This is a genomic window from Enterobacter sp. NFIX58, from assembly GCF_900110475.1.
In the GTDB taxonomy this organism is placed as follows: Bacteria; Pseudomonadota; Gammaproteobacteria; order Enterobacterales; family Enterobacteriaceae; genus Enterobacter; species Enterobacter quasiroggenkampii.
The window spans coordinates 1-54,088 of record NZ_FODW01000010.1; the positions used below are offsets into that span (position 1 = coordinate 1).

General features: G+C 54.3%; 62 protein-coding genes and 1 pseudogene (1 of these 63 cut by a window edge). 11 read left to right on the forward strand and 52 right to left on the reverse strand.

Annotation, left to right across the window (positions count from 1 at the left end):
• The 5 genes from BMW97_RS24150 to BMW97_RS22415 form a co-directional block, all read right to left on the reverse strand.
• Positions 1 to 267, reverse strand: a 267-nt coding sequence (locus BMW97_RS24150) for a hypothetical protein (protein WP_175481452.1), incomplete at its 3' end; no start/stop codon positions are given.
• Positions 242 to 748 carry an antirestriction protein ArdA gene (locus BMW97_RS22395; RefSeq protein WP_090393131.1) on the reverse strand — a complete coding sequence of 169 codons (507 nt, stop codon included), beginning with the start codon at positions 746 to 748 and terminating at the stop codon, positions 242 to 244. The genes BMW97_RS24150 and BMW97_RS22395, both read right to left, overlap by 26 nt.
• A gap of 410 nt (positions 749 to 1,158) precedes the next feature.
• A complete protein-coding gene (locus BMW97_RS22405) occupies positions 1,159 to 1,575 on the reverse strand; it encodes a DUF1380 family protein (protein WP_090393133.1) in 417 nt (138 codons plus the stop codon).
• A 47-nt stretch (positions 1,576 to 1,622) separates the two neighbouring features.
• The gene (locus BMW97_RS22410; RefSeq protein ID WP_045420362.1) at positions 1,623 to 1,847 is read right to left on the reverse strand and encodes a hypothetical protein; all 225 of its coding nucleotides are present in this window, start codon (positions 1,845 to 1,847) and stop codon (positions 1,623 to 1,625) included.
• Complete coding sequence (locus BMW97_RS22415) at positions 1,844 to 2,527, reverse strand: DNA methylase (RefSeq protein WP_090393135.1); 684 nt, start codon at positions 2,525 to 2,527, stop codon at positions 1,844 to 1,846. Before BMW97_RS22415 ends, BMW97_RS22410 begins: the two co-directional genes overlap by 4 nt.
• A gap of 351 nt (positions 2,528 to 2,878) precedes the next feature.
• Here BMW97_RS22415 and BMW97_RS22420 point away from each other — a divergent pair, with 351 nt between their 5' ends.
• From BMW97_RS22420 to BMW97_RS22430, 3 genes are all read left to right on the forward strand, one after another.
• A complete protein-coding gene (locus BMW97_RS22420) occupies positions 2,879 to 3,550 on the forward strand; it encodes an SOS response-associated peptidase family protein (RefSeq protein ID WP_090393137.1) in 672 nt (223 codons plus the stop codon).
• Between the two features lie 179 nt (positions 3,551 to 3,729).
• Positions 3,730 to 4,152, forward strand: coding sequence for a translesion error-prone DNA polymerase V autoproteolytic subunit (gene umuD / locus BMW97_RS22425; RefSeq protein WP_000600201.1), 423 nt, complete (start codon positions 3,730 to 3,732; stop codon positions 4,150 to 4,152).
• On the forward strand, positions 4,152 to 5,426 hold the full coding sequence (locus BMW97_RS22430) for a Y-family DNA polymerase (protein ID WP_090393140.1): 1,275 nt from the start codon (positions 4,152 to 4,154) through the stop codon (positions 5,424 to 5,426). The genes umuD and BMW97_RS22430 overlap by 1 nt, the downstream gene beginning before the upstream one ends.
• Positions 5,427 to 5,563: 137 nt before the next feature.
• Here the strand turns inward: BMW97_RS22430 and BMW97_RS24155 are convergent, their stop codons facing one another.
• The 4 genes from BMW97_RS24155 to BMW97_RS22450 are packed head-to-tail and all read right to left on the reverse strand — an operon-like array spanning position 5,564 to position 8,218.
• Positions 5,564 to 5,887, reverse strand: coding sequence for a hypothetical protein (locus BMW97_RS24155; RefSeq protein ID WP_045420379.1), 324 nt, complete (start codon positions 5,885 to 5,887; stop codon positions 5,564 to 5,566).
• Positions 5,884 to 6,321 carry a hypothetical protein gene (locus BMW97_RS22440; protein ID WP_090393142.1) on the reverse strand — a complete coding sequence of 146 codons (438 nt, stop codon included), beginning with the start codon at positions 6,319 to 6,321 and terminating at the stop codon, positions 5,884 to 5,886. The genes BMW97_RS24155 and BMW97_RS22440 overlap by 4 nt, the downstream gene beginning before the upstream one ends.
• The gene (locus BMW97_RS22445) at positions 6,321 to 7,352 is read right to left on the reverse strand and encodes a ParB/RepB/Spo0J family partition protein (RefSeq protein ID WP_090393144.1); all 1,032 of its coding nucleotides are present in this window, start codon (positions 7,350 to 7,352) and stop codon (positions 6,321 to 6,323) included. The genes BMW97_RS22440 and BMW97_RS22445 overlap by 1 nt, the downstream gene beginning before the upstream one ends.
• Positions 7,352 to 8,218, reverse strand: coding sequence for a ParA family protein (locus BMW97_RS22450; protein WP_090393147.1), 867 nt, complete (start codon positions 8,216 to 8,218; stop codon positions 7,352 to 7,354). Before BMW97_RS22450 ends, BMW97_RS22445 begins: the two co-directional genes overlap by 1 nt.
• Positions 8,219 to 8,769: 551 nt before the next feature.
• Here BMW97_RS22450 and BMW97_RS22460 point away from each other — a divergent pair.
• The 5 genes from BMW97_RS22460 (at position 8,770) to BMW97_RS22480 (ending at position 11,509) form a co-directional block, all read left to right on the forward strand.
• Positions 8,770 to 9,021 carry a type II toxin-antitoxin system Phd/YefM family antitoxin gene (locus BMW97_RS22460; RefSeq protein WP_049032767.1) on the forward strand — a complete coding sequence of 84 codons (252 nt, stop codon included), beginning with the start codon at positions 8,770 to 8,772 and terminating at the stop codon, positions 9,019 to 9,021.
• Positions 9,018 to 9,305 (forward strand): type II toxin-antitoxin system RelE family toxin, encoded by a 288-nt coding sequence (locus BMW97_RS22465; RefSeq protein ID WP_090393149.1) that lies wholly within the window; start codon positions 9,018 to 9,020, stop codon positions 9,303 to 9,305. Before BMW97_RS22460 ends, BMW97_RS22465 begins: the two co-directional genes overlap by 4 nt.
• A 28-nt stretch (positions 9,306 to 9,333) precedes the next feature.
• On the forward strand, positions 9,334 to 9,558 hold the full coding sequence (locus BMW97_RS22470; RefSeq protein WP_139177229.1) for a hypothetical protein: 225 nt from the start codon (positions 9,334 to 9,336) through the stop codon (positions 9,556 to 9,558).
• A 424-nt stretch (positions 9,559 to 9,982) separates the two neighbouring features.
• Complete coding sequence (locus BMW97_RS22475; protein ID WP_087872532.1) at positions 9,983 to 10,630, forward strand: recombinase family protein; 648 nt, start codon at positions 9,983 to 9,985, stop codon at positions 10,628 to 10,630.
• Between the two features lie 12 nt (positions 10,631 to 10,642).
• The gene (locus BMW97_RS22480) at positions 10,643 to 11,509 is read left to right on the forward strand and encodes a restriction endonuclease (protein WP_090393152.1); all 867 of its coding nucleotides are present in this window, start codon (positions 10,643 to 10,645) and stop codon (positions 11,507 to 11,509) included.
• 120 nt (positions 11,510 to 11,629) lie between these two features.
• Here the strand turns inward: BMW97_RS22480 and BMW97_RS24365 are convergent, their stop codons facing one another.
• On the reverse strand, positions 11,630 to 12,205 hold the full coding sequence (locus tag BMW97_RS24365) for a hypothetical protein (protein WP_254783063.1): 576 nt from the start codon (positions 12,203 to 12,205) through the stop codon (positions 11,630 to 11,632).
• A 368-nt stretch (positions 12,206 to 12,573) separates the two neighbouring features.
• Between BMW97_RS24365 and BMW97_RS22490 the strand changes: the two genes are divergently transcribed.
• On the forward strand, positions 12,574 to 13,590 hold the full coding sequence (locus BMW97_RS22490; RefSeq protein WP_090393154.1) for an Abi family protein: 1,017 nt from the start codon (positions 12,574 to 12,576) through the stop codon (positions 13,588 to 13,590).
• Between the two features lie 34 nt (positions 13,591 to 13,624).
• On the opposite strand, the gene BMW97_RS22495 is transcribed toward BMW97_RS22490, so the two are convergent.
• The 5 genes from BMW97_RS22495 to tap all read right to left on the reverse strand — a co-directional run bounded on the left by BMW97_RS22495 (position 13,625) and on the right by tap (position 18,106).
• Positions 13,625 to 14,236, reverse strand: coding sequence for a DUF2913 family protein (locus BMW97_RS22495; RefSeq protein WP_090393244.1), 612 nt, complete (start codon positions 14,234 to 14,236; stop codon positions 13,625 to 13,627).
• Positions 14,237 to 14,362: 126 nt separating this feature from the next.
• A complete protein-coding gene (locus tag BMW97_RS22500) occupies positions 14,363 to 15,184 on the reverse strand; it encodes a hypothetical protein (RefSeq protein WP_090393156.1) in 822 nt (273 codons plus the stop codon).
• A 96-nt stretch (positions 15,185 to 15,280) separates the two neighbouring features.
• Entirely contained in the window at positions 15,281 to 16,216 is a 936-nt protein-coding gene (locus BMW97_RS22505) for a hypothetical protein (RefSeq protein ID WP_254783064.1), read from the reverse strand.
• Positions 16,217 to 17,172: 956 nt separating this feature from the next.
• Positions 17,173 to 18,048, reverse strand: coding sequence for an incFII family plasmid replication initiator RepA (gene repA / locus BMW97_RS22515; RefSeq protein ID WP_090393161.1), 876 nt, complete (start codon positions 18,046 to 18,048; stop codon positions 17,173 to 17,175).
• Positions 18,029 to 18,106 (reverse strand): RepA leader peptide Tap, encoded by a 78-nt coding sequence (gene tap / locus BMW97_RS24455; protein WP_090393246.1) that lies wholly within the window; start codon positions 18,104 to 18,106, stop codon positions 18,029 to 18,031. The genes repA (BMW97_RS22515) and tap overlap by 20 nt, the downstream gene beginning before the upstream one ends.
• A gap of 58 nt (positions 18,107 to 18,164) precedes the next feature.
• Between tap and BMW97_RS24400 the strand changes: the two are divergent.
• Positions 18,165 to 18,307: pseudogene (locus BMW97_RS24400) on the forward strand (replication protein RepA).
• Between the two features lie 45 nt (positions 18,308 to 18,352).
• Here BMW97_RS24400 and repA (BMW97_RS22530) read toward each other — a convergent pair.
• The 35 genes from repA (BMW97_RS22530) to traM form a co-directional block, all read right to left on the reverse strand.
• A complete protein-coding gene (gene repA, locus BMW97_RS22530) occupies positions 18,353 to 18,592 on the reverse strand; it encodes a replication regulatory protein RepA (protein WP_048960020.1) in 240 nt (79 codons plus the stop codon).
• A gap of 151 nt (positions 18,593 to 18,743) precedes the next feature.
• Positions 18,744 to 19,289 (reverse strand): phospholipase D family nuclease, encoded by a 546-nt coding sequence (locus BMW97_RS22535; RefSeq protein ID WP_090393163.1) that lies wholly within the window; start codon positions 19,287 to 19,289, stop codon positions 18,744 to 18,746.
• 147 nt (positions 19,290 to 19,436) lie between these two features.
• Positions 19,437 to 20,228: a DsbA family protein gene (locus BMW97_RS22540; RefSeq protein ID WP_090393165.1), complete on the reverse strand. Its 792-nt coding sequence runs from the start codon at positions 20,226 to 20,228 to the stop codon at positions 19,437 to 19,439.
• 33 nt (positions 20,229 to 20,261) lie between these two features.
• Positions 20,262 to 20,942, reverse strand: a complete 681-nt coding sequence (gene finO / locus BMW97_RS22545; RefSeq protein ID WP_254783065.1) for a fertility inhibition protein FinO — start codon at positions 20,940 to 20,942, stop codon at positions 20,262 to 20,264.
• Between the two features lie 66 nt (positions 20,943 to 21,008).
• Positions 21,009 to 21,746: a type-F conjugative transfer system pilin acetylase TraX gene (gene traX, locus BMW97_RS22550; protein ID WP_090393167.1), complete on the reverse strand. Its 738-nt coding sequence runs from the start codon at positions 21,744 to 21,746 to the stop codon at positions 21,009 to 21,011.
• Between the two features lies 1 nt (position 21,747).
• Positions 21,748 to 26,988: a conjugative transfer relaxase/helicase TraI gene (gene traI, locus BMW97_RS22555; protein WP_090393168.1), complete on the reverse strand. Its 5,241-nt coding sequence runs from the start codon at positions 26,986 to 26,988 to the stop codon at positions 21,748 to 21,750.
• Positions 26,988 to 29,210, reverse strand: a complete 2,223-nt coding sequence (gene traD, locus BMW97_RS22560; protein WP_090393170.1) for a type IV conjugative transfer system coupling protein TraD — start codon at positions 29,208 to 29,210, stop codon at positions 26,988 to 26,990. The genes traI and traD overlap by 1 nt, the downstream gene beginning before the upstream one ends.
• 118 nt (positions 29,211 to 29,328) lie before the next feature.
• On the reverse strand, positions 29,329 to 30,129 hold the full coding sequence (locus BMW97_RS22565; protein WP_254783066.1) for a hypothetical protein: 801 nt from the start codon (positions 30,127 to 30,129) through the stop codon (positions 29,329 to 29,331).
• Between the two features lie 36 nt (positions 30,130 to 30,165).
• Positions 30,166 to 30,642 carry a hypothetical protein gene (locus BMW97_RS22570; protein WP_090393172.1) on the reverse strand — a complete coding sequence of 159 codons (477 nt, stop codon included), beginning with the start codon at positions 30,640 to 30,642 and terminating at the stop codon, positions 30,166 to 30,168.
• Between the two features lie 13 nt (positions 30,643 to 30,655).
• A complete protein-coding gene (gene traG / locus BMW97_RS22575) occupies positions 30,656 to 33,478 on the reverse strand; it encodes a conjugal transfer mating-pair stabilization protein TraG (RefSeq protein ID WP_090393174.1) in 2,823 nt (940 codons plus the stop codon).
• A complete protein-coding gene (gene traH, locus BMW97_RS22580) occupies positions 33,478 to 34,848 on the reverse strand; it encodes a conjugal transfer pilus assembly protein TraH (protein ID WP_090393177.1) in 1,371 nt (456 codons plus the stop codon). The genes traG and traH overlap by 1 nt, the downstream gene beginning before the upstream one ends.
• Positions 34,835 to 35,263, reverse strand: a complete 429-nt coding sequence (locus BMW97_RS22585) for a conjugal transfer protein TrbF (protein WP_090393178.1) — start codon at positions 35,261 to 35,263, stop codon at positions 34,835 to 34,837. Before BMW97_RS22585 ends, traH begins: the two co-directional genes overlap by 14 nt.
• Positions 35,256 to 35,810, reverse strand: coding sequence for a type-F conjugative transfer system pilin assembly thiol-disulfide isomerase TrbB (gene trbB, locus BMW97_RS22590; protein ID WP_090393181.1), 555 nt, complete (start codon positions 35,808 to 35,810; stop codon positions 35,256 to 35,258). Before trbB ends, BMW97_RS22585 begins: the two co-directional genes overlap by 8 nt.
• On the reverse strand, positions 35,800 to 36,048 hold the full coding sequence (gene traQ, locus BMW97_RS22595; RefSeq protein WP_011901838.1) for a type-F conjugative transfer system pilin chaperone TraQ: 249 nt from the start codon (positions 36,046 to 36,048) through the stop codon (positions 35,800 to 35,802). The genes trbB and traQ overlap by 11 nt, the downstream gene beginning before the upstream one ends.
• Positions 36,049 to 36,064: 16 nt before the next feature.
• On the reverse strand, positions 36,065 to 36,814 hold the full coding sequence (gene traF / locus BMW97_RS22600) for a type-F conjugative transfer system pilin assembly protein TraF (protein ID WP_090393184.1): 750 nt from the start codon (positions 36,812 to 36,814) through the stop codon (positions 36,065 to 36,067).
• A 30-nt stretch (positions 36,815 to 36,844) separates the two neighbouring features.
• Positions 36,845 to 37,033 carry a conjugal transfer protein TrbE gene (gene trbE, locus BMW97_RS22605; protein WP_090393185.1) on the reverse strand — a complete coding sequence of 63 codons (189 nt, stop codon included), beginning with the start codon at positions 37,031 to 37,033 and terminating at the stop codon, positions 36,845 to 36,847.
• 31 nt (positions 37,034 to 37,064) lie between these two features.
• Complete coding sequence (traN, locus tag BMW97_RS22610) at positions 37,065 to 38,945, reverse strand: type-F conjugative transfer system mating-pair stabilization protein TraN (protein WP_090393187.1); 1,881 nt, start codon at positions 38,943 to 38,945, stop codon at positions 37,065 to 37,067.
• Positions 38,942 to 39,571 (reverse strand): type-F conjugative transfer system pilin assembly protein TrbC, encoded by a 630-nt coding sequence (gene trbC / locus BMW97_RS22615; RefSeq protein WP_090393189.1) that lies wholly within the window; start codon positions 39,569 to 39,571, stop codon positions 38,942 to 38,944. Before trbC ends, traN begins: the two co-directional genes overlap by 4 nt.
• 15 nt (positions 39,572 to 39,586) lie before the next feature.
• Entirely contained in the window at positions 39,587 to 40,573 is a 987-nt protein-coding gene (gene traU, locus BMW97_RS22620; RefSeq protein WP_090393249.1) for a conjugal transfer pilus assembly protein TraU, read from the reverse strand.
• 2 nt (positions 40,574 to 40,575) lie between these two features.
• The gene (traW, locus tag BMW97_RS22625) at positions 40,576 to 41,223 is read right to left on the reverse strand and encodes a type-F conjugative transfer system protein TraW (RefSeq protein WP_090393191.1); all 648 of its coding nucleotides are present in this window, start codon (positions 41,221 to 41,223) and stop codon (positions 40,576 to 40,578) included.
• Entirely contained in the window at positions 41,223 to 41,570 is a 348-nt protein-coding gene (gene trbI / locus BMW97_RS22630; RefSeq protein ID WP_090393193.1) for a type-F conjugative transfer system protein TrbI, read from the reverse strand. Before trbI ends, traW begins: the two co-directional genes overlap by 1 nt.
• Positions 41,567 to 44,197 (reverse strand): type IV secretion system protein TraC, encoded by a 2,631-nt coding sequence (traC, locus tag BMW97_RS22635; protein WP_090393196.1) that lies wholly within the window; start codon positions 44,195 to 44,197, stop codon positions 41,567 to 41,569. The genes trbI and traC overlap by 4 nt, the downstream gene beginning before the upstream one ends.
• A complete protein-coding gene (gene traP, locus BMW97_RS22640) occupies positions 44,190 to 44,756 on the reverse strand; it encodes a conjugal transfer pilus-stabilizing protein TraP (RefSeq protein ID WP_090393198.1) in 567 nt (188 codons plus the stop codon). Before traP ends, traC begins: the two co-directional genes overlap by 8 nt.
• The gene (locus BMW97_RS22645) at positions 44,746 to 45,150 is read right to left on the reverse strand and encodes a hypothetical protein (protein ID WP_090393200.1); all 405 of its coding nucleotides are present in this window, start codon (positions 45,148 to 45,150) and stop codon (positions 44,746 to 44,748) included. The genes traP and BMW97_RS22645 overlap by 11 nt, the downstream gene beginning before the upstream one ends.
• Complete coding sequence (locus tag BMW97_RS24160) at positions 45,134 to 45,316, reverse strand: hypothetical protein (protein WP_090393202.1); 183 nt, start codon at positions 45,314 to 45,316, stop codon at positions 45,134 to 45,136. Before BMW97_RS24160 ends, BMW97_RS22645 begins: the two co-directional genes overlap by 17 nt.
• Before the next feature lie 3 nt (positions 45,317 to 45,319).
• The gene (locus BMW97_RS22655) at positions 45,320 to 45,544 is read right to left on the reverse strand and encodes a TraR/DksA C4-type zinc finger protein (protein ID WP_090393204.1); all 225 of its coding nucleotides are present in this window, start codon (positions 45,542 to 45,544) and stop codon (positions 45,320 to 45,322) included.
• A gap of 119 nt (positions 45,545 to 45,663) precedes the next feature.
• Complete coding sequence (gene traV / locus BMW97_RS22660) at positions 45,664 to 46,203, reverse strand: type IV conjugative transfer system lipoprotein TraV (RefSeq protein ID WP_090393206.1); 540 nt, start codon at positions 46,201 to 46,203, stop codon at positions 45,664 to 45,666.
• 21 nt (positions 46,204 to 46,224) lie between these two features.
• Positions 46,225 to 47,619 carry an F-type conjugal transfer pilus assembly protein TraB gene (gene traB, locus BMW97_RS22665; protein WP_090393208.1) on the reverse strand — a complete coding sequence of 465 codons (1,395 nt, stop codon included), beginning with the start codon at positions 47,617 to 47,619 and terminating at the stop codon, positions 46,225 to 46,227.
• Positions 47,606 to 48,349 (reverse strand): type-F conjugative transfer system secretin TraK, encoded by a 744-nt coding sequence (traK, locus tag BMW97_RS22670; protein WP_090393210.1) that lies wholly within the window; start codon positions 48,347 to 48,349, stop codon positions 47,606 to 47,608. The genes traB and traK overlap by 14 nt, the downstream gene beginning before the upstream one ends.
• The gene (gene traE / locus BMW97_RS22675; RefSeq protein ID WP_025759824.1) at positions 48,336 to 48,902 is read right to left on the reverse strand and encodes a type IV conjugative transfer system protein TraE; all 567 of its coding nucleotides are present in this window, start codon (positions 48,900 to 48,902) and stop codon (positions 48,336 to 48,338) included. Before traE ends, traK begins: the two co-directional genes overlap by 14 nt.
• A 14-nt stretch (positions 48,903 to 48,916) precedes the next feature.
• Positions 48,917 to 49,222 (reverse strand): type IV conjugative transfer system protein TraL, encoded by a 306-nt coding sequence (gene traL / locus BMW97_RS22680; RefSeq protein ID WP_090393212.1) that lies wholly within the window; start codon positions 49,220 to 49,222, stop codon positions 48,917 to 48,919.
• Between the two features lie 150 nt (positions 49,223 to 49,372).
• Positions 49,373 to 49,723 carry a type IV conjugative transfer system pilin TraA gene (gene traA / locus BMW97_RS22685; RefSeq protein ID WP_090393214.1) on the reverse strand — a complete coding sequence of 117 codons (351 nt, stop codon included), beginning with the start codon at positions 49,721 to 49,723 and terminating at the stop codon, positions 49,373 to 49,375.
• Positions 49,724 to 49,780: 57 nt separating this feature from the next.
• Positions 49,781 to 50,005 carry a TraY domain-containing protein gene (locus BMW97_RS22690; protein ID WP_008324165.1) on the reverse strand — a complete coding sequence of 75 codons (225 nt, stop codon included), beginning with the start codon at positions 50,003 to 50,005 and terminating at the stop codon, positions 49,781 to 49,783.
• A gap of 77 nt (positions 50,006 to 50,082) precedes the next feature.
• Positions 50,083 to 50,781, reverse strand: a complete 699-nt coding sequence (locus BMW97_RS22695; RefSeq protein WP_090393217.1) for a PAS fold family protein — start codon at positions 50,779 to 50,781, stop codon at positions 50,083 to 50,085.
• A gap of 188 nt (positions 50,782 to 50,969) precedes the next feature.
• Positions 50,970 to 51,362, reverse strand: a complete 393-nt coding sequence (gene traM / locus BMW97_RS22700; RefSeq protein WP_090393219.1) for a conjugal transfer relaxosome DNA-binding protein TraM — start codon at positions 51,360 to 51,362, stop codon at positions 50,970 to 50,972.
• 429 nt (positions 51,363 to 51,791) lie between these two features.
• Here traM and BMW97_RS22705 point away from each other — a divergent pair, with 429 nt between their 5' ends.
• Positions 51,792 to 52,268: a transglycosylase SLT domain-containing protein gene (locus BMW97_RS22705; RefSeq protein ID WP_090393221.1), complete on the forward strand. Its 477-nt coding sequence runs from the start codon at positions 51,792 to 51,794 to the stop codon at positions 52,266 to 52,268.
• Positions 52,269 to 52,314: 46 nt separating this feature from the next.
• On the opposite strand, the gene BMW97_RS22710 is transcribed toward BMW97_RS22705, so the two are convergent.
• Positions 52,315 to 52,845, reverse strand: a complete 531-nt coding sequence (locus BMW97_RS22710; RefSeq protein WP_090393223.1) for an antirestriction protein — start codon at positions 52,843 to 52,845, stop codon at positions 52,315 to 52,317.
• 626 nt (positions 52,846 to 53,471) lie between these two features.
• A protein-coding gene (locus BMW97_RS22715) for an N-6 DNA methylase (RefSeq protein WP_090393225.1) crosses the window boundary here: on the reverse strand, positions 53,472 to 54,088 show its 3' portion. It continues 214 nt past the right edge of the window; the window shows 617 of its 831 coding nt (coding positions 215-831); its start codon lies off the right edge, out of view — the gene reads right to left on this strand; it ends in the stop codon at positions 53,472 to 53,474.

Here is a 54,088-nt window from a genome sequence, read left to right on the forward strand (position 1 = left end):
CAACGGCAACGGCAACGGCAACGGCAACGGCAACGGCAACGGCAACGCAGGAATTATCGCCAGAACAGAAATACCGCCGACCAGCTGCATCACAACGATATTCATACCCTGACACCACCGGGGCATCAGGCACTGGCGAAGATACGCGGCGCCGCAGGCGCGACGTACTTCGCCGGCAGGCAGCGCCTGCCAGGGTTTTGCGCGCGGGCTGACAGGCGGCTGAACCGCCTGCCGGGGAAAATCAGTTGCTGAAGACGTAGCCGTCATGGAATACATAACCGCTGCTGAACAGGTCACGCGCCCAGGCTTCAAAATCGAAATAGCTGCGCAGCGGCTCCGGCACCTCATTCAGCAGGCCGTTGTCTTCAGCCATTTCACGCGCGTAGTCCTCCTCGCTCTCCGCCTCGCCGCGATACGCATCGTCAAACGCGTCATAGTCACCCTCGCCGGTATATTCCGCCCAGGCGATAAACGCGGCCTCCCTGCCCTCTTCTTCAGCCTGTTTGTACGCGGCGATAAAATCCCAGTCGATGGCGCATTCAGAGACGAACTGCGACGGAATGCCTTCCCAGTCCTGGAACATAAACTCGGCATCCCATTCATCGGCGTGCAGCGCCTGACAGGCCTCGTAAAAATCCTCCCTGCCGTCAAACTCCGTCAGGTCAAACCATTTGCCGAAAATGCTGCCGCAGTTGTATTTGTGGTACGTGCCAACGTAGACAGCGGGCGTGGTGGTCGTAATGCTCATGGAAATTCCTCCGTGGTCGATGTCGTCTGAGTTCCGGCTTACGCCGTGCCGACACGACAGCCCGACAGGGAGCGAAAAATGCAGGGGCGATGCATGAAGCCGCAGCGCCGGTAAACAGCGGAGAGGGTCTGGACGGTTAGCGAGCGAATATTGAGCGAGATAACGACGGGAAGAACCGCGACAGGCATTTAAACAAACGGCGACCGGGTGAAGGCATCGACGTCAGTGAACCCTTGCATTTGCAGCGTTCGGGCTAAAGTAGAGGCACGGCGTTTGCCGCAGGCCGCACGAACGTCACTCACTGCGCGGCCGTAACGCCGTGGAGGTCGCGCCGGAACAGAGGAGCTGGCGACATCCTTTTACGTTGCAGGACCGGCAGGGCCAGGATTGCTCCCGGCCCTGTGGCTGCATCAGATTCGCTCCATCAATATTCTGACATCGTGCAGTGCCTGTTTGAGGGATTCAGGCGTGGGTCTCCCGGCCTCCCACACCTGCCCGACAAGATTTTCCAGGTCGCCTTCCTGTCGCCGCAGTACGCGCATGAGCAGCGCCGCAGGAACGCTTACCTCGCGTGCCACGGCCTCACGGTGTCGTACCAGAAGGTCGCATACGCCTGAATTTGTAACGCCTTCCCTGCGATATACAGCCATATCCGTATTACCGGTTGTTTCCATCAGTCCCTGAATCTCGGCAGGTGCCGGCTTTACATCAAGTTCACCGCAGGCGACATAAAAAGCTTCTTCGGTCCATACCAGCAGTACCAGCGGCTCGTCGGGGGTGAACATGTTTTCAAGCCGGGTGCAGAGTTCTTCGCGTGTTCCGTACATTTTGATTCTCCTGATTCGTCTTCTACGGGCGTTTCCGCCCGCCCGTGTCAGTCTTTAAAGCTGGCGTCCAGCTCCAGCGCCTGCCGGTATGCTTCAAGATAAAGTGCGTTGATGCGGCAAATTGTCTGGCGGGCAAGGCGCTCCGTCAGGTTCTCCGCGTCGTAGCGGTAGCGGGATTCAAGCGCATTGAGCGTGGCGCGCAGATCGCACATGCTGTTTGCCAGGGCGGCAACGTCTGCACGCAGCGCTTCGTTTCCGGCGTAGTTCGTCATGCGGCCTCCGGATACCAGCGGTCGTCATTTGCCGCCGGGGTCTGTATGGCGCGGCGTACCGCATCAAGGCGTTTCTGTCCCGCCTGGTGATACTGCTCCAGCAGTTCGATACCGATGTATCGGCGTCCGGCCTGTAATGCCGCAACGCAGGTCGAGCCGCTGCCAGCAAAGGGATCGAGAACAATGGCGTTCGGGTGCGTGAAGCTCTCGATCAGCGGTTGCAGGCTGGTTACGGGTTTTTCGGTCGGGTGGTGCCGGTTGCCGCTGTATTTCCAGCCCAGCACATCCGGCAGCGGATTCTGCGGAAGGGTCGGGCGGCCTTTTGCCAGCAGGTAGGCACATTCATGGCGGTAGCCAACATAAGCGGACTTCGATGTGTAGGTTTTGGTAAACACCAGGTGGCCGACCACGCTGAATCCGGCACTTTTCCAGGCGGCCATAAAGCGATCGACGCGGTTCCAGCCGTAGAAGCTCACCATCAGCGCGTCTTTTTTCAGGACGCGGTACATCTCATTACATGCGGGCTTGAGCCATTCATCGGTTTTATCGCCGGCGATGGTACGCCCCTGACGGTCACGAAAACCAACCAGATATGGCGGGTCGGTCAGGATAAAATCGACAGCATTATCCGGAAATCCGGTCATGATATGGACGCAATTACCCAGGATAAATCGGGACATGATAGTTCTCCTTTCTCAAATGCGGCGCCAGTTACGCCGTGCCGATACGACAGCCGGGTTAAAAGCGGAGAATGCAGGGGCGGTGCCGCAAGCCGCAGCGCAGTGAAAAAGCAGACGCTGGCTGGACGGTTTGACGGCGAAAATTGAGACGGAAAACGACGGGAAGACAGCGGGTAATGCGTTTGAAATTAACTGCGACCGGGTGAGGACACCGACAGAGTGAACCCTTGCATTCGCAGCGTCCCGGCTACAGTAGCGGCACGGCGGCCACACGATGGCAGGAACCTGAAATACGGCCTATGTTCAGAACTGAGGTGAACCCTGATTAGAGATCCACAGCGGAGAAACACAATGTGCGGTCGGTTTACGCAGTATCACTCCCGCGAGGAGTACCTGGCCTTTCTCGGAGAAGAAGCTGAACGGGATATTCCGTATGATCCGGAGCCCGTCGGCCGCTACAACGTTGCGCCCGGAACCCGGGTATTGCTGCTGAATGAACGCCGCTCGCAGCTGCATCTTGATCCTGTTCACTGGGGTTATGCCCCGGAGTGGTGGAAAAAGCCCGCTCTCATCAACGTCCGAAGTGAAACTGCTGCCGGCAGCCGGATGTTCAGGCCACTCTGGGAGCACGGACGGGCCATTGTTTTTGCCGACGGCTGGTTCGAGTGGAAACAGCAAAACGGCGTAAAACAGCCGTTTTTCATTTACCGAAAGGACGGAAATCCACTCCTGCTCGCAGCCATCGGGAAACAACCATTTGAAAACGGCAATGACCTGGAAGGATTCCTGATCGTCACTGCAGCTGCGGATGAGGGACTGCTGGACATTCACGATCGGCGACCGCTCGTGTACTCACCGGCTGCAGCGCGTAAATGGCTCAGCGAAAACACAACCGGTAAAGAGGCGGAAGACATTGCCCGTGAGGGCAGTCTTTTGGCCGAAGATTTCACATGGCACCCCGTCAGCCGGGCTGTTGGCAATCCCCGGAACCAGGGCCGGGAACTTATAGAGCCGCTGGCTTAGCAGACGATGAGATACCCGGTATCCACTCACAGGGTTATGCACCGTTTCTGTGGATAACCCTGAGCCTGTTTTATCCGCCAGAACAATGACCTGGCAGGCGCTGGTAAAATTCTCCTTGCAGGACGGGAAATATCTTAAATAATACTGTATATAAAAACAGGTATTTTAAGAGGTATGCCATGATCCTTTTCGTCACTCCCGCATCTGAGCCAGCACTGTCCACCGCACCACTTTTCACAGAGCGCTGTCCGGCAGGTTTTCCGTCACCGGCCGCGGACTATACCGAAGACGAACTGGATCTGAATGCCTACTGTATCCGCCGCCCCAGCGCGACCTACTTTGTCCGGGCCATTGGCGATTCGATGAAAGATATGGGCCTGCACTCCGGGGATTTAATGGTTGTCGATAAAGCAGAAAAACCCATGCAGGGGGACATTGTCATCGCGGAAACAGATGGCGAGTTCACCGTTAAACGCCTGCAGCTTAAGCCCCGTATTGCCCTGCTGCCGATGAATCCCGCCTACCCAACCCTCTATCCGGAAGAACTGCAGATATTCGGCGTGGTGATGGCATTCATACACAAGACGCGGGGTAGCAACTGATGTTCGCCCTGGCTGACGTCAACAGCTTCTACGCGAGCTGCGAGAAGGTGTTTCGTCCAGACCTGCGTAACAGGCCTGTTGTGGTGCTCAGTAATAATGATGGTTGTGTCATCGCGCGCAGTGCCGAAGCGAAACGGCTGGGAATTAAAATGGGCGTCCCCTGGTTCCAGCTGAAGACGGCACAATTCCCGGAGCCGGTCACTACGTTCTCGAGCAATTACGAGCTCTATGCGTCTATGTCGAACAGGGTGATGTCTCATCTCGAGGAGCTGGCGCCGCGCGTGGAGCAGTACAGCATCGACGAGATGTTTCTTGATATCCGCGGTATAGACAACTGCATCGATTATGAGGACTTCGGACGGCAGCTGCGCGAGCACGTGCGCTCCGGCACAGGACTCACAATTGGTGTCGGGATGGGGCCGACCAAGACGCTGGCTAAAAGCGCGCAATGGGCGTCGAAAGAGTGGCCACAGTTCGGCGGGGTACTTGCCCTGACGTCACATAATCAGAAGCGAACGGAGAAACTGCTCTCACTGCAGCCGGTTGAAGAAATCTGGGGAGTAGGCCGGAGAATTTCGAAAAAGTTGGGCACTATGGGTATCACTACGGCACTGCAGCTGGCGCGCGCGAACCCTGTATTTATAAGGAAAAATTTCAACGTTGTGCTGGAGAGAACCGTCCGGGAACTCAACGGAGAAAGCTGTATTTCACTGGAAGAAGCACCTCCGCCGAAACAGCAGATTGTCTGCAGCAGGTCCTTTGGGGAGCGCGTCACGACGTATGAAGCTATGCGGCAGGCAGTCTGTCAGTACGCTGAGCGTGCAGCTGAAAAGCTGCGCGGCGAGCGGCAGTTCTGCAGGCATATTGCTGTATTTGTGAAGACGTCGCCGTTCGCGGTGAACGAACCGTATTACGGGAATGTGGCCAGTGAGAAGCTGATGACTCCCACGCAGGATACCAGGGACATCATAGCCGCAGCGGTGAAAGCACTGGATCGGATCTGGGTGAATGGCCATCGATATGCAAAAGCGGGTTGCATGCTCAATGACTTCACTCCTACGGGGGTTTCGCAGCTAAACCTGTTCGATGATACTCAGCCCCGGAGCAACAGTAATCAGCTGATGAAAGTCGTGGACGGTATTAACCATTCAGGACTTGGGAAAGTCTGGTTTGCGGGACGAGGCATTGCTCCTGAGTGGCAAATGAAACGAGAAATACTTTCCCCTGCGTACACAACGCGCTGGAATGATCTCCCGGTGGCAATGATAAGATGATCTGCCACCGAAAGATTTCGCATGCGAAATCTGGGTTATAACGGTCATCGTTCAGACACTGCCTGCAAATTCTCTTTGAATCCGGCACTCAGTTTATTCCTTAGGTTAGACAGATTTCGCATGCGAAATCATTTGATTTAATCACGTCGATGCAGCTGTATAAGAGCCTCAGAAGGACGATAGTGCTGCTTTGCCCACCGCCCGTAATTATTAACGGACTCATACTGACGTTCTGCAGCACCATCACGGTAATACAGTATATGGATAATTCCATGTAGCTGCAGGTAACTGGCTACCGTGGTTACATTATTACGAACGAAGCGCGTATGGCTCTGGAAGGTATCAAGATCTACTCCGTCCTGTCCGTCATCAAGCGCATCAAGAATAAAAGCGATTAATGCAGAAGCGATAGAACGTCTGCCTGAGCCTGCGATATAAGCATCAAGCTCTTGAAAGGTCATGTGGATTTCCTGTTGTAACGGTAGCTGGCATCCTCTTCAATTGCTGCCACGAACCATCCGGTAGCAGTTTGCCTGTCTATGCTATCAGGCAAGGAAGCGACTAACTGCTCAAGTGGAAGTGTACGATTAGCTCTGAATATCAGCGCCGACATACCACACCAGTCCTGGTTACTTTCTGGCTTCCAGCCGATGCTGAACATCAATGCTAACGCTGTCTGAGCTGCCCACAACGGAGTTTCAGTTGGGTTAGAAGCCCATGAAAGTAACGCCGCGCCGGGTACGGGCCTGCTTCTTGTAACGTATCCTAGATTGATAGCCGCTTCTGTTAATGCGGCAGCTGCTTCGGATTGCGTTCCAGGATATCGAAGCGTCCAGAGGCGGACAATTTGGCCACGGAATGCCGTGGCCATTTCGGTGAAAGGGGTTGATTTCATCACTGACAGCGCATCCCTTTGACGCGTAGTTCAGAAGCCTCAACTGAAATCTCACCAATTTCCAGTTTCACCCACACATACCCCGCTTCGTCTGGCGCGCGGTCAGTCATTATGACTCCTTGCTGGCCGTCTAACTCGACAACAACCTGCCAGGTTTTCACATCTGAATTGCTGTCCAAAGGCTTGGTAGACTTTTTGTTCCGAGCCTTAGATTTCGCATGCGAAATCTCACCTTTGCTTTTGTTCTTCACTTCATCAAGAACCGCTTTAACCTGCGCGCGTGAAATACCAGACACCCGCGCAGCTGCGACTAGCTTCTCGGCCTCTTCGGGAGACTTTTCATTTACCTGTATCAGTGTGTATGCCAGATCGACATCGGATGTGACTTTATCACGGAGAAGGGCGGTAACATTTTCCGGTGCATCAATGAGCCGAAGATGCTTACTGACAAATGAGGTAGGCTTACCCATTGTTTTTGCGATCTGCTCACCCGTCATATTGAACTGATGCTTGAGCTCATAGAACGATTTTGCGGTCGCTAATGGTTTCAAACCAGACTGCTGCAGGTTTTCAATGAGCTGGCCGATGATGCGTTCTTTTCTTTCCCGCGGTGGTTTACCAACATATATATCAATATGGGTATCGCCACGTTTTCGAGCAGTACGAACTCGCGTTTCGCCTAACCATATCTGGTAACCACGTCTGTCACGAGGATAGCAACGAGGTGGGGTAAGCATCCCTATAGTTTCAAAGGTGTCAGACATACCATCGATAACTTCTTCATCGAAGTCTTCTTCAGGTCGCACTTGTTCTTCAGCATACACAAGATTTATATCTACACGGATTATCTGCCCATCTGGCTCGATGTCCGGGCGTGCTATATCCGCCATAATCTGGTGCGCAGCTATATCATGGCTCTGCTCATCTGGCTGTTTGTTTACAATGACATGTTCGATATCAGGTACAGCAGTCGCATTTTTTTTCATTTCCTGCTGCGCTTGGAGTCGTTTCATGAACGGTTTCTTAGCCATCACTTACCTCCAGCGAGCTTAATAATTTTCTGTGTAAGTTCTTTATACTGGATTGCAGGAAGACATTTAGGGTCATATTCATCAAAGGATAGACCAAGCTCGATCGCCTCTTTTGCAGCTGCAGGTACAAATGATATATAAGCGAGAATGTATTCTTCGGAGTACCCCTTACCCTGAAGGATCTCGATGAGGAGATTCAGGTTCAGTGTATCTATAGGCCCCAGGTACCCTTCTTTGAGCGGCTTTTTGTAATTTTTCACCTGCGTCTGGGTCACATACGTCCCCATAAACTGGAGAGAAGGGTTATAGTTCCGCTTAATTTTCTGCATATAGGCAAGCTGTTTACCTACTGCATTACGGGCCTGTTTCTCCAGCAGAGTAGGTATCAGAAGGTAATCAGCTGACATATGAGCTGCGATCATGACATTCGAATATGATGGTGCTGAATCGGCAATAATAAAATCAAACTGCTTCTTCAGTTCTTCAATACGGTCCCTGAAGTCGAACATGCAATCGCTGTTGCGATAGTTAATTTCATTTAGTTCACTGGTAGCACCAATAAAGAAGCGCCCGCCGGGAAGTTCAATGGGTCTAACCTCTGTATCCGGGAAGAAAAGCTGATATGTGTTCGCCTCGCCAGGAGAAAAACTGTTACTTAAAGGTTCACGTTCAATTTCATAAGGTAAGTCATCGGGGAAAGCTCTCTCCGTCAGACCTGTTGTCCAATCCATGTCAATTTCAAGCACACGGAAGCCAGCATTACGAAGGTCATGTGCAATTTCACTGGATGACTGCGATTTAACGATTCCGCCCTTCTGGCTGCATACAACGATAAGTTTTCCGATGGGTCCAATTTTCAGGGTCATGGATCTGTCCTTAAGATTTCGCATGCGAAATGTTTGAGAAGGGGCGGCACGACTTGAGAGAGCATTTCAGTAATGTAATGAGATGATTACAGTGTTTCATACACACTCCTATGAGTCAGGCGTTTCGCCAGATGCAAAAGCAGCTATCTGCCTCTGCGTTGGTTGTCGTGCTTTCAGGACGACAAAAACAGTATACAGAAAAAATATAGAGCATCAATAATGATACGCAATAGATTTCGCATGCGAAATCACATTTAGTCAGCGAAGTTGACGCGATCATCGGGGTCGCGGGACTGGTGTAGAAGGAGAATTTCAGATCGTCGGGGGTAGCAACCTTCGGCAATTGGTGCTGTATGTATACCTCCACGGCGTCAACTATGCAGTCGGTGTACCACATTCTAGCGGCTTTTTTCTGCCCCTTTTTTAATTCCCCGCGCCAGCCTAGACGCTCAGGTGATTCTGTCCAGTTGAAAAATAATGGAAAAAGACTTGTTAACAGGTCTTTTCACGTGTAAGTTAGAGACTAGTTAAAAGGTCTCAAAAGGTGGTCTATGCCTAACATCATTCTCAGTGACACAAGCGCCAGTGTCAGCGAACTCAAGAAAAACCCAATGGCGACTGTCAGCGCCGGTGATGGCTACCCGGTTGCTATTCTGAACCGAAACCAGCCTGCTTTTTACTGTGTTCCGGCAGAGCTGTACGAGAAAATGCTCGATGCTCTGGACGATCAGGAGCTGGTTAAGCTTGTAGCAGAACGCAGCAACCAGCAACTGCATGACGTGGATCTGGATAGCTATCTATGACTTACGCTGTCAAATTCAGGGAAGATGCATTGAAAGAATGGCAAAAGCTGGACAAGCCTATTCAGCAGCAGTTTGCAAAAAAGCTAAAGAAGTGCAGTGAAAACCCGCATATTCCTTCTGCAAAACTGCGCGGGATAAAGGACTGCTACAAAATCAAACTTCGAGCGTCTGGCTTTCGTCTGGTCTATCAGGTGATTGACGATCAATTAATTATCGCTGTTGTAGCTGTAGGAAAACGTGAACGTAGTGACGTTTATAATCTTGCCAGTAAACGAATGAGATAATCATTCATTTTTATGTTTGGAGGTCATAATGGATTACCGTTCTCTTATGAAAAACTCATTCAGCGAAATGAGAAAGTACAGCCGTCAAACCGTTATGGTTACTCAGTCCCTAACATCCTTTGGTCGATATAAGCCTCGGCCAGCCTTTCAGGACTGGATTGAGCGCCTTAATAAAAATGATCGCTTGCCCCGTGGTCGTTTCTTTGCTGGAAAAAAACCTGGTCGTCGCCTTTCGATTTTTGATGAAATTTAGCTTTCAGACAAAGCCGCGCCAGCGGCCTTTTTGTTACCTCCTCATTTAATTCCCCGCACCGTGGACACAACAGTCATTCTATCCAGTTTTCTCAGTGCTTCGCTCCGCCATCGTCAATCCTCCACCTAGAATGTACAAAAAATGCCATTTATCCTGGACATTTCGGCACTATCGGAAAAAGTGTCCAGAAAATATTTCTGGTGACCGTATTTAATTTTGTTGACCCACCGCGCAAACCGTGAGTCTGTTCAGATCTTGCATCTGAGCAGGCGAAGGGTTGGACAAGACCGGCGGGCGCGACAGCCTGTCACATTGGGGTATACCAAAATGATACCAGCGGCAGTTACTCAAAATTCTTGCTATGGTACTATTTAAAAGTTACTGATATATTTAATACTACTTAAATGTTACCAATGGCGAAATAATGTACATTTACGCATACCTCCGGGCATCAACATTAGAGCAGGATGCCTTGCGCGCTAAAAACAGGCTTAAGGAATTCGCCGCTCATCATGGACAGCGTATTGCCGGATGGTACGTTGAGAATGCATCTGGAGCTTCGCTGGAGCGCCCAGAGCTGACACGTATGCTTTCTGATATGGAGTCCGGAGATGTCATTCTGATTGAACAGGTGGACCGGTTATCACGCCTCAGCGATGATGACTGGGATACGCTTAAACGCCGTATCCTTGAGAAAGATCTCTCCGTCATTAGTCTCGACCTGCCGACCAGCCATATAGCTCTCACTCATGCAGCTTCAGATGAGTTCACCCGGAGCATGCTAAGAGCGGTTAACGGAATGATGCTCGACATGCTGGCAGCTATTGCGCGTAAGGATTACCAGGATCGCCGTCGGCGACAGAGAGAAGGCGTGGATAAAGCCAGGCAGGAAGGAAAATATGCCGGACGCCAGCCAGATGTGGCCAAACATGAATTAATCAGGACATTACGCCTGCAGAACGGTAAATCCATTAATGAAACCGCGCGGCTTGCCGGGGTTTCCCGTATGACAGTTATTCGTGTGTGCAAAAATAATAAAATAGGGCAGGGTACTGCCTCAGCCGGGACCTGAGGTGACTTAGTTATGAAAATTACTTCGCATGATATAAAGATCTTTAACCGCCTTTTTGAAAGCACCCCAGGATACATCCTGGATTTCAGTGACCGAACCATGCGCGAGTTTTTTGAGGAGGAACTGACCATCAATATCGAAGATGAAGCTTATCTCGAGGATGGCACATCAAAAGCCAAAAGACTGCGCTGTTTCATTAAGAAAACGGACCGCGACACCGTACTCAAAGTTATAACCAGACTATGGGAATACCGGAAAACCATTCCTGGCGGTGTCATCACAGCTCAGGATGAAGCTGCGTATGGTGGGTTTATTGCAAAAATACAGGGGGCAGACAGTCAGGCTGCATACGGCATATCCCCTGCATTAATCGCTCCTGTCGGCATAGATAACGATTATTTTATCCGTGGTCTGGAATCTTTGCATAAACAACCACCCCATCAGAGGGGTTACAGCTTCGAGGTGTGGCTCAATGAACTATTCGCAGCCTTCTGGCTCTCCCCTAAAGGAGCATTCAGGCTAAAGGGCGAACAGATAGATGGCAGCTTTATGCTGAATAACGAGACGTATCTGGTCGAAGCAAAATGGCACAGCGCCAAAACCGGTAATGCCGATCTTCACGTCTTTCAGGGTAAGCTGGAACAGAAAGTTGCCTGGGCACGTGGCGTGTTCATCAGTTGGGCAGGTTTTACACGGGACGGTCTGGAAGCATGGGGGAAGGGAAAGCGGGTTATCTGCGTTAGCGGCTATGACCTTGTCCTAATGCTGAAAAATAACATTAGTTTCAGGATGCTAATGGAAGAAAAAATTCGCCGAGCGGCTGAAACCGGAAGTTTATACGTTAAGATCGACGAAATTTATCCAAATATCATTAAATAAGGGGTTTGATGCTCAGCGTAACGATTTCTATCGTGAGATTTCACTCGACTAACATCACCCCTTAAGATATGAAGCAATGATGAGGTAAGCCTGTGCCGTAAACAAGCTTACCACTTACTTTTAGATATCTTCAGCGTCGTAGTATTCAGCCTGTTCAGTATCAGATACTACATTGGTAATTTCAAAATCCTCATCAATGAAGATCCATTTTTCATCACGCCATAACAAACCTATGTTGGCATCGACTTCAAATTCAGAACCTGAGTAGGCATGATCTGGCAACTGATCCCCTTGATAGAGGAAAGAGACCTTCAAGTTTAAAATTCCTTTATTTTCATCATAATGCGTTTCTGTCACAGTCAGGTCTTCCACAGTGAAGCCCTCTGCATTTGTGGAGGCGATCTCGCCTGAAAGTTCGTGCTCTACTGCCATTTCAAATGCAGCATAAGGACCATCAGTATAAGTATCCCAGTAGTTATGGATTACATCCGCGAAATCAGAATCACCAAATGCAGCCATCAACAAACGAGGTTCCAGCGGTGCGTATTTTGCTACCCTGTTAAGTTCATGATAGTTTGAAAATTTTGACTGCCTGGCGATGATTTCTAATGCCTGACTGTGCGTGAGTACAGAACTGGCACGCGCCATCTTTTTGGCTTTAGTGCTGATGATTTTGAGACAAGAATAATGTGACATGGCCGTTCTCCAAATTTTAGACGCTTTTGGAAACCGATAGCCTGCTAACCGGACTCCGCGCGTCACAAATGTGGGCGAGCCAAGTATTGTGTGGGTAGAACCTAAAACTGATGGGCTATTGCTTTGCGAGACAGGCGCCAGGTGACCATCACCACCTGCCGCTATGATGGCAAAATCGTCTTGTTAAGTCAAACCAGACAATATTTTTGCAGAATGCAGAAAGAGAAAAGCCACCCATAGGGTGGCTTTTCCGGTACTAACTTTGGCGCTCAGGTCCGAAGAAGTCTGAGCCTTGATGAGGAAAATACTATGCTAATTTGACGTATACGTCAACCGTAATAAGATGGAGCAAAATAGCGGAGCCGTGTATGAACCTGGAAGACTACATCTCAGAAGAGCGTCTGAAAATCTACGAAAGCATTCTGAAGCTTAAAAAAGAAGAAACAATAGAAGCGTATAACTGGAACAAAGCATTAAGCAGCGCCATGCACCCCCTCATGCACTGCCTTGAGGTCACTCTAAGGAACAGTATTGACTATAGCATACGTCATACCCCACCTCCTGGAGCAGCTCCGGCAGGTGCGCCGGCACTGTATCGGACAGACAAAAACTGGATTTTTGACCTGTTTCGTTACTTGGGCGATAAACAATTCATCAGGCAGAATAAGCGCTATAAATTCGATTCGAACGGGAAAATACAGTATCTGGCAAATGGCTTTCCGGCGTATAAAACGACAACCTGGGAAGAGAAGACTATCAGGAAGGTATCCAAACGTATCACCGATGCTGGTAAGCAGGTAACAGCTGAGCGTGTTATATCAGGGCTCGATTTTGGCTTTTGGACAAACTTACTGACAAGCTCATATGAAGACCCACGCACCAGGACATTACTATGGCCAAATCTTTTGACCGAGGTGTTTCCAGGTGCTCCCGCGGGCACTAAGCGGCATGTACTTGAGAATAAATTCAACCAGATAAGGGAGCTACGGAACAGGCTCTCTCATCACGAGGCTATCTGGAAGTTCCAATATGAAGATCCTCGTACTGGAAAACCAGATTACAACAATCCCGTGTTTGGTCTAAATGCATCGCTCATTTTGTTGTCAAAAAACTATGACAACATGCTGGAGTTACTTAAATGGTTAAGCCCGGACAGGTATGAGTCATTTTTGGATAATGGACATGATTCCCGCTTTAGAATTCTATGTACAAAAGAAGGGTTATACAGCTTTGTCCGCCCAACAAAAATATTAGACTCGTTAGATATTGGTCAGAACCGACAGTTGCTCAAGCTACTTAAAAACCTGAAAAAGAACAAAGCGTATAGACTGATGGACAGGAAAAAACTGGTAGCCATAATCGGGCAGGATTATCTACGCCGTTAACTCAAAATCAGACAGCACCCGATACAGAGGTCGTCTAAACATCCCTCCCTGGCTCTCCCTGTCTGGCTATCAAAGTAAACAGGTGGGGCAGGGAGGCATCCCCTTCAGGCTCTGCCTGCCAGCCACAGCGATCAAACAGCTTCATCACCCCCGCTACGTTCCCCGTCAGACGCGCTGTCAGCGGATTTGTCTGTCTGCCATCATCGTCAAAAGCTACATCGAGGTTGCTCCGTGAAAGATAAATGCCGTTGACGTTGGTATTCAAAGCCACGGCATACCGACCGGACCATTCCCGATCGCCCAACAGGCGGTAGTTCCAGTGCATGTCCTTCGCTGTCTCCAGGGCATACGTCAGCCGGAACAGGTCGTTCTGCTCAGACAGTTCGCCGGTGCAAGATCGCCAGAGGTAGTTCAGTTTGCTGGCCAGCTTCGCGCTGACACCCAGCTGGCGCCCTTGTTTCAGAAGCCACTCGATATCGGGAGTAACATCTCGCGAAAAACGCCGTTGCTTCAGTGCGGTAGCCAGCCAGCGTGTGAGAAAAAGGTTTTCCTGCGCCGGTGATAACACATCACCTTTTTGTCTGGCCAGCGCAAGCGCCACCAGGGCACACCAAGCCAGGTGGCCCGATTTTTCTGTCAGCGTCACTGCGTGTCCTTCTCCTTTCTGTTCCTGGTTGTTCATGCATCACTCTGGCATATTTTAACCGTAAAGAAGGCAGCCAGTCATATGAAACTAAGCGATTACTATAAATTTATTCAATGCCTTCCATAGTTAATCAGCTAAAGAAATGAATATACGTTCACTGTCATATATATTTATTATCCTTTTAGTTTTATCTTTATTCCAGTGACAACGACCTGCAAAAATAATTGCAGCCCCTTCGAGACTTTCAGAATCTGAAATATTAAATTTTTCGATTATTACATCACGCAGATCGCCTAAGGGTATTCCAACATCCCTGCATTCAGCAGGATTAAGCCATTCAATATCATTGCTCGAGTTATATAGCGTCCCCCAGTAAAACCTGAGTGCATTTTTAGTCATGGGTTCAGCATCAGGAAATTTCACAAATAAATTTTTGGCTTTATACTTGAAGTCGCCGAACGGGATGATCGTATCAGACGTCGCCAGTCCTGTCCCCCGGATTAAGCTGTGCAGTATTTTTTGAAGTGAAACTGTCGGAACTCGCTTTTGTTCTGACTTTATGGTGTGGACTTTATTGTGCCCCGTCCCGGTTATCTCCGTTTTCCCGCTTAAACCAGACGGTTCGCTGCCTGCTGAAGAAGCACTGTCAAAATTGAAGCTTATTTTAATTGTATCTGACTCTGCGATTATCTGCTGAACTTCAGAAGCATTTCTGACTTCCCTTTGTCGTTGCGGTGAGAGTGTATTTTCTCTGCAGGTGCAGTACCGGGACCCAAAACAGGCCTGTTTACCATCAACACTTTTTTTTCTGTAGAATGCCTGTTCACGGCAACCAGGGCATACCAGTGAATGCCTTAATTTCTCTATTTCTTTCTCAGGTAATTTTTGGAAATCGATAACCGAGTAGCACTTATCGACACCACCAAAAGTACAAATACTATTAAACATAGTAAAGTCACCTCCTGTTATTTTGTAATTTAAAAGATAATTAAAATCCCCTCAATATAACACATTACTTTTTCTCTCTTACCTGTTGTGCCCTTCTCAGCGCATAGCCCAGGCGTAATGTTTTTCCGCATAGTTGTACAGCCGGTAAGAGTTCTGTTCGTCGCCACCAATAAAAATACCGTTATCCATAATCCCCTCGGCCAGCCGCTGTGTGTACCGGTGCGCAGCCTCATCCAGCTCTGCCCGGCTTCCCCATGCCCCCTGTTGCTTACGCCAGTTCAGCCGCACGGTTTTCAGCAGGCGGCACATCTGCTGGCAGATGAAATAGCAGGCGACGACGTTGCGCGCATCACCCACAAAGACCACGTCGCTGTCCGGCCGCATCATTTCGTTCCACAGGTAGATATCGTGGCAGCCCAGCATCATGGCCACCCGCTTTGCGACAAAACCGCCGTACCAGTAATACGCGGTGCGGGGAATGTTCAGCCGGCGGCTCTCGGCAACATTCCCGGTATGGAATGACAGCAGGCCAGATTCCGTCAGTTCCCGGACCAGCCCCTCCAGCACCCTGTGCCAGGCACAGGTTTCACTGCGCTCAGACAGTGCTGAAAAGTACCGGCTGACAATACCGGCAATCTGCTGTTCCGGCACGGCGTCACCCTTCTCCGTCTGAAGGGACAGTTTCCGGCACAACTCCTCGCGCTCCACCAGGGCATTCAGCATGGCATCAGTTGTCACGTTCTGTGCGGTGGCCAGTGTCGCGACACGTTCACGCAGGTCGTCAGAGAGGAAGACGCCCGCCCCGGCGGCCACTGCCGACGGTATCCTGACGCGGCGTGATACGGGCTTGTAGATTTCGCCGGTCTCTGGCCTGATTTTCAGGCCTGCCTTAAGCCAGCGGCTCAGCTCCTGGGGAAGGATATCCGGGTTGTCCTTCAGAAAACGCGCCCGGTTTCCCCGGGTCGTTCCGTACACGCTGTCAATGTAGTCGGTCAGCAGCATATCGATATCCACAGAAGTGTTTATAAACATAATCGTTTATATCAAAGGCATACCGGACTGGCGAGCAGTGCGCAGCCGGTCCACTGAATGGCGCGAAGCGACATAGAGGCGCCAGCTGATGGTGAATATGGCACTGTGAGTGAGTGGCGCCGTAGCCCGGCGCAGCCGGTTACATTGTTGATAGGTTCCACCAATCCATCCCTTCACCCTGCCAGACCAAAACCCGCTAAAAGCGATACAGAAGCTTGTGTGCGCTGTCGGAGTGGTCACGACAAGGCGAAGCCGCAGTCGGGGCGTATCTCCGCGTTAGCGGGCCGTGAGGGCCGCTTACGGGCGTGTTACTCGATACTTCCAGCGATACTACTTACAGCGACTCGATACCATAGTTACAACATCCATCATTAAAAGCGGTGCAGTTCCGGGCCTTGGGCCCGGGGCAGCCTCGCTTTTCAGTGGTGGGGAGGGCTGTGAGGTTTCAGACGGGCGCTGTGGGCGCCTTTGGAAAATCATTTCGTATGTTGTAACTATCAGGATGTTTGAGGGGCCCGTCGCGTAGCGATGGGAGCTACTTCAGGTAGTTGCCGAACCGGCGCGGACGTAGTCCGCTGCAAGGGCGGGCATTCTCAGGAGCCTGTCCACAGGTCAGGCGACGAACAGGTTATATATTTATATGAATGAAATAAAAGATATTTAAAAGAAGTACAGAGCAGGTTTTTAAAGGAAACCACGCACTTTGAAATCAGATCGCCTGGCGCTCTGTAAGCATAACGGTTGTAACCTTATGGAAAGGTCCCTTGCAGTTATTTGTGGATAACTGAATTCAGCGACCGAAAGTGACACCAGCGATGAGATTTATGGCCATTCGGATGGCGAGAGGACGTGGGATTCGCTGAGCAGCTTTACCATTTAGCGCAGAAAATAAGCGGCGGCAGACAACAGACGTGCGAAATCCTCCGGCGCCAGCCAGATTTTTCAGTCAGGTAGGGTTATATGGGGACGGTGGCCAGCCGCGTGTAGTTGTTACCCCGCGACATCATCATGCGCTCTTTCACGCGCCGATCCAGCTCCCGTTTCAGTGCTTCATGACCGCCGGTAAAGCGCCCGCTGGCGTATTCCCGCGTCAGCTGCTGTTTCACCAGGGTCACAATGTCCTGACGGGTTCTGGTTGCGTCACGTCGGGCTCGAGCACGTTTCAGGCCATGTTGCTTACGTTCGGACTGGTAGCTGCGGAACCGTTCGCGCACAAACCGCCAGGACTTCGCTATCAGATCGTTCATCTCCAGCGGCTTCAGGTTCTGCTTTTTGCGCTGCTGATTTTCCCATTCAACGCGGCTGCGGCGTGCAGCCACAACAGCCACGTCAGAGACATCGAGCGCCGAGAACAGTGCCGGCGTGAAGGTGATATCTGTCGGTATATTGCAGCCTATCTGCGGGTCATACTCGGTCTGGTAGGTAATCAACCCCAGCTCCGCCATGAACTTCAGCGCCCGTGTGGCGCGGGTGATGGACAGATTGCCGTTTTTTGACTCCGTGGCCAGACCGCACTCGATGGCCAGATTGGTGATGGAGCGCTGGACGCGGTTAGCCAGCGGATCATAGTGGAAACAGAGCCCCTGAAGCAGCGCATCGATGGCTCGACGGCGCAACAATGGCGGCATGCGATGACGCTTACCCAGCGAGCGTACGAACGCCACATGGACGGAAAAGTCAAAACGGGACGTGAAGCCCTCGGCTTTCGCCATCAGCTTCCGGCAGAACGGCAGGGTCTTTTTCCCCTCTCGCGGCGTGAATTCCGGATTCGGGTTTTTAACCTGACGGTAATGGGAGAACAGGGTCTGAGCGTCAGTCACGCCTTCCCGCACTTATGTTGCACGGAAGGAGTAAATGGCACAGAAACGGGTATTGCAGTTTTCTGAGCATAAAACTATACTCCCTGCATAGAGCAACAGCTTCTATACAGTTTAAGTAGGCCCCGTTAATCTTCTTCGCGTCGCCAAACAAGTCGAAGATTATCGGGGTTTTTGCTTTTCTGGTCCCGGGTTGATACCTCAGCAGAACCAGTTCCCTGCCACCTTGTGGTGTGGCCAACCAAATAATTCTGTCAAACGATCAGTAATCTAGCACTACGTATCCTAGCAAGCAAGAATGTCAGCCCATAACGCCAGTTCACTCGGCTTTATCAATTAAACGACTAAACAGTTCTGCTTGGCTGAGGCCACTCTCAGCACACATTTCCTGAAATTTACTCTTGAGCTCATTGGGCACAAGGATCTTGATTTCTTTGTGCGTTTCACGCTTACGGGCAACAAAACTTTGTTGCCGCTCTGAAGCGCTCAGCGGGTGACCTTTACGGTACGTTCGTTTTCCATTCGATGAGGAAGTAACTGCATTTTCGGCTTGTGACATCTCTGCCTCCTCAAGGATCAAACTTGGATCGTTTGCAGAGAATACTACAGATATCTGAAATCAGCGACTTAACTTTACGCGTAAGTGTGAGCCATGTTGGCGCATGGTTCACCAGGATAGATGTAGATTGCGGATCAAATGACGATGCGACTTAGTATGAAGAATGCCACTCAGTTCCCCCGTCCCAGCGCGACTGCCAGTGCTGAAGGTAGGTTTGTGCCACTTCCGGCACCTCATTAATAACCAGCACATTCTCGCTATTCCTCGATGCAGCAGAGCGAGTGTAGTTAAAGCTACCAGCTTCAACTGTATGATTATCAACAATAATGACTTTGTCATGCATGATGGAGTAGTGGTCGTTGGTACGCAGTGGAATACCGGCATTCACCACTACGTTCATCGCTGCCTGGCTGGTTTTGCTTCTGTTTCCCTTCTCATCAAGCACGATTTTCACATCCACACCACGGTGTTTTGCTCTGACTAGTGCACTAACCACCTCCGGAGACGTAAATGAGTAGCCCATCAGCCGAATGTCGTGCTGTGCTGACTCAATAGTCTTAAGGACCAGCTGCAACGCGCTGCCTTCAGGTGAAAAACCGACCTGAACGGAGGGAGCAGCAACTGCGGGCTGAATACAGCTCAGCGAAAGGCAAACCAGACCGGACACGGCCAGCTGGCGAAAGGTGAACTTACGCATTAAATAACCTCAGAAATACTGTTCGGATGTGTTAACCAGAAACGCCGGAGACGGGGAAAACCTGCTTTTACCCTTCTCCGGGGTTGGACAACTGAGCACGGCGAAGGCGTCAGTATCTTTTAGCGGTATCAGGTGGCGGACGCCTGATTATTTTTTTGTATCGCCGGCTGCATGACGGATGGCCTGCTGCAGTACCTCCGCACTGGTGTATCCCGGGATAACGGTCACGTTATCAGCGCTGGCGCCGGTTGACGGGAGAACCACCAGGGCTGGCGTACCGCTGAAGCCCAGCTGCTGCGCGAGCGTGTTTATGCCATCCAGGGTTCCCTGAACGTCAGGGGCTGTCTTCGCATCGAACTTCACGGCTTTTGCGGCCGCGCTGATATCACCATCGGTCAGTTTGCCCTCGTTGTGACCGGTGGCGTAAATCGCATTGTGATAGTTAAGGTAGGCGTCGGCCCCCTTCTGCTTCCAGACCTGCAGTCCGGTTTTCGCCGCACTGAGCGATGCCGGCCAGCGCTGGCCAAATATCGGGAATTCCTTGAACACAAAGCGCACGTCCGGGCTGGCTTTTATCACCTTCTCCAGCTCCGGCGCGAGGCGGGCACAGTAAATGCACTGGTAATCAAAAAACTCGACGACCGTTACTTTTGCATCGGCCGGCCCATATGACGGCGTGCCTTTATCGTTGAGCAGCGCAGCCTGATTCTGAATCACGGCGGCCGTCATCGCCTGCTGCTGCTTCTTCTGCTGTTGGGCCTGCAGTTTCTGGCTGACCTCAACCAGCACCTCCGGATGGGCCAGCAGGTAGTCCTTCGCGATTTCACCAATGCGGGCTTCCTGCTCCGGGGTAAAGACTACGGCAGGTTTCTCTGCCGCCCCCGCCACGCCGGAGACCAGAAGGCCTGCGGCAAGCATGACTGAAAGGGTCTTATTCATGTTCATCCTGTGTTTTTCTCTTCTCTGTTGTTATCAGTTCGTATCGTGTGCGGGCGCGGATGCTTCCCTGGTCGCCCTTCGCTGTTGTTTAGCCTGCTCCTGAGCCCTGCGCTCCACGGCATACGCCGCCTCCTCCGAACTCACCGGTGCGACCGGTTCACCGGCAAGGTTTTTACGCCACGCGCCCACCGTCATGGCGCCCAGATACGCATCCGAGCGGGTGACGGCAGCAAGGCAACGCTTCAGCGTCTTCACGGAAACATCCAGCCCGCGCTGGCGAATGTCACTGACCATCGCCTCCCGGATATTGACCGCCAGGAGCTGCGGCTGGCCGTCCGCAACGAGGGCCGGCCAGCAACGCGCCAGGAGCGCGAGCGCGTCCGCAAGCGGCATGACCTTCCGGTACACCGGTTCCGGGGCAGGCTTGCACCTGGCCGCCCGCATGGCCTCCCGCTCCTGTGCCTGTCGCTCAGCCCACTGCCGGGCTTTCTCTGCCTTTCTGGCGGCCTTCTCATCCGCCTGCGCCTTTTTCGCGCTCTCATCCACCGCCTGCTTCCTGACCTTCCAGGCAGGCGTCGTGTTCACCACCACGGTCTTTTTACGCGTGACCCGGCCCGGCCCCGCACCGTCCGGTTCACTGTTGTTAACGGCACGCTGACCTTCTGGCTCCGCTTTGCGGCGCAGCGTCAGCGTGGGGCGCCCCTGCTCTTTCATCCTGCCTCCGGATAAATCTGTTTCACGTGTACTCCCCTGAGTGACCTTATTCTGACACGGCAGATATCACATCACCATCAGTCCGATGACGGCCAGGTGCACCGCGTAGAACAGCGGGAAAAATTCGCGTGGCCAGAAACGCGGCACGCGGCAACAGGTCCGGCTCAGTACCGTCAGGGTTATGCCGGGTATTACCAGACCCGCGATGGCAAAGGCAGCGCTGTCCGCGGCATTCAGCGCGAGTACGGCCAGCGCCAGACACAGCGCCAGCCCCGTGCGCGTGGTGCGACGGCCCGTCATACAGACGCCGCAGGCCAGCATCAGCATGACTACTCCCGCCAGACCGTAACTTCCCGCCGAAAACGGCAGCCAGGCCAGAACCAGCATCAGGGACAGCGGCCACGCGCGCGGCCCGTGCTGCTGCATCAGCGCCAGCGCCTGTCCGCTGACCGCAAAGGCAAACAGGATATTGCCCAGGTCCGGGCGCAGCCCGGCCAGTATCCAGCCGCCCTGCGCCACCCCGGCCCATATCCAGAGCCGGTTCAGGGCGCGCTGCTGAATCTGCGGATGGCGGGCGAGGTTCATGGCCCAGACCAGGCCAAAGAGCGGAAACGCTCCCCGACCGGCAAGACGCAGCCAGTCATTATCCAGTCCGCACAGCATGCTGATGTGGTCGGCAACCATCAGGAGCAGCGCCACGGTTTTGATAAGGTCGGTCTGGCCCGGCGTCCACACAAGCAGACGCTGCAGCCAGCAGTCGGCCACTACCACAAGGGGGAACAGCGGATGGTTTTCAGCGCGCATATCAGTCGCCTCCCAGGGTCTTTTCACGTTCAAGGTCGCGCACCGTTTCGCGCTCCATCTGCTGCAGGCGGTCCCGCTGCACGTTCTCGCGCACCACCTGAGACACAGCCTCATCACGGCGGCGTTCTTCCGGCGCGTCCGGCAGCGTGAGGGGAGATACCGGCGTTTCTTTCACCCGCTCCATATCCCGCACCACATCCTGGACGGCGACGTCAGCGCCCCCGGACGGCCGGTCGCCGCTGCGGGCCATATCGCGGACCGCCTCTTCAGCCCGCTTTTCAAACTCTTTCTGCTGCTGTGCTTCCTGCGCCTGCTGCGCCAGCAACTCCGGCGGAACCGTTTCTGCGGGCTGCGTACCGGTGCCGTCGGGCAGGCTGTCGGCCCAGATGCGTCCGCCGGTAATGGTGCCGGGATTCCACGGTCGCGCCTCACCCTCGAGCCGCACCACCACGCCGCTCTGCGGATTCTCCCGCGCCAGCCGCACGCCCTCTTCCATATCCCGCGCCAGCAGCGACTCGCCGTTACGGCTGACCTGCAGGCCCGCAAACGCTGCGTCCCCGCTGCCCATCACGCGACCTTCGCCGCCGAGCCCCTTCAGCTGCCCGTCTCCGGAGGTCAGGGGGCTCAGCCAGACGCCCGCCTGCCTGCCGTTGCGATCAAAAGCGGGCAGCGCCACGTGCGGCTGCGGATATTTACGCCCCGGCGAGATAAATTTCGCCATCGAGCCCTCGGGCTGCAGCCCGGCCTGGCGCAGGGCGGCGCGGCCGGCCGGCACCTCACCCAGCGCTTTTGCCGTCGCCGTCAGGCGGGCGGCATTCGCGACTGCGCGGTCGCCGCGCGGTTCGAGAATGTCATGCGCCGTACTTTTCGCCTGCGATTTTTCCATCGCGGCCACCCACTTATCCCGGTTGTCGGTATAAACCTGCGCGTGCTGCTTCATGCGGCTCAGCGCCACGTAGGCCGATTCGAAGCTCACCATCCGCTTACGTCCGCCATCCGCGCCCTGCAGGGAGATGGAGAAGGGTTCGCTCGCCCCCTGTGAGCCTTCAACGGTCACGGCATAGGCCAGGTCGATGTGCTGCTCTGCCTGCTCCGCTGACGGCGTGAGCGTACGGGTCTGTTTCCCGTCCGACAGCGTGACGCTGTCACCTTTTATCTCACTGACCGTCCAGACGCTGTTGGCCACGAAGCCCCGCTCGTTGTCGCTTTTCGAAAAGCGCATCCGGTCGCCTTCCGACACGGTGATGGTGTCCTGACGGTAGAGCGTGACGCCCTCTGTCGCAGCCTGCGCGGGCGACAGGCTGCGGGTGTTGCCCTGCGCATCCTTCAGCGTCACCATGTGCGCGTCCCCGTCCAGCGACTCAATCCTGTAATAAGTACTGTCCAGCAGGACCCGGCTGTCACGGGATGCCTCCCACGTTGCCATGCGCCGCAGCTCTCCGTCGCGGATATTGGCAGGCGTAAGGACCGGCAGCGTGACCTCTTTTTCACCCACCTCGCCGGCATCCTGACGGGCGTCATGAATCATGGCGTTCACCTGGCGGCGGTCGGCGTTCAGGGCGGTGATAACGATGGTCTGCGACTGAGCCTCTGGCGTGCGCCCCATATAGTCCTTCACGATGGCCTCCAGCAGCGTCGCGGGCTGCCCGCCGGGCATCAGGTCGCCGGCCGCCACGGCTTTCGCGATGGCCTCCTCCCGCTCGCGGCTGAACTCCATGACGGAGCTGTCCGGCCGCCAGGCATCCGCCCTGCGCGGCACCTGTGCCGGCGCCACGCGCTCAATGGTCGTCAGGGCGCTGCCGATATCGCGGTTAATCAGGCTGTAGACGGCAGGTTTTAGTTCCGGCGTCTGGCGGACAATCTCCTGCATTACCGCCACGTCAATGGCGCTGCGCTTCTGCAGCAGGCGGAAGGGCTGGCCCGGGGCAATAGACTGCAGCTGGTCGGTATCCCCGCTGGAGACCGCGCGCCCCCCGCCCCCGGCAATCAGGCTGTACGCCTTCGCCATGTCGGCGTTACCGACCATTGAGCTTTCATCCACGAGAAACAGCACGTTGCTGAAGTCCGGCCGCTCGCCGCCGCGCAGCTGCTGCTGCGTGTCGTGAATAAAGGCCGCCAGCGTCTGCGTTTCGGGCACGCCCGCATCGCGCATCTCGCTCACAGCCCTGTGGGTGGGGGCCACGCCGATAACGCGCGGCTGCTCCCGTTCCGGCAGCGTGCCGATGGCCGACATGACCGCCTTAAACTGGGTGGTCTTACCCACCCCGGCGTAACCCTGCACCAGGGTAAAGCGGTCGGGGGATTCCAGTATCATGCGCGTGGCGTTCCGCTGCCCGTCGGTCAGCCCCGCCAGCTGCGCGTCCGGAACCTTATCCATCAGCGGGGTGACGGCCTCCTTTCCCTCCAGAACGTGGCGGAGGATACTTTTCTCAGCATTGTACGACTGGCGTGAGACCAGCAGCTGCAGGCCGTTTCCCGGCGATACAGGCACCGACAGCAGGGCGCCGCTGCGTATCTGCCGGTCCGCCTCCTTTTCGATGGCCTGCAGGCTGAGGCTGTCCTGCTCAAACTCTTTCGCGGCGGCCATCAGCTGCGGCTTCGTGAACGCCAGGCCGTTACCCTCCAGCACCGGAATGGCCAGATGGATAGCCTGCTGCTCCGGCGTGTGCAGCCCGGCTTTCTGGTGCGCCAGAGCATCATCGAGCCTGTCATGCCCCGCCGCATCCTTAATCTGTTCAGACACGACGCTCCAGGCAGACTGACGCGACAGCTTCTCCGTCGTTTTCTGCGCCGTCTGCGCGGAATAGAGCTGCACCGCCCGGCCGCTGAGCGCCAGTTTGTTCAGCGTGGTGTTATCCAGCTCGCGCTGCGACAGCGAGGCAAAGACCGTGGCGCTGTCGCTCACCGAGCGGCCCGGCGACTCCACCCAGCCCTGACCCACCTTCGCGGCGGTAAACGGACTGTCGCCGGCAGGCAGGACCACGTCAGCCTTACGCCCGGGCAGGCTGACGACGAGCCCAGCCTCCCCGAGGGCCTTAACGGTCACCGTATCGCCCCCCTTCAGCCGAGTCCCCTGCGCCTGACCCAGCACCGCCAGACGGTCGCCTTCGGCCACCTGCAGCGTGCCGGTGCGGTAGAGGGACCAGCTGCTGTTGAGTTCAGACAGGCGGGTCACCCGCGTCTCCCCCTGCGCGTTGCGCAGCGTCAGGCTGTTGTTGCGGCCCGTCACGCGGTCAATGACAAAGCGCTCCCGGCTGCGCTCCTCTGCATTCCAGCGCTCCATGACCATGCCCTCCCGGTAGTGGTCGCGCACCTGCTGATGGCGGCTGTCGAGCCAGACCGGCTCCAGCGTGGTGATGCTGACCTCCCGCTCGCCCAGCACCTTTTCCGCCTTCAGCGCCTCGCGGACAGCACCTGCGAGCACCGCCTGCTCGCGCGGACCGGAGACCTGCGCCACGCTGTGCTCGCCTGCGCGGACGCTTCGGGCAAAGTCAGCGGCCAGGCGGTCATACCGCTGCCGCCGGTCAGGCTCGCTGATAACCGAGACCCGCGTCTTCTCACCGCCCTGCCACGCGAACGTGCTCACCCCCGCCTCCTTCATGACGGTCAGGGCGCTGCCGGTTCCGGTGCGCTGGCCGCTGTCGGCAATCAGCAGCTGGACGTTATGGCGCAGCGCACCGTCGAGCAGCGTGAGCGTTTCTTTCAGGGTCAGCTTCTCCCCCTGATCAACAATCAGCGTGCTGCCGGGCGTAAAGGTCATCCCCTCCGTCAGCCCCCGCCTGTCGGTGATATGCTCGCCGCTGAGTCGTTCATCCTGCATCAGGGCGCTGCGTGAGCGCCTGTCGGCGGCGATAATCTGCACGTCACGCCCCTGTTCGCGCGCCATCATCGTCAGTTCCGCCACCCGCTCACGCTGGCCGGCCGCCCCGCCCTGACCCGAAATGATGGCCACCGGCGGACGGTCCTGAGCCAGAACGCTGACGGCATCGCTGTATGACCGGCTGCGGGGCACGCTTTTATCCGGAAAAATGTCGGCCTGCCCCGTCCGCTGTAAATCGCGGGTCATCGCCGACACCGACAGCTCATCCAGCACGTGGATGTTCGAGGTAAACAGCCCCTTCTCTTTATCCAGCGGGATGAGCTGCTCATTTTTTATCGCCGCATCAATGCCGTCACGCGCCATCTCCACCATGCCCGACCGCGCGGGCAGCTGCCCGAGGGTGGTGGCCAGCAGTTCGGAATACGTGAACCGCGCCCGCCGGTCACTCAGCATCGCAATGGACTGTCCGACGCTGCTGTTAATATCAATGGCTTCAGGCGTCGTGACGGGAATATTACCCTGCATAACCCGCTGGTCCGCCGCCTCGCGGTAGGCCTGGATGTCGAATCCCGTCGCTTTCAGGGTCTGCATCCACTCGGCCATGCGCTGTTCGGGGTCAACCTTCTGCTTCGACTGGCGGGTATCGAGCGCCGCCACGTCGCGGGACTTCAGGGACGCGTCATCCCCGACCGCCTCGCTGATGGTCCTGCTGCGGCTGGAATACGGCTCCGTCGGTACGCCCTTCAGCTCCCACATGCCGTGTTTGCCGACCGTCTCAGTCTCATAGCCCATCGCCGCGACGTCATCCTTCAGCGCGGCACGGTACAGGCGGCCAAAGGCAATCTGGTTCGCGTAGATATTCTCAATAAACCCGGTTTTACCCACTTTGTCGCTGCTGAGCGTGCGCCACTCATCGCCATGCTGAGTGGCATTGGCCACCACGGCGTGGGTGTGCAGCTGCGGCTCCTGGTCGCGGCTGGTATCGTGGTTAAACAGCGCCATCACCAGGTTGCCGGTCAGCTGCGTCTCGCTCCTGCCCTCCGTCATAACCCGCGTGGAGGCCATCGCCTCTATCTGCTTAATGGCGGTCTCCACCGCGCGGTTGTGGGCCTCGATAAGGCGCTTGTCGCCACCGAGCATGGCCATCACGGAGACACTTTTGGGCGCAGAGAAGGTGAAGTCGTAGCCCGGACGGTGTTTGTTCGCCCCGTCCTGGGTCCGGCTGAGGTCGCTGCCGTCCGGCAGGCGCCCCTCGAGAACCTTCGTAAAGACCTTCTGGTCCACCCCGCCGCTCAGTCCCAGCGCTTCAGCCCCTTTTCCGGCCCAGCGCTCGCCCATACTGCCAATAACGTAGTAGTTGTCCTTGTCGGTGTAATAATTGCCCGCGCTGCCGGCGGATTTGACCGATCCGATGCTCATCATCAGATATATCCTCCCGGTTCAAGATCCTTTTCTGGCGCACGGTGAACGTTGATGTTCACCTCTTCACGGCGCTGCCTCTCCTGAGGAGACTGTTCGTCCTGCTCCGCCTGCCACGCCTCCCATGCCGCCATATCCACCACCTCACCGCTTTCACTGATGCCGGGCGGCAGCTGCTCAGCCTCCTCAGCCTTTGTCTTCAGCTCAGGCTCCACGCCGCCTGTGCCTGCGGCACCCGCTGCGGATGCCGAAGCGGATGCGGTGTCTGCAGCGCGGAGCGCTGGCGCCAGCTGCTGTGGCTGCTGTGGCTGCTGTGGCTGCTGTGGCTGCTGTGGCTGCTGTGGCTGCTGTGGCTGCTGTGGCTGTCCAGCATTCTTCGCACTGCCCTCTGGGGCGATAACGTCTGCATCCGGTTCAAAGAGCATGGCGATGCTGCGGGATTCATGTTCACGTGCAGCCAGCGCGGCATTCAGGCGTTCTTCCGCTTTACCGTCGATGGTGCGTGGAATAAATTCCGGCGCCACCTTCGGACGCTGCTGATACTTCAGCGCCATCTTCACGGCAGGATAGGGGCCGGGAAGCGTGACGTAACAGGAGAGATCCGGCAGCGTCTGAACATCGGAGTAGCTCACCAGGGTGACGCGCTCCATGTCCTTCCCGACTGAGGTACCGTCGCGTACCGGGTCCACGCCGTAGGAATACTGCTCGGATGCCTTGAGGATTTCTTTTTCACCGATTTCACCGGCGGCGAACTCGGCGATATTGCGCGACGGCGAGCGGAAAAAGGCACGGGTGTTCAGCACGTCGAACAGCGTTTCCGCCGGTTTCTGCCCGTAAATATCTTCCAGCTGGGCGTAGGACTGGATGCCAATGACGTAGCAGCCACCGAACTTACGCGCCTCCGGCAGGATCTCAACCAGGTCCGGCAGCTTGTGCAGGGTCGGCAGCTCGTCGGCGAAGATCCACACGCGGCGGTTACGGTTTTCCCCCATCGCCAGCAGCCCGCGAATGGCGATGGACAGCCACATGGAGATAACCGGCTTGAGGGAAGCGTGGGTGTCGGCATTGGAAGAGATGAACAGCCAGCCGTTTTTACCATCTTCACGCACGCCGCGCATCCAGTCGCGTATGGTGAACGACTCGCCGTTATTTTCGATGCCCTGCAGGTAGCGGATGGCCTTGACGTAGTTGGTTAGCACGGCGCGGATGGAGATGGCCGTTTTCTCGATTTTCTCTTCCACCAGGTTCGCCGCCGGGGAGTTTTTCAGGTACGAGCGCAGCTTCTCAATCTTGATGGAAAGCAGCGTGTCGACCAGCTTGCTGTAGCTGCGGTCTTTGTCGTTGCGCATCAGATAAGCGGCTTCAGCAAAGATGGTACGCCCCGACCCCTGCCAGAAGGGGTCTTCCTTCGTGCCCATCGGAATCAGCGTGTTGGAAACGTTGTCGAAGTCAGGCTGCGTCAGGCACTCCCGCCACAGGTCCCATGCGGCGCAGCGCGCATCCAGCGGGTTTAGGATTTTATCCGTGGCCGGATCATAATAGCTTTTAACGAACTCACAGGAGCGGTCATACACGATGACCATATCGCCACGCTGGCGGGCGTAGTTCATCAGACGGCGGATAACTTCTGATTTACCGGCCCCGACGGTGCCGTGCAGACAGAAGTTCTGGATCTCCGAGTCCTTAATAAGCGGCAGCTCACCGATTTTGATGTCGGATGCGAGACCGTCGCGCCTGAGCATTTTCGCCACCGCTTTCGGGTCGTCAGTCAGCTGGCGCCCCCCCGTTATCTCGTCCTCACTCTGCTGTTTACCCTGATGGCCCAGAATCCAGGTGGTGACAAAGAAGGTAATAACGCACACCACGGCCGCGATGATGGCGGCAAGAATAAAGGCCGTCCAGACCTGGTCTGCGCACCACTGGATATATTTGTCCTGCAGTATTTGCTGCGCGTTGTACTTCAGCTCATGACCGTAATAACGGATGGTATAGACAGGCTGGGATTTGAAAATATCGCGCATGGGGGCCAGCGTTTGACACCAGTAATAAACCATGCCATTAACAAACGTCTGCCAGGTCAGTTTAATAGACAGGGTCAGAGCAACAATTACGCCGAAGAGAATAACGAGACAGTAAACGATAATATTGGCAATTTGACTGAACATACGGATGCGCATGCTCGCGATCTGACCCCCCTGGGTCATATCCTTAGCATTAAAACTCATATTATCCTCATTGAGGTTTAGAATACGTAGACCCGGTATTCAGGATGAACATTCAGAATGGCAAGTATAAGAAACAGCCCGAACATGCGGGCTTAATTATTAAAGAGGTGTTATAAACTCAATTGCAATGACGCCACCCTTTAGGGCTTGACCAGATTATGTTATTCACATTGGTTATATCGTTAACTACAAACCCATCACCACCGTGCCAAACCAACCGCAACTGTAGTTTATTTTTCTCTTTTTTTTCCACGTATGCCTTGTAGTATGCAACCCCTGGATATTGATAAGGTTTCGCCTCGTAATCCTCTCGACATATCAAATCGCCAACACTGGCATCAACTTCAGCATTCATCTCTATAGCTTTTCTCTTTTTTTCAGCATTCTCATTGGCCAAGTCAACTTCCTTATCCATATCAATCCGTCGCTGAACCCGCTCGCTAATATATCCAAGTCTCTCCGCCGAACTCAACCATTGCTGTTTCGCCTGAGAACTAGGTGGCTCTACTGTAGAGAAAACCCTAGATCCAAGCCCTATTTTAGTTAACGAGGTATCAGGGCTATAATTCACATGAAACAATGGCATTTTATTCACTACACACCATGTTCCTCCCTGTACCATTTCCCCTTGTTTAGCAACACAATATCTATCTATCGACTCTTCAATTGAGGCTACATAGCAACTTAGGTTTTTCCCGCCCAATTGATAGTTTAAGCCATCTGAATTTATGAATTTCCGCCCTTGAGACGAGAAAGTTGTGCCTATACAATTCGATTTTTCAAAAGTTTCACTTAAATAACTTGCCACATCCGAATATCCTTTCGGATCTATATACTCAACATCCCTGATACTGCTACACCCTGAGAGGGTAAAAAGAGCCAACAACGTTGCTACTTTCATTCCATTTTGTTGAACCATAACAACCTCCATAAAATCAGGTAATGAGTCAATTCTTTAATGGTAATGACTATCTACTCTTATGGAACTCCCATAAGCGTTACCAGAAGAGTCAACAACTCCGCACATCGGTAAACCAGTGGCAGGATTTGAACGCATAGGCTCAGAACAATCAGTATCGGACTGGCCTATGTATGCGCCATCAAAGGTAAACTGTTCCTTCAGTGACTTAGCTCCTACTATAACGCCACCAATTGTACATACTCTAAAAACCGTAAGACCGATAAAAATCAGCATTGAGATCAACGGTGAAAACAGAGCAGGAAAAGAGCACAATAGATATATCAAAGATGAAACATCCCTACTATCACCTTCTTTCCTTCTGGAAAGATGATGATTGATGTAAGTAAAGATTATCTGCCACAAAAACAATACGACCAGCATAAAGAACGTAGAGGCAGCATCCCAGCCTGAAAACCAGCATGCAATGTATTGGACAGACACCACCCACAGGACACGCATAACTTCTTTCATTTCCACCCCCTATTTATTTCTTCTGATTATTCTCCAACTCTCTTGCTTTTGCCAGAAGTTCTTCTGGGCTGTCCGCTCCTGGAATTGATTTTTGAGCAGACTTCTCATTATTATACATATTATCCTGTTTTTTATTTTGAGACCTGTGATTACTTTCCAGTACAGAATATTGATTATTAATTACTGTGGATGCATTCTGAATATCACTCTGTTTCCCTGAAATACTATTACGAGTTTGATCCAGCATTCCATCAACATTTCCCTTAACATTGTCTTTTATACCCGACTCGCTGGTCGCTTTCTCAACAGTTGCTTTATGTGTCGCAAAGTCCGACATTACATCCAGCCTACCACCGCCAGCAGAAATATTTGTCATCCCCTGACCCAACGTACTTTTTGCCTCAGAATAGGCATTATCAACCTCTGGTTGTACCTGCTCCTTAACAAATGACCAAGCCATTTCTCGCCGCTGCGCAGCTACTTCGGGTGAACTAGTGTTGGTAAGTATCATATCAGCATCCTGCGGGGAGTTTTTGCGTACATATTGTGCAAACTGCTGGTTAAGATCTTCATTAACTTGACCACTCATAGTTTCTGTTCGTGACGCCATTTCTGCATACTCATGGCTACGAGCTTGACTGGTTATATACTGGTCGTAACTTTGTTTTGCAGAATTCAGAGCTATGGAAAGTTGGTCAGCACGGGAAGTTGCATTATTATCAGTGTGGCTTCCAGACTCATTGAGTTTACGGCTGGTGAAATAATCACTTGCCTCTTTGAAGTCTTTGGTAGCTCTGGCATCCACATCGTGACGAGCATCTTGGCTGGATCGGGAGCTACTGGATGCCTGATGCGAATCAAGATCTTCACCATCAACACCGACCCTCGCACCAGCTTTAAAGTTGATACCGCCACCGGTTCCGAACGCCTTGATACCAATGCCTCCATTTGCGTAAACGTCACCATAAAGGCCAGTGGAAGCGCGAGTACTACGAGAAGCCAATTCTTGAGTCGCTTGCTCGTTACTAATGTTGTGTCCCTTCGCATAGCTTTCCACCGCGCTACGCATCCGGCTGGCCATCATAGAATCCTGAGCACTCATGGTACTGTCCGCACCATTAGTCATAGAATCACTGCTACCACGGTTTGAGCCAAACTGGCTGAGCGTATTCCATGCACTGCTTAAGCTACTACTATAACCATGCAACGCACTTTCCGATTGAGCCTGCGCTTCACGTGCCATTGCTTGTTGAGCGGACGCGATCTGACGTGAAAAGTTAATATTTAGCGGTGTTTTGCTAGCAGCCTGTGTGGAATCAGTCACCGTACTACCATCACGCATCTGTGTTGAGGTTGCCCCATTAGCCAGTTGCTGACTCATCTGACCAAACATCGTTGAGCTGTTAGTGTTCCAGTTAAAACCACTCACATTTTCTGTCTGCATATTGGCATAAGAATAGTTACCATCAACAGCACCAGAGGCAGCAGTGGCTGCAGGGCTGATAGCGGAAGAGGCCAGATGGCTGTAGAGATTTGAGAACCCCGCTCCCAGTCCCTTCAGCATTCCCCATGCAAGCGGTGGGATTAGCATGGACAGATAGCCTGCCGTGGTAGCGAGGTCTGAGTATTTTATCTGCACCTGTGACAACTCCGAGAGAACCACTGGTGAACCGTTGGCCTTCGCATAGAAGGTCATGCAGCTGTTGAGGATGGCGTAAAGCAGCGGCCAGCTCTGCACCCACATGATAGCCAGCACGTACCCCTTCAGCACGTTAAGGGTGACGGCGTTAAACATCCCGCCCAGCACCATCAGGGGGAATATTCCGATAGTCAGACCGACAATCAACGTCTGAGACATAGGAAGTGAGCGTAAAGCCACCTGGCCGACCGTCGCATGCGCCAGCCGCTGCTTCTCCATCGATGACGTAGTGGCGATATTCAGCAGGCTTGAGGTATCACCGTTGCGGGCGGCATAGCTCATGATGCCGTTTCGCAGCGCGTTCATCGTCACATTCTGACGGACAATCGACGCAGCGCTCTGACCGGCACCATAGAAATAGTTATAGCTATCCCCGATCATTTGGCTGAACAAAATGTCAGGATTCGGACGTCCGCCAAAAAGCTGACGCACGTAGTAACTCCATGTTTTTCCTCCGGTCTGAGTATCCAGGGCAAGCTTTGGCTTAATTACCGCAGCGGCTTCTTCACAGGTTAAAAACTGATTATTGTTGTTGAATATCCCTCTCAGCGGACTCGGCTTTGAGAAAATCAGCGTATACGGGTCTGCGCTGTTCATCAGCTCTTCCATGGTATATTTTCCATTCAGGAAAATATCGCCCATCACGCAGTTCTGCACATAGTCCGTGAATATCGTCGTTATCTCTGGGTTCTGTGATAAAAAGTCCGTACTGCGTGAAACCAGATTCGCCCCAAATATCATGCCGGTTTTGCTGTAGGTGATGCTGTCGGGCTGTGAAAAGACCATTTCATACCCCTGAACAAGGGCATATCCGATTTTGGTGGTCAGCGATGCAGGCAGTGCCAGCCCGACGGGCACGTTATCGACTTTATAGACCTTTGTCTGATTACTGATATCGATTATTTGTACGGAGGTGCGAACACTGACCAGCAGCGACATCAACACGATAACGCCTGCCCAGCCCAGCATATCCATGATGTTGTGCCGTCGTATCCACGAAATGGCCACAACCAGCACAGAGAAAGCCGTCGCAATACGCCGAATAACAACCCAGTTCTCCGTCGACATGAACGTGACGATGGCATTCAGCGTCTGCGTCAGCCAGTCGCCGCCCGCGATGACATAGATTTCCTGCATCAGCGCGCCCCCCCGAAATGATAGTTGTTCTGGTAGCGCTGCAGCATGCGTGCCGAGACCTGCTGGCGCATGTAGCTCATCTGGCGGTCAACAACCAGAAGCGCATCCTGCTGTACCTGCACCTGTGCCTGGAAGGAGGCTATCTGCCGCGTGGCTTCGTTAAGGTTATTATTGATGCTGTCGATAACCGCCTGGTCATAGTTTCCCGTTGCCACCATTGCACGGGCCTGCTGGACCAGCTCCTGGATGTACTGGAGCAGAATGTCGTAGCCGATGTAATCGGTTAGCTGATAAACGAGGCTGTTAGAAACCCCCAGCATCTGGGGATCAACCAGGTACTTGAAGACCGGGATGGTAGTACTTGTGATAAATCCCTTCTCTTTCTCGGTTAACTTAAGATCGGCAACGGCTTTATTCTGAATGCTGGAAAGGATGTCTTTTATCTGATTTTTCAGTGCATTTTTCTGGCTGATCGTGACATTAGCATCGGCAACCACCTTCAGACATTTATCGCTGTCATTACAGTGATACACCCGTGCAGTCCCCCCCTCCATCATGGCCCGAATAAGGTCGCGATCGGTCGTTCTTGCCGGAAGCGGGGTTATATTACCCTTCTCATCAAAGACCATTGTTCCGGTCAGGGTCATGATGAACTCCTTAAGCTCTTTATTCCCGTCAAACATGCGGTTCTTTCCGAGCGCGTTCCAGATGACATTGATATTCTTCGTTATGCGCTCTTTATCCTTATCACTGGCCTTATCACGGACCTTATCCATGCTTCCCCCCACCGTGCAGCCCTGGCGGGATGCCGCCCAGTCCGCAAACATGTTGCTCTCACCGGCAATGTCCTGGCAGACCTTCTGCTGGGAGACCTGAGTGCGCGGAAACAGACCGCCGACAATCCCCTGCGCCGCCTGACAGGAGCTGAGGTTCATGCTGTTAATGTCGCTGGCCATCTTCTGCAGGAAGTCCTTTGCGGTCTTGATTTCCGGTACGGTGGTCTGCAGCGCCAGATCGAAGAAGTAGCCCGCCGCGTTGGACATAATCTGCTTGGCGAAACGCTGCAGCTGATCGCTGTTAATAAAGCTGAAGGAGCCCAGATAGGCATCGATGCCGCCGCAGCCGGCGTTTATGTCGGGCAGCGTCATGGAGATAAGCTGGACGGTTTTCACCTGCGTGCGCGCGTAGAGTGAGCCGCCCGTGGCGTAGCCCGCGGCCTGCCCCTGCCAGACCTGTGGCTGGCTGGTGTTGGACGCAAAGCCCAGCTTATTAAAGAAGGTGTTCATATCACTGTTCACGTCGGCACTCACGCTCGCTGAACACGTAATAAGGATGCCACACAGCATGGAGAGAGGTTTACGGACGAACATCGGCACCCTCCCGGCTCGCCTGCGGGGCGAGTTTTCCCGTTTTTCGTTTTAGTATGAACATTTGCCCTTTCGTATAAAGCAAGTTCAGGACTGCATAAACGCCACCTGCAACGGCAAGCCCGCCGCTCAGCGCGATAAAGATCAGTGGAATGGCGTACATCAATACGTTCCACAAATCTTTCAGCTGCAGGTGACCGCTCTTGATCCAGTCGCCGACGCAGGCATGGAAAACGTATGTCATAAAGACGCGCGACAGCACGCCAGCAATGAGCAATATGCCCGCCCACTCAACATAAACGCCGAACCGTGCGTCATCTTTCCGTGCCCTGAGCGTGATTAACTCTGGCGTCGTAGCTCTCTGAAGCATCCCGGAAGTCATCATGTCGTGTTCCTTTGCATTGTTCTGATCAGCCATTGTTACCCACTCCGCGCATCTGAAGGACCGTATCCATGCGGGCCATAAAGCCCTGTTCGTCGGTCGCGCCCTGCAGCAGGGGCAGGGCTTCAAGGGTGTTTACGTTGACGAGAAAGGTGGTTGGCGTGGCCACGGGCAGGTTAGGGAAAAAGGTTTTCATCACCTCCGGCGGCGCGGGCAGCGCATCGGGAAAGGACGCATCCCCCTGACCGTCGATGGTGTAGGCCATCACCCCAAACCCCACCCGTGCCGACAGCGACTTCAGGACCGGATCAAACTGGTGGCAGTACGGGCAGTGTCCCTGCATAAACAGCACGACCTTCCAGTCGGCCAGATTGACCTGGCGCCCGTTGCTGAGGCGGTACCAGACCGGCTGCTTCGCCGGAAGTGGCTTAGCTTCAGGGTCTTCCGGGGATGTTGGCAGAGATCCCGACTCTCGCGCCCCCTGTGGATGCCATAACGATTTGATCTCGTCCATTGTGGAAGCCTGTGTGGCCAGACTGAGGGTCATGAGCGCCACGGTAAACACTGTATGTCTAAGGTTCATGTCGGCATCCTCCGGCATCACGGGCCTTTTCGGCCTCACGGGCAGCATCAATCCAGCGGTTGATAATGCGGTAGCCCCCCCAGAGCACCATCGATACGCCGATTATCTGCGCCAGAAGAATGGCCATCTCCGGCTCGCGCCGGACCAGGCGGGAAACAATGTGAAACCATATCCCGAGGCTCAGCACCCATAATCCGGGCACGTCGAACTCAGGCAGGCGAAAACGGAATTTGCGCATGCGAACTCTCCCTGTATTAAAAGTTGGGGGCAAAATCTGTGGAAACGTTGAGGAACTGCTTCGCCAGGTCATCCTGGCTGATAAAGCCATACGAGACGGGTTTGACCGTCCCGCTTTTAGGGTCGGCCAGCATCAGTGCCGGGAAGTAACGAATACCCAGCCGGCTGGCCTGTCCACCGTCCATTCGGGTATCCGGCAGGAGTGGATTCACGATACCGTCCACGGAGACCGGAATGACGCTGAGGTGATACGTTTCGCGGAAGTTTTTAATGACCTGAACCAGCTGGCCGTCGATCGGGTCCTGTCCGCGGTAGAAGAACATCACGCCATAGTGCTGAGCCAGCGTTTCAATGGCGCGGCGCTGGTCAGCAAAGTCCGCCGCCAGCTGGTTGCGCACGGTACCGTTGTAGTGGCTGTGCTGCAGGTTGTAGTCCAGCTCGGGATGCTCGAGCATCGCCTTTTTGGCGCTCATCGAGAACAACCCGGCCTGCTGCGTCCAGTAGTTCTGCAGGCGGAAGTAGCGGGTAAAGTTCTCCACGCCCGGATACAGAATGGCCTCGTACATGGCGCGCTTCGTGGCCTGCTGGAGCGTGGCAAGCTTCTCCATGATGTCCGGCGAGGCCTGCTGAGGCTGTGCTGAAGAGGATTTGTCGTCCTCCGGCGTTCTGCGCGTTTCGTTGTACCACTGCCAGCCGGCATCTTTTCCTGTGGCGGAAAAAACGCTGCCAAGAAGCAGCAGCGCTAACGCTGTCTTTCTCTTTTTCACTGGAACCTTCCTTATCCCGAAGCAGGTCGGTTATCGTTTGAAAAGCGGGTTTAACAGCCACGCCAGCAGAACTCCCGCCACGAAAAGCACAACCATCAGCGCCATAAAAAACACATCGATGCGGGTTGTTTCATCAACGATATTTCCGCACCAGTAAAGCACCGGCGAGGCGACAATCAGGCTGATGATAAGGCGGACGATAAATCCTTTAATTTTCATGATGGAGAGTCCTGAGTGAGTGATGAGTGGCTTACTGTTTGTTCTTCAGCTGCGCGGCGATTTCCTCGCGGACGCGCTTCGTCAGGGTGTCGTTATCCGGGATTTTCTTGTTCTTCTGCAGATCGTCGAAAAAGTTCGAGAAGTCGAGCGCTTCAAAATTAATTTGCTGCAGCTCGGTCTGGGTGATGCCGCGACAGTCCGGGCTGCTGGCCTTGCCAAAGCCGATGTGAAGCTGACCGTTACGCCCCTGCTGCTGCACAATCTGGGCAAGCTTAGAGTCAAACTGACAGTAGCTGCGCTTCTTCTCGAGACAGACGCCGAGCACTTTTTTTGAACAGAACTCACCGATACTGACCGTGAGCTTATTCTCTTTGGCCTTGCCCAGCGCTTTCTCCTCGCTGCTGCACCTGGCAAGCCCGACGTCCTGGCCCCATCCGCCGTCCTTACAGCAGTTGCTGAATCCTGCCGCAAACTTCTTGCAGAACTTCGCGCTGCCGGTAAAGGCGCGCACGTTAACGCTGTTAATGGCGGCCACGTCCTTGCCCGCAGCGGCCAGCGCGGCGAGTGCCGAAACGACAGGTGCAAAATCGTTATTTTTACCGTTCTGCGCCCGCTCACAGTCACCATCGAGACAGAAGGTGTCGCCGCCACATATCATCACCTGGCCGGAAGTACGTGTTTCACAGGAGTACGTCGCGTATTCATGCAGGCAGCCGCTGCCGTCTTCTGCCGTGAAGGCGCAGGTGCGTGAGGCAAGTGTACAGGCCGGATTGTTCATGTAGGTTTTGCAGGTGCCATTGTCAGCAGCCTGGGTCATATAGGTGTCTTTGTACTTCCAGCAGGCCTGCGTGACCGGGTATGACACGCCGTCAACCACCACCGTTTTTGTGCTCCCCGGCTCAATACATTCGGTCTTTTTGAGCGTACCTTCGCTCTTGCTGAACGGACAGGATTCGTTCCAGACCACGTCCGGCACCCATTTTTTGTCCGTCACCTGCATAGTCAGGGTGGCGGTCATCCAGGCCTGCGTACCGCCCTGCATCCAGGACAGCGTCTTCTGAGCATATTCCCGACAGCGGGATTGTTTCCCGCTCAGGCAGTTTTTGTTGAGCATTGCCCCCTGTGGAGAGTACTGTCCGGCGGTCAGCGCAGCCCCCACAGCACCGGGCAGCGCCCATCCGTTATCCCTTTTAGCCACAGAATCCGCATTTACGCCCCACCACGAGAAGCCGTAGTACATATTTTTGTCATTAAAGTGGACGGCAACCGACGCGCTCAGCACGGTACCGGTTGCGGGAGCACGGAAGCGAAAATTAACGGTTTTGTTACCGTCATACGTGTAGCTGAACTCGCTGTTGGGCACCGTGTAGGTGCGCGTCACCGTGGTGTTTTCGTAGTGGCCGGTAATGCTGGCCGTGCGCGTACAGGCCTGCTCAACCAGCAGGTCGCGCTCACAGGTATAGTTGGTGAACTCGCTGCGGCTGATGTTCTGCGCTTCGCACTGCGTCTGCCCCGTTTTGCCGATGATGGTATCGGCGCGGGACTGGACATCCTGGCTGGCCTTAATAAACGGCGCGTCGGGTGAAATGGGCTCCTTCGGGTTGTTAACAAACGAGTCGGTGACGGCCTTTGTGGCCTCATTAGTAGTCCAGCCCGTGGTACCGTCCGCTTTCAGCGCACCATCACCGGTCGCCGTCACGCCGCCATAGTACTTTTTCTCACCGGGTGAGGCGGTATAGTTGGGGATAGATGCTGAGGGGTTAAAGTTTTTCAGGCTGCTCTCACCCTGCCCCTGTACCTGACGGGCAAAATCTGCCCCCGCCCTGTACTGCGCGTCAGCATCGGCAAATGCACTCACGCTCACCATCGTGGTGGTAATGGCCAGCACCGGCATCAGTATTGCTCTTTTCATCGGGCCTCTCCTTTATTAAGCAACTGTTGCGCCTCATCCCTGCACTCGCCCTTCTCCACCACCTTTTCCAGCGCCTGCTTCAGATGAAGATTTCCACGGATAACGTCATGGCCACGTTCGCAGTACACCACCAGTGACGGCACGCTGGTGATCCCGTACTCGCGAAAGCGGGTCGGGTCGATGGCGACGCCGCTGGCTGAACCATCCTGAACAAGCGCCATCACGGCGGTTGCCGTCGTTTTCATGTCGTTGTTGACCATGCCCCGCAGGGTGGCGGGAATGTCGTATCGGCGGGCCTCGGTCAGCATGCGCTTAAGCCCCGCCTGCGGGATGGCAAAGGAGATGAAATACAGCGCGCCGTGCGTGGGCTTATCCTGCTGAGCCTCCTGCTGGCGATGTTTCAGCTCCCCGATAAAGCGCGTGTCGTCTGCCGAAAGAGGGTTCTGGCGCACCTGCTGCTCCAGCATCTGGCGCAGCGGCGCGTTGTCCTGCCCCCTCAGCTGCTGGCTGAAAGACTCCTGCTGACGAATAAACTCGCGGTTCGCCTCATCAGCCCCTGACGCCAGCGCAGTACAACAATATGCTGACAGCAGCAGCGCCGCCGTCAGACCGAACAGAGTTTTCATTGAAGGTTCCTTTTCTCAGAGGAAGACGCAGTTACGTTTGCGCCAGAGCAGATAGCCGTAGTTTTTCTTCGTATTCGGCGGGTTACGCCCCGTTTCCCAGCGCATGACCGTGCGGCCGAAGGGGTGACATTGCGCCACATCCGGATACATATTCACCATCTGATAGCGCCAGCGCGTTTTGGGAATAATGGGTGACGGATACTCGAAGCAGACCTTCTTGTCCTCCCCGATACTCTCCATTATCTGCCCCTGACGGTGCAGCTTGAACGCCATGCGCTCGCTGACCAGCACCGAGGACTGCAGGGGGCTGGACTCATTGCTCACCCAGCCGTTAAAGGGATACATTGACCCCTGCGACCCGGCACACCAGAACAGCGCGTCAACCGACGTTTTTGCAGCACTGGCCACCGCGTCGGCCGCACATGCGCCCTGCGCGATGGGGTTGGCAAAAATGACCGCCTCCGGATTCAGAATGGAGGTCAGGGCGCTGTCACCCCATGTCGGGTCGATTTCAGACAGGTACCCGATATCCAGGTCGCCGCCCTGCAGGCACCCGAGGGAGGTGATGATGTTGAGCCAGTACGTCAGCGGATATTTGTACCAGTGCACGTGGTAGAACGCGCCATTGACCTGTTTGTCATCTTTTTTGGCGGTGCCCATCCCCATTTTTCCGAGATTAAGGGTGAATCCGCCGAGGTTCACCATACAGCCCGGGGAACGCGCCACATCGGTCATGGCCATCGGCTCCCAGTAACCTATTGCCAGGCCGATGCGCTGAAATACCGGGGGTGGCATGGGACAAAACTGTATCGGGCTCCCGGGATTAGACGTGTCCGGTAAATCACCGCCCGTGACTTTTGTGCTGCCGAGCGACAGGGGGAACATGCAGCGCCAGCAGATATCTGTGATCGGATTGACGAAACGCCCTTCGCAGGCGGCGTCCGCCGCCGCCATGTGGCTGTTACCCCACAGAAGCAGCCCGAACAGAGAGACGGTCAGCATTTTCACCGGTCACCTCCTGCGTCATGCTGCGCCATATCGGGCGGAATGATTTCCACCTGCAGGCGCTTTCCGCTGGGTGCCGCCGTTACCCGTGCCGGCACCTGGCTTATGCCAAATCGTGCGGTCAGCACCCCGTTCTGGTCGAAGAAAATGCGGCTGTCGAGCTTCTCTGACGTCTGCGGAATATTACCCTGCACCAGAATAATGCGGGTGATCAGGGTGTCAGGCTTCTGTCGCTGTACCCACGCGAGCTGATCCGCATCGTCGCCGTTGATAAACAGCAGCGTTTCGTTGAACGGCACCACATCAAGCGGATTAAAGATCTGCCCCGCCTGAGCAAACACGTTGCCCCTGTCGTCGGCAAGCGCCTTGTCCACCCGCACGCTCGGATCAAACCAGCGCCGCTCGTAGCGCACCGCGCGTGTTATACCCTCAACGGCAGGCGGGCGCTGGCTGTTGCGCACCACGCGCGCCTTAAACTCCGCCATCTTTTTGTCCATCTCGCCGGACTGCGCCAGCGTCTGCAGCCGGCTTTCGATAACAGTCAGCATATCCGGCTCCGCCACCGGCCAGAGATCGCCCCACGTCCCGAGGTCAGCGGCCGTCACGCTGCCGGTCAGCAGCGTCAGGCCCAGGGCAAGGGCGCGCATCACGCCCCCTCCTTCATCCGGCGGGCCACGTCAGTCTGGATTTCACGCGTGATATCCGGTGCCCCCTGCACCACGGCAGGTGCGACAAGGATGAGGGCACGATGGCGGATCTGCCAGTCCCGGAGGCTGGCCTCCAGTGACGCGTTAAAGCGGTCTGAGAGTGCTTTTGTCTGCGCCTCGTCCAGCGAACGGCGACCGGCGCTGTCAAAGAAGGCATCCACCGTGGATTTCATGTTGAAGGCCACAACCACAGGACGGTTAAGCTGGCAAACCAGCCAGCTGACGCCCGCGCCCGCAGCCAGCGTGCCGGCAATCAGCGCGGCGTTAATGAGTACGTGTTTTTTCATGAGATGGTCTTCCCTTCATGCTCGTGAAGCCAGCGCTCCAGCGCGGCCATTTCCGGCCCGGACTTTTTCCACGCCAGCTCCCAGACGGCCTCGTGAATACTCAGCCCTTCCCGGCGTCGCTGCTGCAGAAACTCAAAGTCCGGACCGTCCGAGGAGTACATTGCCCGGCTGAGCGGATCGACGAACAGGCGATGCCAGGACGTCAGGTGCTCAACCGACAGCATAAAGCTGCTGAACCAGTTGTCCTTCGCGCTGCCGAAACCTTTAATCATGTCGCGCTGCAGCTGCGAATACTGGTCCGGGTACAGCTGGTTGTACTTGGCGAACTCTTTAGCCGACTGCTTGAGGATAATTTTGTAGGACGAGTTACCCCATGCCGCGCGGGCGGCGCTGGAAGCCGTTTCCGAGTCAAAGTCGACGATGTTCTGCGTAATGGTGATGTACGAACCGGTATGGCGGCGGGCGGTACGGTAGCCCTTCTCGATAAACGCCCCGACCTTGTTATTTTTGAAGTCCAGCAGGCGCCAGCCTTCGTCTATCACGTTGAGCTTCTTCAAGCTGCGCGGCGTGCGGTACATGCGGTTCTCAATGTAGAGAATGAGCGAGAACATTACCGCCACCAGGAGGGACGGCCTGTCCTCCAGTCCGCCGAGCTCAAGCACCACCATCCGGGCTTCGTCCTTCAGGGACGGCTCGTCGGAGTTGAAGTAGCTGCCGTACACCCCGTCGCGGGTGTACTGAGTCAGCAGCACCACCATCTCATCGAGGCGGCTGCGGATGGTCGGCGATCCGCTGTATTCTTCGCTGTCGCGGGCCATCATCAGGTAGTCCACCACGTCGTCAATGCGCGCCTGGTTTTTCTTGGTAAGCCAGGTGGCCTTCACCGCCTTAAGCAGCAGGCCTTCGTGCACCTCGTCCAGGTTGCCGTTGGGGCTGGCCATCACGGACAGCTGGTCCCGCAGGCGTTCGGCCATCTCATCGATGGTATCGTCAGTAACGTTAGCGAACGGGTTAAACTTCAGCGTCTCGCCGTCGAGGTAGACCCCGCCCATGTTCTCGCACAGGGACTTGTAGCCGTCGCCCATGTCGAACACCACGGCGAAGCCGCCGGAGTCGATGACGCTGCGTATCAGGGGCTGGATAAGCCCGGTTTTCCCGGCACCGGAGGTCCCGCAGACCGCCATATTGAAGTTGGTGTTACCCATGCCGCGGCTGAACAGGTCGATAAACGCCAGCTGGTTGCGGTAGGTCGGTGCCAGCAGGCCAGAAGTGGCCAGCGGGCTGTCCGCCACCACCGGCATCAGATTGGCGACATTAAAGCTTTCGGCGCGCTGCAGCACGCCGGACTCGCGCAGCTGCTTAAAGAGGCCGCCGCCCGCCATAAACGGCAGATTCACGAGAAAATTGCGCATATGGTTAAAGCGCGGGGAAATCAGCTCGAAGCCATTTTTACGGAAGCTGTTCAGTACGTCCTGTTCGACCTTCAGCGCAGTTTCCTGGTCATCGCGGCAGAAGAGGGTCACGTTCAGAAAATAGCTCACCAGCGAGGACTGCCCGGACGACAGGCGCTGGCGCAGATCGCCCCACTCTTTTGCCTCCTGCGCCACGCCCGGGAAGAACTTGGCGTAGCTGGTCTTGGACTTCTTCTCAAGATCCATGAACTTCAGGTTGGCCTCGTTCTGCGCCTTCACCTGGTCTTCCACGCTGAAGACGAGCGTCAGGATAAACGGACACGAAACGGACAGTTCCGGGTTGAGAAGGTTGCTGTAGTTGTCGGCCATATTCCAGAGGAAGGCCAGCTCCGGATTTTTGGTCAGCTGAAAGTTCATGATGCGCGCGGTGCTGTTGCGACCGTTACCGCGCAGCCCCAGCGTCATGTAGTCGGCCTTCACCTTCAGGTCAAAGGTATCGTCCACGCACTGGTAGTTCAGATCCTTGAGCGGATCCAGTTCCCGTTCGGTGGGATACAGCGCATCCGGGTTGTGGTTAATCATTTCGCCCGCTATGCGGATAAAGGTATCCGCGTCCACGCTGCGGGTGGCTATCTGCGCCCCCTGCAGCGAGGCGCGGATGATTTTGACCTGGTTTTCCATCTCCATCACGCTGGCCTTACTTCCGCGCTTGCGGGGGACGCAGCAGGAGATGTACACCCGGTAGTTACGCAGGGTCAGCGGCAGGTTGAGGTGATCGGGCAGCGGGAACCCTTCTTCTGCGGCCCTGAGATAGTAGGCGCGGGTGATGGCGTTGAACGTATCAGCCTTTTCTCCCGTCCAGGAAAGCTCGCGCAGGCCATACTCGATATCCTGTCCCACCAGATGGCTGGACACCAGGTGAACGGCCACCGGCACTTCGCGGGGCAGCTTGGTACGCATCAGGTTTTCCAGCGACGACACGATAGTTTCGTTGGCGCCGTTGATGGGCTGCGCCTCGAGCATAAAGCCCATCGTCTTCTCGTTCATGAAGAGGCCAGTTTCCACATCGTAGTCGCGGTACGGCAGCACACGGCTGAACTGCGGGAAGCGCATCTGCCCGAGGACATCGTTCGCCTCAGAGGATGCATCGGGCATCTTCAGAGCCGTCAGCAGCGAGTTGACCGTGCGGGTGACGGTATCCAGTGGATTACTCACGGTTATCCTCCTTTTTATTGTCGGCCGTTTTTACCGTTTCCGTCGCAGAGGCCGGGCGGCTGGCGGGGATACCGTAGCGAAAACGCGCTGAGCGCATCTGACCGTACAGGCAGAAATACGGACGGCATCCCATAAGCAGCGCCGCCCCTGAAAACACAATGGCCATCACAATCCACAGCAACTTAAACGCACTCAGCGCCCCGTCAACATGACCGGCATATCCTTTAGCATCGGTGACAACGCTGCCCCGGTCATGGCAGACGGCTGAGGGAGCGTCATGCAGCGTGAGGCCGGAGGACTTGCCCTGCTGGGCTGGAGGTATAAAGGGGTCTAAAGGTTCATCGCGGCAGGCCGCAATACGAAACTCGCCACTGCTGACGTTGTGCGTGACGGCCATAATTTCCTGCGCCATCGCCTCTCCGGGCGTGGTGTCCTCCATCCACAAAAGCATGGCAACCAGCAGCATCAGCATGGCGGCAGGCCAGACAATCAGATAGTGAAAAGCCCAGGCAAGCCATCGAAGGCAATACAGCAGGACGGACAGAAGCTTAAGCATCATTCCCGTTACCTCCGGGATTCAGCGGAAACCAGACGCTGCAGTTGTTTCTGATAGCCTCCGCCAGCCTCTCCCCGTCCTCATCGCTGTACAGCGCCTTAATCTGGCTGACGTCAGATTTCGTCAGGAAAATCCGGGTTATCTGCTGTTTTGTTACGCTCATACCTGAGCCTGCTTTACCCAGGAACAGACAGTGCCCACGCTGCCGTTGCATTATGTGTTGAAAAATCCCTGCCTTCCCGTCGAGGGCGGTAGCACACTGCTGAGACGCTGACAGCCAGAAGTCGCGTTCTGCGGCATTAACACAGATGACACGCATCCCCAGCGCCTCGCAGCTGGCCGCGATATCGTTAAGGTGACGGGTTTTCCCCGGACCACCGTTATCCCTGTATGTCATGGCGCTCTCCTGAATCGTTGTCATTTTTCTCAATGCCTTTGCGCCCGCCGTCAGAACGCTGTCCTGACAGAAGCGCCTGTACCATCTGAGCGCAGAAAACCGTCTTACCGCTTCCCGTACAGCCCAGGACCATAAAATTGCCCTGCTCAGTGATTGCTTTACTCATCGGTCACCTCAGATACTGTTTTTGTCGTATTTCCAGAACCCGCTGGCATTCCGTACAGGTACGTACGCCCGGGATGGCCTGCTGCCGCCTGAGGGGGATGCGATTACCGCAGCATTCGCACCGGTTGCGGCTTTTGCCTTCCAGGCAGGACCGCTGCCTCGCGGCCTGTATATGAAGCTGGTTCAGCAATTCGTCCTGCTCCTGCAGGAGATCGAGTTCGTCTGCCATCAACGCTCCCTGCTCACACTGTCCGGACACGCTACCGCCCGTCCCTTTTCACGTTTCAGGGCACGCGTGATAACGACGGATTGTTAAAATGGGCGCCACACGCGGTGGCGGTTCAGGTTTCAGTTAACGCGCGGGGTTCCCCACGCTGAGGGTTTCACAACAAAAAACACCCGCGTCGGCTGGTGATAAACGTCCTGCGTATCGATATAGGGCGCGATCCACAGCCCGGCCGTCTTTTCACCGACGCGAAGCGGCCTCGGGTCCACGATGGACTCGCGCCCTGGCGGAGGCGCAACAACCGGTGTGACCGTGGAGAGCGGCGCCCGCGAGGCCGAATGCGGCTGCGGGCGGGGGAGAGTTGGTGTACCCGCCAGCGGTGTATTTCTGGATGCGACGGCATGCACCGGTTCAGCCGCCAGCGTAAGGGGCTGCACGGACCGGGTCCGGAAATTACCCTCAGCCAGGCGTGGCAGCGATGTCGCACCCGGCTTTACCGCGCTGGCCTCCTCCAGTCGTTTGGCTTTCTCATTGGCCTGCTCGATGGTCATGCAGGTATCGGATGTCGTCGCGTTACACTCAAAATCGCTCGTTGTACCGGCACATCCCGACAGCGTCAGGAGACTGGCCAGCGTGAGCGCAACAGGCACTGTCTTGTTCATTTGCGGTTCCTTTACGTGGGGTTACTGTGAGTCGGCCTTCGGCATAAACTGGCTCTGGTTAAGTCTGCCCAGCTGGTTGAGCATCTGGTCGGTACTGAACCCATTCATGCCGCCCTGCGGGACTGACGGTGGCGGAACCGGACTGCGTTCGTCGCCCTCCGCCTTGCTTCTGTCATTCTCGTGCGCCAGCTCTTCAATGGTTTTCAGCTGAAAACCGTCCTGAAAGACAACGGTCACTTCGTTACCCGCCCCAATCGGGATGACGGGGTGGTACTGCTCTGCGCGCTTGATGTAGTAGTCGCTGAGGGTCTGGGCGGCTTTGGAGGCACCGCCGCCAATCCCCATCTTCATCACGTCACCCGCGCCGAGGGATGCCGTGGCGCCAAGTCCGACCGAGGGCTGGGACGCGGTCTGCACGCCCTGACCGATGCCGTCAACAAAACCCGCGCCCCATGCCCAGCCGAGGATTTTGCCGTTTCGCATCACCACCTCGCCCTTGATGCCGTTTTTCCCCCGGAAGCTGACGTGTCCGGCAATGGGCTGGTCGATGGTGACGCCGTGCTTCAGGCAGCTGATGTTGCGGGTACGCACGATGGCGCGCTCGCTGGACACGTCGCCCCAGGCTTCAAGCCCGATGAAGCAGCCGGTCAGGTCGTAGCTTTTGCTGTTGGGCATTTCCACCCTGCCCGTAATGCGCAGCTGCATCGGCACCGTGGACTCGTTACCGGTCACGGAGGCGTTGGCGTCAGCCCCCTCAATCAGCATCGATTTGGCAAAGCTGCCCGACGGGATGTACGGCAGGGACGGACCTTTGCTCTCGTCGCTGCGGGCAAAAGACTGACGGCGCAGCTGGTTGGGAACGGGGATGGGCTGGTACTGTACCTGCGCCGGCGGCGTAACGCCGTTACCCGGGTAGAACGCCGTCGGCGGCGGTACGGCCCCCGTTTGCGGCGGGAAACCGGTCGGCTGCGGCTCACCTTCAGGACCCGGTGCAGGAGACGGCGGCTGCGGTGCCGGCTCACCCGATGCGGTGACGGGTTTTGCCCCCAGCGCGCTGACCTGAGCGGAAAGCGCCGCGTTGTCCTGGTTAAGCTTGTCTATCTGGTGCTGGTAGCCTGCCTGCCCCTTACTGAGCAGCTCAAGCTCGCGGCGCATTTCGGCATACTGCTTCTGCATTTCGGAGGCGGTAGCCTGCATCTCGGTCGTGGCATGCTGCTGTACCTTCTGGTCAAAGGTGCTGTCCACCACACCGGTCATATCGGGCGCAGGCTCGTCGGCTGCTGCCGCATCGCTGCTCCCCTCGTAACGCGCATCCGCCAGATACCAGCCGCCGCCGCCCACCACACCCACGGTCGCCAGCACAATACCCAGCCAGATAAACTGCTTGCGCTTCACCACTGAATTAATGCTGGCCATCAGCCGCACCTCCGCTGCTGATAATGAAGACCTGCAGGGCGCCGCCCGCCATCAGCTGACGCGAGGCTTCACCGAACAGCACCCCGCGAATACCGCTCTGCCAGAAGTCGCTTTCCGCGATGTTACGGGCCATCCCGGTATTGTTGGTGACGCGAAAGCGCACCACCTTAAGGTGATTGCCCACCCAGACGCGCTCCGGGACTGCAGACAGTCCGGCGGGCGCGACGAGGGCTTCATACGTGACGGGAATAGCCTGCCAGCCGGACGGCAGCTTCCCGCCAAGCAGATGCTGGCTCAGGGAAACCAGCGTGGCCTCATAGGGAGAAGACTCCTCCCAAGTGCGCGCCGCTTCGCCCGTACCGGACAGCTCGCTGACCAGCCGGATGGTTCGCCCCGCGCCCGCACGTGGCACGGCCTGTACCGAGAAGTTGAGGCCGCGTTCGGTTTCCAGAATGAACGTGAAGGGCTTTTTGTTGAGGGTGCTGACAATCACACCGCCGCTTGCCGTCTGCTCCTGCCGCGTCAGCTCACCGTCGAGGCTGGTCAGGGCCGTCACGCGGTCACCTGCGACCGTAAAGAGGTTCGGGTCGGTGTTGCTGACCGCGATGCTGGCCTGCCCGCCGTTCGTCAGCGGAACAATCGTGGCGGAAAGCGCAGTGGGTGCGGCGACCGTCTGACCGGAAGCGAGCATCATCAACGCAAGCAGCGCACGGCGACTATTTTTGTTCATCGGTGATTTCTCCGAAGTGGCTGAGCCAGCTGATGCCGTCCTCGCGCTCAAATTTAAGAACGTACTGTTTCAGCTCGGGATACGGTTTCGAGTCGCCTATCCAGGTTTTCAGCTGACCGCGCACGTCCACGCGGCTGCTTGCCGGATAAACCTTCACGCTGGTCATATAGAAAGACGAGTTGACGTTGTTGTCCTTAATGCGCTTCGCATCCTCGGCAAGCCTGATTTTCAGCTCGTTCTGCGCCGCCGGCTTGACATACGCCAGCAGCTGCTCATGAGAGGCATCAACGGTTTCCGGGGTGACATTCAGGCGAAGGGCGATAAGCGACAGGGCCATCTGCTGCAGGTAGGAGGCATCCGCCTGATTCTGCGACACGGCAAACGGCGCGTTGAAAAGCATTGGCGTGACGATAGACTTCTGCTCATTCTGAAGGCGGTAGTTGTTGACGGCCTGAATAACGTTGGTGGTGATACTCCCCAGAATAACCACCCCCATGGCAATAAAGCCGATGGCAATAACCCGCTGTGTACTTAATCGTGCTCCGTGTTCCATCTGATTATTCCTGTCTATTTAATCCACTGGCGGTAGCATGAGTCGGGTACATCATGGAAAATCCCCCTCAGCAGTGAGGTCGGCATATACCAGTAGACCAGGTCCCGCAGCCATGAGCTGCCCCGCCCTTTCTTGAGCTTTTTTATTCCGAGATAGGCCAGTACGGCAGCGATAATTCCGGGGATATAATGCTGGGTCCAGAATCCCCACCCCAGGCAGACAATAGCCGGAATAAGTTCATCCACAGGAAGGCCAAACCAGCGGCTCTGATTCGTCAGGGTTTCAGGAAAGCGATATTTTTTGAGAGATTCATTCGCCATATATGTTCCGTCTCCGGTACAGCTGGCAGTATGGAAATACCTGCCAGCCGGATTACAGGCAAAGCCCTCCCGTGAATGCTCGTGAAGGGCATTCAGAATTAAACAGGAATTTAATAGTCGGAAGTGGCTCTGAACGGCTGTCTCTGGATATCAGTATCCTGCGACAGACATACCTACCGTGACGAATACGGACAGGATCGCAAAGCCCGCCAGGAACTTAAGGTTCTTAGTCGTCATATACATCACGGCGCCCACCAGGACTTCGGCAAGAATAACCCACTTAACCACGCTGGAATCTTTACCAAATGTTCCTTTAACGGTTGCATCGCCGCTGGACATCAGATCTTTACCCGCAGTCGAGGCCAGAACCGTTTCAGGGAAAAACGCAGCAATGGCTGCGACAGGCAGGGCAAACTTCAGCGCTTTGAGTAACGCGACTTTGCTGAATTTTTTCTTTGCAGGGGTCGCGGGTACAGCGTTAATAACAGACACATCAGTCATATTCATTAATCCTTTAATTACACCGGATAGATTTGTTGAAATAAAAATCCTAAAAAACTAGTTTTGTGACTTGGGTTCAAGATTGTTTGGGATCACCTCCGCCATTTCAGAGTTATAGAAATCAGGGAATTTTTCCAGGTGGTCACGTAACCGAATCAGCGCTTCAGCTGATTTAGAACGACCACTTCTGTCTTTCGCCTTCAAAATAAGAAGATCGGTTTGTGGGTCAAGGTAGATCGACATAGTTACCGTTGGGCCACGAAGCCTGTGACGTCTAATCATGTTTTCCCTCTCAACATATTCCTGCGTCAGGATAGTGACACGCGAAATACAATTTATTCAATACCGAGATTTCTACACTATTTTATTAACAAAGATTTAACATTAAGAACTTTAAGAACTACTGACGTCATTCGTGTATAGACACCATTCTTAAGACAATAGAATCTGAAGTCATCATAATCAGGGAAATACTTTCTGATTTCTTTTTTAACACTAGCAAGCCTATTGGTAATAGCAGATTCAGAAACACCAAGACACCTCGACATAGTATGAAGATGAAACCCAAGAACAGAAAAACATAAAGTAATCATTTTTTTGGTTGTCATTTCAGAAAGAAAAATGTCCACATCAAAGCTGTCATTCAGTACCTTAGTGTTTACCTTGAATAATGCCTGGTAATCTGGAAAATAATTTATAAGCCATATAGCATATAGATCCCCATCAATTAAACGTATTTCGACTCTCAATTGATAAAACTCACCGTTAAAGTTAAATGTACGACATAGTGCTGTTTCAGGTCCCATAACAAATGCCTCTAATTCAATAGAGGATAGTTCGAGTTCAACCTCGTCAGAATCGAAGCTTATACCTGAAAATGATTTCGAAAGTGGATGAAAGAGATCGGAAAAAGCATCATTTTTATAAACTACTTTTCTGGATTGATCACGAATACAAAAAGGTAGTGATGAGGAATTATAAAGACCATCAAAATGACTTAGAACATCATCTAATGATTGACTTGGTTCGGAGAGATCTCTAGGATCGCGCGGGTGCATTGAAGCCTCCTCTGAAGGTTTCTGTGTATAGTCGGTACACTCGGGGGTCTAGCCCGGTGTACCGGCGACCCGCCAAACAAAATGGCGGGCATCAAATTTTACTTATGTCTGCATAAAATATATCAATTACTGACGACAAAGTCACTCAAAAACAGCAGATCTAAATCCTATTTATCAAATATTTTCAGCTAATTATCTTGAGAATCTTCCTCCTGCGGAAAGAAGTTTCCAACAATCTGTTGCACGTCCTCACGTATACACGTAACCATCTCCCTGAAATCAAATTTTTCATTTCCTGCGAGATGCGGACTCAGCGACTCCATCGCCAGAAGCTTGCTGACAATAAATTGAGTTTTCATTACATTTTCAAGTATGGTTTTATTATAGAGCGCCTGATTAAAGGCAGACTCTTTTCTTTCCATTTGCGCTTCATAGACCCGAAGACCAAGTTCGAGCAGCATTGATGCAATACTCGAAAAACTTACATCTTTATCTCTCGCTCCTTCAGCGCGACGTTTTTCAGCGATTACTCTTATTTTCTCTGACACTTCATCGCTTACATAGACCTGAACTCTGGCCATAACTTTCTCCTTATTTATACATCCAAAATTTTGTACATCAGAATATTTAGGAAAGCTAAAATGCACGACTCGGCACAGACTCTCTGCCGGAAAACAGACGACTCGAATGCCGACACAAACTGTAAAAATTCACGAGTCGAATATAGACTCGCCGTAGTCATAACTCAATGGATTTATTAAAAATAGTCACAAATGACTCTCATTAGAGTTTTTATCGAGTCGAATAAAACTCCCTACCGAGTCGTTTACACACATTAAAATAAATTATTTCACATTACTTTTTATCTAACCTACTGTTTTAGAAAGCCAATCAGCAAAATTTTAATTTTGCGTGGGGTGTGGTGCTTTTGGTGGCGAGGAGTGCATATTAGTTGAGTCTGGGCATGGGATGGGTTAACTTATTTCCGGCATGGTGCCCGGAGGGAAAAAATGAAACGGATTGCTCTTACGTTTTTAACGTTGGCTTTTTCTGGAATGTTGAACGCTGCTGATTGTTTTGATCTTGCAGGAAGGGATTATCATATAGATCCAGATCTGCTTCGGGCAATCTCCTGGAATGAATCGAACTTCCGCACAGACGTAAAAGGCTACAATCCTGTTTCGGGTTTTGGCTCCGGACTTATGCAGGTGGACTCCCAGCACTTTAACGAACTGGCTCGTTATGGAATAAAACCGGAGCACCTTCTTTCCGATCCGTGTATGAATATCTACACCGGGGCTTACTATCTTGCAATTGCATTCAAAAAGTGGGGAGTCAGCTGGCAGGCCGTGGGCGCTTATAATGCAGGTTTCAGGAAAACAGAAGAACAGGCGCAGAGAAGATATGTCTATGCCAGAAAAATTGAGGCAACATACCGGGCGATAAAGAAGAATAAAAACTCAGGGCAGACTCTCTCAAAACAATAAAAAAGACCTCGTATTGAGGTCTTTTTTCCATCCTGTCTTTAACCCGTCAATCAATAGCCCGATAAATTAAATCTACTTCAGGGTGTTTTATGATACTGATGTAGTCTTTCAGTGCATCCTGACGAGCGACGAGGTGTTTACAGACTTTCGAGTATTCAGGCCCCATATCTGCGACCTGCCATGACAACCAGTTCATGATCATTAGCGTGGCAATAATTCCGGCAGCATCAGCACTGACCTCTGCTTCAAAGTAATTACCAGGAACAACCATGTTATAGCGCTGTTCTCCTCCCGGTGCGATATATCCTGTTTGTGCGGTGGTGAATCTGACACAGTTCGGCGCCACGTTTCCGCCAGTGCCCTGCGGAATAATCCAGTAATTCCAGAAACCGCCATCATAATCTGAATGCTGACGTAACCAGCTGGCAATCATATTATCAGCAGAAGGCGTAAAAAAGAGCGCAGGAATAAAATCAAGACGTTCATCGCCATCTGTAACACAATAGCGCTGGCGTTCATCGATTTTAAATTGTTCGGCTGATTCACGAGTGGCGGTTTTGACGTTTAATGTGTGCATTCTGGTTTTCTCCTCATTGGGTTATTATATCGTTCGACTTCATCACTGAGCGGCGAAGGGCAATGAGCAGCTGACAGAAAGGAAATAAAGGGGCGCGCAGCGTTTATATCCCCCTTTATTTCCTTTCTGGCTGATGCTAAAAGCAGCCCTCCGCGAACTGATGAAATCGGGCGATAGTCACACCAGGAGAATGCACACATCCCGTAACGGAAAATCGGCGTAAGACGAATTACCGTTACGGGCTTCTGAGTGGAGGTAATTTATTACCGTCACGGTGAAAGCGGCGCATCCTTTCAGGATGCAGCAAGCGTGAATTTGAATTTGCGTCAGGATGGAAGCCCGAAGGGCGGAGACGGTTTACCGGCTCCGTTCACGACAGCCGTGTCCCTTTTGGGACGACGCCCGGAAAAGAAACGCTTATATCCATATCAGCGGCAGAATAATAAAGACCATCGCCAGCAGGAGAATGAAGAATAGAAATCAGCTAACCAAAAGACAGGAACTTCAGACAACCTCGCGCCGGAATAACGCAGGCAGCGCGTCAGCGCAGCCTGCTTATTCTGCGCCGCAGGCGCGCGGCCTTAGATGCCACGAAAGGCAGGATACTCCCCTGCCCTTCTGGATGGTTATGCAGCTTCATTTATACCGCGCAAAAATTCGCGCATGGCACTGATACGGCGCTGATCGTCCAGCCGCTTTCCAAAGTTGTTGATGTAGTACACCGGCGTATACCGCACCCTGTTTAACTGCATCGTCAGCGTATTGCCCGTGACCACCTCGGCAGGAATACCCAGCAGGGAAAGCTGAATAAACGCCATATCGGCCGCAACAGGATCGATATCAATGCAGCTTCCGAACATATGTTCAGACGGGTTATAGCCCGCCTCCAGCAGATATTCCGCATACGCCACAATCATTCCCGCCGCACCGCTTGCCGGATCGCTGACGGTCACGAATCCCTCACGGCGTATCGTTTCGTCGACGTCCGGCATCAGCAGCCTCGCCAGCAGTGACTGGACGTGATACGGCGTGAAATACTGCCCGTTCCGGTCGTCGCCCAGCTCAAGTTCCATGAAGATCGCGCCGAGAAAGTCGTGAAACTTTGCCTCCAGCGCGCAGACCATCAGGCAGAAAAGCGTATGCAGGTTGCTGATATCGCTCGCGCTGTACTTCGCGCAGATTTTACGGCTCTGCTCAATATTCTCCGGCGTTCTTATCCGCGCCATATCCAGCTCGCTGGCAG

Excerpts from the sequence above, each read along its gene's own strand:
- BMW97_RS22395 (WP_090393131.1), bottom strand. The coding sequence starts at position 748 with ATGAGCATTACGACCACCACGCCCGCTGTCTACGTTGGCACGTACCAC.
- BMW97_RS22405 (WP_090393133.1), bottom strand. The coding sequence starts at position 1,575 with ATGTACGGAACACGCGAAGAACTCTGCACCCGGCTTGAAAACATGTTC.
- BMW97_RS22410 (WP_045420362.1), bottom strand. The coding sequence starts at position 1,847 with ATGACGAACTACGCCGGAAACGAAGCGCTGCGTGCAGACGTTGCCGCC.
- BMW97_RS22415 (WP_090393135.1), bottom strand. The coding sequence starts at position 2,527 with ATGTCCCGATTTATCCTGGGTAATTGCGTCCATATCATGACCGGATTT.
- BMW97_RS22420 (WP_090393137.1), top strand. The coding sequence starts at position 2,879 with ATGTGCGGTCGGTTTACGCAGTATCACTCCCGCGAGGAGTACCTGGCC.
- umuD (WP_000600201.1), top strand. The coding sequence starts at position 3,730 with ATGATCCTTTTCGTCACTCCCGCATCTGAGCCAGCACTGTCCACCGCA.
- BMW97_RS22430 (WP_090393140.1), top strand. The coding sequence starts at position 4,152 with ATGTTCGCCCTGGCTGACGTCAACAGCTTCTACGCGAGCTGCGAGAAG.
- BMW97_RS24155 (WP_045420379.1), bottom strand. The coding sequence starts at position 5,887 with ATGACCTTTCAAGAGCTTGATGCTTATATCGCAGGCTCAGGCAGACGT.
- BMW97_RS22440 (WP_090393142.1), bottom strand. The coding sequence starts at position 6,321 with ATGAAATCAACCCCTTTCACCGAAATGGCCACGGCATTCCGTGGCCAA.
- BMW97_RS22445 (WP_090393144.1), bottom strand. The coding sequence starts at position 7,352 with ATGGCTAAGAAACCGTTCATGAAACGACTCCAAGCGCAGCAGGAAATG.
- BMW97_RS22450 (WP_090393147.1), bottom strand. The coding sequence starts at position 8,218 with ATGACCCTGAAAATTGGACCCATCGGAAAACTTATCGTTGTATGCAGC.
- BMW97_RS22460 (WP_049032767.1), top strand. The coding sequence starts at position 8,770 with ATGCCTAACATCATTCTCAGTGACACAAGCGCCAGTGTCAGCGAACTC.
- BMW97_RS22465 (WP_090393149.1), top strand. The coding sequence starts at position 9,018 with ATGACTTACGCTGTCAAATTCAGGGAAGATGCATTGAAAGAATGGCAA.
- BMW97_RS22470 (WP_139177229.1), top strand. The coding sequence starts at position 9,334 with ATGGATTACCGTTCTCTTATGAAAAACTCATTCAGCGAAATGAGAAAG.
- BMW97_RS22475 (WP_087872532.1), top strand. The coding sequence starts at position 9,983 with ATGTACATTTACGCATACCTCCGGGCATCAACATTAGAGCAGGATGCC.
- BMW97_RS22480 (WP_090393152.1), top strand. The coding sequence starts at position 10,643 with ATGAAAATTACTTCGCATGATATAAAGATCTTTAACCGCCTTTTTGAA.
- BMW97_RS24365 (WP_254783063.1), bottom strand. The coding sequence starts at position 12,205 with ATGTCACATTATTCTTGTCTCAAAATCATCAGCACTAAAGCCAAAAAG.
- BMW97_RS22490 (WP_090393154.1), top strand. The coding sequence starts at position 12,574 with ATGAACCTGGAAGACTACATCTCAGAAGAGCGTCTGAAAATCTACGAA.
- BMW97_RS22500 (WP_090393156.1), bottom strand. The coding sequence starts at position 15,184 with ATGTTTAATAGTATTTGTACTTTTGGTGGTGTCGATAAGTGCTACTCG.
- BMW97_RS22505 (WP_254783064.1), bottom strand. The coding sequence starts at position 16,216 with ATGTTTATAAACACTTCTGTGGATATCGATATGCTGCTGACCGACTAC.
- tap (WP_090393246.1), bottom strand. The coding sequence starts at position 18,106 with ATGCTCAGAAAACTGCAATACCCGTTTCTGTGCCATTTACTCCTTCCG.
- repA (WP_048960020.1), bottom strand. The coding sequence starts at position 18,592 with ATGTCACAAGCCGAAAATGCAGTTACTTCCTCATCGAATGGAAAACGA.
- BMW97_RS22535 (WP_090393163.1), bottom strand. The coding sequence starts at position 19,289 with ATGCGTAAGTTCACCTTTCGCCAGCTGGCCGTGTCCGGTCTGGTTTGC.
- BMW97_RS22540 (WP_090393165.1), bottom strand. The coding sequence starts at position 20,228 with ATGAATAAGACCCTTTCAGTCATGCTTGCCGCAGGCCTTCTGGTCTCC.
- finO (WP_254783065.1), bottom strand. The coding sequence starts at position 20,942 with ATGAAAGAGCAGGGGCGCCCCACGCTGACGCTGCGCCGCAAAGCGGAG.
- traX (WP_090393167.1), bottom strand. The coding sequence starts at position 21,746 with ATGCGCGCTGAAAACCATCCGCTGTTCCCCCTTGTGGTAGTGGCCGAC.
- traI (WP_090393168.1), bottom strand. The coding sequence starts at position 26,988 with ATGATGAGCATCGGATCGGTCAAATCCGCCGGCAGCGCGGGCAATTAT.
- traD (WP_090393170.1), bottom strand. The coding sequence starts at position 29,210 with ATGAGTTTTAATGCTAAGGATATGACCCAGGGGGGTCAGATCGCGAGC.
- BMW97_RS22565 (WP_254783066.1), bottom strand. The coding sequence starts at position 30,129 with ATGGTTCAACAAAATGGAATGAAAGTAGCAACGTTGTTGGCTCTTTTT.
- BMW97_RS22570 (WP_090393172.1), bottom strand. The coding sequence starts at position 30,642 with ATGAAAGAAGTTATGCGTGTCCTGTGGGTGGTGTCTGTCCAATACATT.
- traG (WP_090393174.1), bottom strand. The coding sequence starts at position 33,478 with ATGCAGGAAATCTATGTCATCGCGGGCGGCGACTGGCTGACGCAGACG.
- traH (WP_090393177.1), bottom strand. The coding sequence starts at position 34,848 with ATGTTCGTCCGTAAACCTCTCTCCATGCTGTGTGGCATCCTTATTACG.
- BMW97_RS22585 (WP_090393178.1), bottom strand. The coding sequence starts at position 35,263 with ATGGCTGATCAGAACAATGCAAAGGAACACGACATGATGACTTCCGGG.
- trbB (WP_090393181.1), bottom strand. The coding sequence starts at position 35,810 with ATGAACCTTAGACATACAGTGTTTACCGTGGCGCTCATGACCCTCAGT.
- traQ (WP_011901838.1), bottom strand. The coding sequence starts at position 36,048 with ATGCGCAAATTCCGTTTTCGCCTGCCTGAGTTCGACGTGCCCGGATTA.
- trbE (WP_090393185.1), bottom strand. The coding sequence starts at position 37,033 with ATGAAAATTAAAGGATTTATCGTCCGCCTTATCATCAGCCTGATTGTC.
- traN (WP_090393187.1), bottom strand. The coding sequence starts at position 38,945 with ATGAAAAGAGCAATACTGATGCCGGTGCTGGCCATTACCACCACGATG.
- trbC (WP_090393189.1), bottom strand. The coding sequence starts at position 39,571 with ATGAAAACTCTGTTCGGTCTGACGGCGGCGCTGCTGCTGTCAGCATAT.
- traU (WP_090393249.1), bottom strand. The coding sequence starts at position 40,573 with ATGCTGACCGTCTCTCTGTTCGGGCTGCTTCTGTGGGGTAACAGCCAC.
- traW (WP_090393191.1), bottom strand. The coding sequence starts at position 41,223 with ATGCGCGCCCTTGCCCTGGGCCTGACGCTGCTGACCGGCAGCGTGACG.
- trbI (WP_090393193.1), bottom strand. The coding sequence starts at position 41,570 with ATGAAAAAACACGTACTCATTAACGCCGCGCTGATTGCCGGCACGCTG.
- traP (WP_090393198.1), bottom strand. The coding sequence starts at position 44,756 with ATGATGCTTAAGCTTCTGTCCGTCCTGCTGTATTGCCTTCGATGGCTT.
- BMW97_RS22645 (WP_090393200.1), bottom strand. The coding sequence starts at position 45,150 with ATGACATACAGGGATAACGGTGGTCCGGGGAAAACCCGTCACCTTAAC.
- BMW97_RS24160 (WP_090393202.1), bottom strand. The coding sequence starts at position 45,316 with ATGAGTAAAGCAATCACTGAGCAGGGCAATTTTATGGTCCTGGGCTGT.
- BMW97_RS22655 (WP_090393204.1), bottom strand. The coding sequence starts at position 45,544 with ATGGCAGACGAACTCGATCTCCTGCAGGAGCAGGACGAATTGCTGAAC.
- traV (WP_090393206.1), bottom strand. The coding sequence starts at position 46,203 with ATGAACAAGACAGTGCCTGTTGCGCTCACGCTGGCCAGTCTCCTGACG.
- traB (WP_090393208.1), bottom strand. The coding sequence starts at position 47,619 with ATGGCCAGCATTAATTCAGTGGTGAAGCGCAAGCAGTTTATCTGGCTG.
- traK (WP_090393210.1), bottom strand. The coding sequence starts at position 48,349 with ATGAACAAAAATAGTCGCCGTGCGCTGCTTGCGTTGATGATGCTCGCT.
- traE (WP_025759824.1), bottom strand. The coding sequence starts at position 48,902 with ATGGAACACGGAGCACGATTAAGTACACAGCGGGTTATTGCCATCGGC.
- traL (WP_090393212.1), bottom strand. The coding sequence starts at position 49,222 with ATGGCGAATGAATCTCTCAAAAAATATCGCTTTCCTGAAACCCTGACG.
- traA (WP_090393214.1), bottom strand. The coding sequence starts at position 49,723 with ATGACTGATGTGTCTGTTATTAACGCTGTACCCGCGACCCCTGCAAAG.
- BMW97_RS22690 (WP_008324165.1), bottom strand. The coding sequence starts at position 50,005 with ATGATTAGACGTCACAGGCTTCGTGGCCCAACGGTAACTATGTCGATC.
- BMW97_RS22695 (WP_090393217.1), bottom strand. The coding sequence starts at position 50,781 with ATGCACCCGCGCGATCCTAGAGATCTCTCCGAACCAAGTCAATCATTA.
- traM (WP_090393219.1), bottom strand. The coding sequence starts at position 51,362 with ATGGCCAGAGTTCAGGTCTATGTAAGCGATGAAGTGTCAGAGAAAATA.
- BMW97_RS22705 (WP_090393221.1), top strand. The coding sequence starts at position 51,792 with ATGAAACGGATTGCTCTTACGTTTTTAACGTTGGCTTTTTCTGGAATG.
- BMW97_RS22710 (WP_090393223.1), bottom strand. The coding sequence starts at position 52,845 with ATGCACACATTAAACGTCAAAACCGCCACTCGTGAATCAGCCGAACAA.